58 protein-coding genes and 1 riboswitch (2 of these 59 running past the window's edge) are annotated in these 56,960 nt (G+C 33.7%); of the genes, 23 read left to right on the top strand and 35 right to left on the bottom strand.

Annotation, left to right across the window (positions count from 1 at the left end):
- From J7574_RS18600 to J7574_RS18610, 3 genes are all read right to left on the bottom strand, one after another.
- Positions 1-497: the 5' portion of a hypothetical protein gene (locus J7574_RS18600; RefSeq protein WP_290972129.1), read on the bottom strand. The gene continues 205 nt to the left of window position 1, outside the view; 497 of the gene's 702 nt are visible here — the first part of the coding sequence; it begins with the start codon at positions 495-497; its stop codon lies beyond the left edge, outside the window.
- A 128-nt stretch (positions 498-625) separates the two neighbouring features.
- The gene (locus tag J7574_RS18605; protein WP_290972131.1) at positions 626-2,455 is read right to left on the bottom strand and encodes an ABC transporter ATP-binding protein; all 1,830 of its coding nucleotides are present in this window, start codon (positions 2,453-2,455) and stop codon (positions 626-628) included.
- Positions 2,456-2,744: 289 nt separating this feature from the next.
- Complete coding sequence (locus J7574_RS18610; RefSeq protein WP_290972133.1) at positions 2,745-3,350, bottom strand: nitroreductase family protein; 606 nt, start codon at positions 3,348-3,350, stop codon at positions 2,745-2,747.
- Positions 3,351-3,444: 94 nt separating this feature from the next.
- Between J7574_RS18610 and J7574_RS18615 the strand changes: the two genes are divergently transcribed.
- Complete coding sequence (locus J7574_RS18615) at positions 3,445-3,792, top strand: helix-turn-helix domain-containing protein (RefSeq protein ID WP_290972135.1); 348 nt, start codon at positions 3,445-3,447, stop codon at positions 3,790-3,792.
- Positions 3,793-3,915: 123 nt separating this feature from the next.
- On the opposite strand, the gene J7574_RS18620 is transcribed toward J7574_RS18615, so the two are convergent.
- The 3 genes from J7574_RS18620 to J7574_RS18630 form a co-directional block, all read right to left on the bottom strand.
- Positions 3,916-5,643: a phospho-sugar mutase gene (locus J7574_RS18620; RefSeq protein WP_290972139.1), complete on the bottom strand. Its 1,728-nt coding sequence runs from the start codon at positions 5,641-5,643 to the stop codon at positions 3,916-3,918.
- Between the two features lie 111 nt (positions 5,644-5,754).
- Positions 5,755-6,711 carry a glycosyltransferase family 2 protein gene (locus tag J7574_RS18625; RefSeq protein WP_290972142.1) on the bottom strand — a complete coding sequence of 319 codons (957 nt, stop codon included), beginning with the start codon at positions 6,709-6,711 and terminating at the stop codon, positions 5,755-5,757.
- A gap of 8 nt (positions 6,712-6,719) precedes the next feature.
- Complete coding sequence (locus tag J7574_RS18630; RefSeq protein ID WP_290972146.1) at positions 6,720-7,250, bottom strand: DUF4199 domain-containing protein; 531 nt, start codon at positions 7,248-7,250, stop codon at positions 6,720-6,722.
- A 250-nt stretch (positions 7,251-7,500) separates the two neighbouring features.
- Between J7574_RS18630 and J7574_RS18635 the strand changes: the two genes are divergently transcribed.
- Both J7574_RS18635 and J7574_RS18640 read left to right on the top strand, forming a co-directional pair.
- The gene (locus J7574_RS18635) at positions 7,501-7,755 is read left to right on the top strand and encodes a type B 50S ribosomal protein L31 (protein ID WP_011921626.1); all 255 of its coding nucleotides are present in this window, start codon (positions 7,501-7,503) and stop codon (positions 7,753-7,755) included.
- A 257-nt stretch (positions 7,756-8,012) separates the two neighbouring features.
- Positions 8,013-9,188, top strand: a complete 1,176-nt coding sequence (locus J7574_RS18640; RefSeq protein ID WP_290972153.1) for a GlmU family protein — start codon at positions 8,013-8,015, stop codon at positions 9,186-9,188.
- Between the two features lie 154 nt (positions 9,189-9,342).
- Here the strand turns inward: J7574_RS18640 and J7574_RS18645 are convergent, their stop codons facing one another.
- Positions 9,343-9,786: a PepSY-like domain-containing protein gene (locus J7574_RS18645; RefSeq protein ID WP_290972156.1), complete on the bottom strand. Its 444-nt coding sequence runs from the start codon at positions 9,784-9,786 to the stop codon at positions 9,343-9,345.
- 246 nt (positions 9,787-10,032) lie between these two features.
- Here J7574_RS18645 and J7574_RS18650 point away from each other — a divergent pair, with 246 nt between their 5' ends.
- From J7574_RS18650 to J7574_RS18660, 3 genes are all read left to right on the top strand, one after another.
- Positions 10,033-11,667, top strand: a complete 1,635-nt coding sequence (locus J7574_RS18650) for an ABC-F family ATP-binding cassette domain-containing protein (protein WP_290972158.1) — start codon at positions 10,033-10,035, stop codon at positions 11,665-11,667.
- Positions 11,668-11,909: 242 nt separating this feature from the next.
- Positions 11,910-13,061, top strand: a complete 1,152-nt coding sequence (locus J7574_RS18655) for a porin (RefSeq protein ID WP_290972161.1) — start codon at positions 11,910-11,912, stop codon at positions 13,059-13,061.
- Between the two features lie 20 nt (positions 13,062-13,081).
- Entirely contained in the window at positions 13,082-14,512 is a 1,431-nt protein-coding gene (locus tag J7574_RS18660) for an anion permease (protein WP_290972164.1), read from the top strand.
- Here J7574_RS18660 and J7574_RS18665 read toward each other — a convergent pair.
- Positions 14,509-14,811: an N-acetyltransferase gene (locus tag J7574_RS18665; RefSeq protein WP_290972167.1), complete on the bottom strand. Its 303-nt coding sequence runs from the start codon at positions 14,809-14,811 to the stop codon at positions 14,509-14,511. The genes J7574_RS18660 and J7574_RS18665 overlap by 4 nt on opposite strands.
- A 290-nt stretch (positions 14,812-15,101) precedes the next feature.
- On the opposite strand from J7574_RS18665, the gene J7574_RS18670 reads away from it, so the two are divergent.
- A complete protein-coding gene (locus J7574_RS18670) occupies positions 15,102-15,758 on the top strand; it encodes an alpha/beta hydrolase (protein WP_290972170.1) in 657 nt (218 codons plus the stop codon).
- A gap of 343 nt (positions 15,759-16,101) precedes the next feature.
- Entirely contained in the window at positions 16,102-16,464 is a 363-nt protein-coding gene (locus J7574_RS18675; RefSeq protein ID WP_290972173.1) for a hypothetical protein, read from the top strand.
- A 130-nt stretch (positions 16,465-16,594) separates the two neighbouring features.
- On the opposite strand, the gene J7574_RS18680 is transcribed toward J7574_RS18675, so the two are convergent.
- On the bottom strand, positions 16,595-17,110 hold the full coding sequence (locus tag J7574_RS18680; protein ID WP_008464839.1) for a hypothetical protein: 516 nt from the start codon (positions 17,108-17,110) through the stop codon (positions 16,595-16,597).
- A gap of 169 nt (positions 17,111-17,279) precedes the next feature.
- On the opposite strand from J7574_RS18680, the gene rpmH reads away from it, so the two are divergent.
- Positions 17,280-17,441 carry a 50S ribosomal protein L34 gene (gene rpmH / locus J7574_RS18685; RefSeq protein WP_008464848.1) on the top strand — a complete coding sequence of 54 codons (162 nt, stop codon included), beginning with the start codon at positions 17,280-17,282 and terminating at the stop codon, positions 17,439-17,441.
- 144 nt (positions 17,442-17,585) lie between these two features.
- Positions 17,586-20,441 carry a carbamoyl-phosphate synthase large subunit gene (carB, locus tag J7574_RS18690; protein ID WP_290972178.1) on the top strand — a complete coding sequence of 952 codons (2,856 nt, stop codon included), beginning with the start codon at positions 17,586-17,588 and terminating at the stop codon, positions 20,439-20,441.
- 72 nt (positions 20,442-20,513) lie between these two features.
- Here the strand turns inward: carB and yiaA are convergent, their stop codons facing one another.
- The 5 genes from yiaA to J7574_RS18715 form a co-directional block, all read right to left on the bottom strand.
- Positions 20,514-20,912, bottom strand: a complete 399-nt coding sequence (gene yiaA / locus J7574_RS18695) for an inner membrane protein YiaA (protein ID WP_290972182.1) — start codon at positions 20,910-20,912, stop codon at positions 20,514-20,516.
- A 188-nt stretch (positions 20,913-21,100) separates the two neighbouring features.
- Positions 21,101-21,640, bottom strand: a complete 540-nt coding sequence (locus J7574_RS18700; protein ID WP_290972185.1) for a DUF4252 domain-containing protein — start codon at positions 21,638-21,640, stop codon at positions 21,101-21,103.
- A gap of 2 nt (positions 21,641-21,642) precedes the next feature.
- Positions 21,643-22,170 carry a DUF4252 domain-containing protein gene (locus J7574_RS18705; RefSeq protein ID WP_290972188.1) on the bottom strand — a complete coding sequence of 176 codons (528 nt, stop codon included), beginning with the start codon at positions 22,168-22,170 and terminating at the stop codon, positions 21,643-21,645.
- 19 nt (positions 22,171-22,189) lie between these two features.
- On the bottom strand, positions 22,190-22,651 hold the full coding sequence (locus J7574_RS18710) for a hypothetical protein (protein WP_290972191.1): 462 nt from the start codon (positions 22,649-22,651) through the stop codon (positions 22,190-22,192).
- Positions 22,638-23,147, bottom strand: a complete 510-nt coding sequence (locus J7574_RS18715) for a sigma-70 family RNA polymerase sigma factor (protein WP_290972194.1) — start codon at positions 23,145-23,147, stop codon at positions 22,638-22,640. The genes J7574_RS18710 and J7574_RS18715 overlap by 14 nt, the downstream gene beginning before the upstream one ends.
- Positions 23,148-23,317: 170 nt before the next feature.
- Between J7574_RS18715 and J7574_RS18720 the strand changes: the two genes are divergently transcribed.
- A complete protein-coding gene (locus J7574_RS18720; protein ID WP_290972197.1) occupies positions 23,318-24,778 on the top strand; it encodes a S41 family peptidase in 1,461 nt (486 codons plus the stop codon).
- Positions 24,779-24,861: 83 nt separating this feature from the next.
- On the opposite strand, the gene J7574_RS18725 is transcribed toward J7574_RS18720, so the two are convergent.
- The 7 genes from J7574_RS18725 to J7574_RS18755 all read right to left on the bottom strand — a co-directional run bounded on the left by J7574_RS18725 (position 24,862) and on the right by J7574_RS18755 (position 32,292).
- Positions 24,862-25,896 carry an amine dehydrogenase large subunit gene (locus J7574_RS18725; RefSeq protein ID WP_290972199.1) on the bottom strand — a complete coding sequence of 345 codons (1,035 nt, stop codon included), beginning with the start codon at positions 25,894-25,896 and terminating at the stop codon, positions 24,862-24,864.
- Between the two features lie 3 nt (positions 25,897-25,899).
- Positions 25,900-27,753, bottom strand: coding sequence for a TonB-dependent siderophore receptor (locus tag J7574_RS18730; RefSeq protein ID WP_290972202.1), 1,854 nt, complete (start codon positions 27,751-27,753; stop codon positions 25,900-25,902).
- A gap of 26 nt (positions 27,754-27,779) precedes the next feature.
- Positions 27,780-27,988: riboswitch (cobalamin riboswitch) on the bottom strand.
- Positions 27,989-28,053: 65 nt separating this feature from the next.
- Complete coding sequence (gene cobC, locus J7574_RS18735; protein ID WP_290972205.1) at positions 28,054-28,587, bottom strand: alpha-ribazole phosphatase; 534 nt, start codon at positions 28,585-28,587, stop codon at positions 28,054-28,056.
- On the bottom strand, positions 28,572-29,357 hold the full coding sequence (locus J7574_RS18740; protein ID WP_290972208.1) for an adenosylcobinamide-GDP ribazoletransferase: 786 nt from the start codon (positions 29,355-29,357) through the stop codon (positions 28,572-28,574). The genes cobC and J7574_RS18740 overlap by 16 nt, the downstream gene beginning before the upstream one ends.
- Before the next feature lie 134 nt (positions 29,358-29,491).
- The gene (gene cobT / locus J7574_RS18745; RefSeq protein ID WP_290972211.1) at positions 29,492-31,171 is read right to left on the bottom strand and encodes a nicotinate-nucleotide--dimethylbenzimidazole phosphoribosyltransferase; all 1,680 of its coding nucleotides are present in this window, start codon (positions 31,169-31,171) and stop codon (positions 29,492-29,494) included.
- 147 nt (positions 31,172-31,318) lie between these two features.
- Positions 31,319-31,828: a bifunctional adenosylcobinamide kinase/adenosylcobinamide-phosphate guanylyltransferase gene (gene cobU, locus J7574_RS18750; protein WP_290972214.1), complete on the bottom strand. Its 510-nt coding sequence runs from the start codon at positions 31,826-31,828 to the stop codon at positions 31,319-31,321.
- A 101-nt stretch (positions 31,829-31,929) separates the two neighbouring features.
- Positions 31,930-32,292: a DUF5522 domain-containing protein gene (locus tag J7574_RS18755; protein ID WP_290972217.1), complete on the bottom strand. Its 363-nt coding sequence runs from the start codon at positions 32,290-32,292 to the stop codon at positions 31,930-31,932.
- 94 nt (positions 32,293-32,386) lie between these two features.
- Between J7574_RS18755 and J7574_RS18760 the strand changes: the two genes are divergently transcribed.
- The 3 genes from J7574_RS18760 to J7574_RS18770 all read left to right on the top strand — a co-directional run bounded on the left by J7574_RS18760 (position 32,387) and on the right by J7574_RS18770 (position 35,458).
- Positions 32,387-33,529 (top strand): ABC transporter substrate-binding protein, encoded by a 1,143-nt coding sequence (locus tag J7574_RS18760; RefSeq protein WP_290972220.1) that lies wholly within the window; start codon positions 32,387-32,389, stop codon positions 33,527-33,529.
- Positions 33,530-33,591: 62 nt separating this feature from the next.
- The gene (locus J7574_RS18765; RefSeq protein WP_290972314.1) at positions 33,592-34,560 is read left to right on the top strand and encodes an iron ABC transporter permease; all 969 of its coding nucleotides are present in this window, start codon (positions 33,592-33,594) and stop codon (positions 34,558-34,560) included.
- A gap of 121 nt (positions 34,561-34,681) precedes the next feature.
- On the top strand, positions 34,682-35,458 hold the full coding sequence (locus J7574_RS18770) for an ABC transporter ATP-binding protein (protein WP_290972223.1): 777 nt from the start codon (positions 34,682-34,684) through the stop codon (positions 35,456-35,458).
- A 139-nt stretch (positions 35,459-35,597) separates the two neighbouring features.
- Here J7574_RS18770 and J7574_RS18775 read toward each other — a convergent pair whose 3' ends face one another.
- The 3 genes from J7574_RS18775 to J7574_RS18785 are packed head-to-tail and all read right to left on the bottom strand — an operon-like array spanning position 35,598 to position 36,957.
- Complete coding sequence (locus J7574_RS18775) at positions 35,598-36,056, bottom strand: tRNA (cytidine(34)-2'-O)-methyltransferase (protein WP_008464876.1); 459 nt, start codon at positions 36,054-36,056, stop codon at positions 35,598-35,600.
- Between the two features lie 54 nt (positions 36,057-36,110).
- Positions 36,111-36,692 carry a pseudouridine synthase gene (locus tag J7574_RS18780; protein WP_290972226.1) on the bottom strand — a complete coding sequence of 194 codons (582 nt, stop codon included), beginning with the start codon at positions 36,690-36,692 and terminating at the stop codon, positions 36,111-36,113.
- A gap of 49 nt (positions 36,693-36,741) precedes the next feature.
- Positions 36,742-36,957, bottom strand: a complete 216-nt coding sequence (locus tag J7574_RS18785) for a hypothetical protein (RefSeq protein ID WP_290972229.1) — start codon at positions 36,955-36,957, stop codon at positions 36,742-36,744.
- 148 nt (positions 36,958-37,105) lie between these two features.
- Here J7574_RS18785 and J7574_RS18790 point away from each other — a divergent pair, with 148 nt between their 5' ends.
- The 3 genes from J7574_RS18790 (at position 37,106) to J7574_RS18800 (ending at position 42,139) form a co-directional block, all read left to right on the top strand.
- Positions 37,106-37,480 carry a hypothetical protein gene (locus tag J7574_RS18790; RefSeq protein ID WP_290972232.1) on the top strand — a complete coding sequence of 125 codons (375 nt, stop codon included), beginning with the start codon at positions 37,106-37,108 and terminating at the stop codon, positions 37,478-37,480.
- A gap of 159 nt (positions 37,481-37,639) precedes the next feature.
- Entirely contained in the window at positions 37,640-38,392 is a 753-nt protein-coding gene (locus tag J7574_RS18795) for an SDR family NAD(P)-dependent oxidoreductase (protein WP_290972235.1), read from the top strand.
- A 309-nt stretch (positions 38,393-38,701) separates the two neighbouring features.
- Complete coding sequence (locus J7574_RS18800) at positions 38,702-42,139, top strand: choice-of-anchor J domain-containing protein (protein WP_290972238.1); 3,438 nt, start codon at positions 38,702-38,704, stop codon at positions 42,137-42,139.
- A 46-nt stretch (positions 42,140-42,185) separates the two neighbouring features.
- Here J7574_RS18800 and J7574_RS18805 read toward each other — a convergent pair whose 3' ends face one another.
- The 5 genes from J7574_RS18805 to J7574_RS18825 are packed head-to-tail and all read right to left on the bottom strand — an operon-like array spanning position 42,186 to position 46,505.
- Entirely contained in the window at positions 42,186-42,695 is a 510-nt protein-coding gene (locus tag J7574_RS18805; RefSeq protein ID WP_290972240.1) for a MepB family protein, read from the bottom strand.
- Between the two features lie 45 nt (positions 42,696-42,740).
- Positions 42,741-44,621 (bottom strand): hypothetical protein, encoded by a 1,881-nt coding sequence (locus J7574_RS18810; RefSeq protein ID WP_290972243.1) that lies wholly within the window; start codon positions 44,619-44,621, stop codon positions 42,741-42,743.
- On the bottom strand, positions 44,618-45,169 hold the full coding sequence (locus J7574_RS18815; RefSeq protein ID WP_290972245.1) for a sigma-70 family RNA polymerase sigma factor: 552 nt from the start codon (positions 45,167-45,169) through the stop codon (positions 44,618-44,620). Before J7574_RS18815 ends, J7574_RS18810 begins: the two co-directional genes overlap by 4 nt.
- A gap of 51 nt (positions 45,170-45,220) precedes the next feature.
- Positions 45,221-45,622 carry a hypothetical protein gene (locus J7574_RS18820; protein WP_290972248.1) on the bottom strand — a complete coding sequence of 134 codons (402 nt, stop codon included), beginning with the start codon at positions 45,620-45,622 and terminating at the stop codon, positions 45,221-45,223.
- A gap of 7 nt (positions 45,623-45,629) precedes the next feature.
- A complete protein-coding gene (locus tag J7574_RS18825; protein WP_290972251.1) occupies positions 45,630-46,505 on the bottom strand; it encodes a protease complex subunit PrcB family protein in 876 nt (291 codons plus the stop codon).
- 185 nt (positions 46,506-46,690) lie between these two features.
- Between J7574_RS18825 and rmuC the strand changes: the two genes are divergently transcribed.
- From rmuC to J7574_RS18845, 4 genes are all read left to right on the top strand, one after another.
- Positions 46,691-48,064 (top strand): DNA recombination protein RmuC, encoded by a 1,374-nt coding sequence (rmuC, locus tag J7574_RS18830; protein WP_290972254.1) that lies wholly within the window; start codon positions 46,691-46,693, stop codon positions 48,062-48,064.
- An 87-nt stretch (positions 48,065-48,151) separates the two neighbouring features.
- Positions 48,152-48,700, top strand: a complete 549-nt coding sequence (locus tag J7574_RS18835; protein ID WP_290972257.1) for an acyl-CoA thioesterase — start codon at positions 48,152-48,154, stop codon at positions 48,698-48,700.
- 41 nt (positions 48,701-48,741) lie between these two features.
- Positions 48,742-49,137: a VOC family protein gene (locus tag J7574_RS18840; RefSeq protein ID WP_290972259.1), complete on the top strand. Its 396-nt coding sequence runs from the start codon at positions 48,742-48,744 to the stop codon at positions 49,135-49,137.
- A gap of 239 nt (positions 49,138-49,376) precedes the next feature.
- Positions 49,377-49,943: a YceI family protein gene (locus J7574_RS18845; RefSeq protein WP_290972262.1), complete on the top strand. Its 567-nt coding sequence runs from the start codon at positions 49,377-49,379 to the stop codon at positions 49,941-49,943.
- 2 nt (positions 49,944-49,945) lie between these two features.
- Here J7574_RS18845 and J7574_RS18850 read toward each other — a convergent pair whose 3' ends face one another.
- Positions 49,946-50,857 carry a TIGR01777 family oxidoreductase gene (locus J7574_RS18850; protein WP_290972265.1) on the bottom strand — a complete coding sequence of 304 codons (912 nt, stop codon included), beginning with the start codon at positions 50,855-50,857 and terminating at the stop codon, positions 49,946-49,948.
- Between the two features lie 98 nt (positions 50,858-50,955).
- Between J7574_RS18850 and J7574_RS18855 the strand changes: the two genes are divergently transcribed.
- Both J7574_RS18855 and J7574_RS18860 read left to right on the top strand, forming a co-directional pair.
- Complete coding sequence (locus tag J7574_RS18855) at positions 50,956-51,615, top strand: TetR family transcriptional regulator C-terminal domain-containing protein (protein ID WP_290972268.1); 660 nt, start codon at positions 50,956-50,958, stop codon at positions 51,613-51,615.
- Positions 51,615-52,919 carry an AarF/UbiB family protein gene (locus J7574_RS18860; RefSeq protein ID WP_290972271.1) on the top strand — a complete coding sequence of 435 codons (1,305 nt, stop codon included), beginning with the start codon at positions 51,615-51,617 and terminating at the stop codon, positions 52,917-52,919. The genes J7574_RS18855 and J7574_RS18860 overlap by 1 nt, the downstream gene beginning before the upstream one ends.
- A 206-nt stretch (positions 52,920-53,125) precedes the next feature.
- Here the strand turns inward: J7574_RS18860 and J7574_RS18865 are convergent, their stop codons facing one another.
- The 5 genes from J7574_RS18865 to J7574_RS18885 form a co-directional block, all read right to left on the bottom strand.
- On the bottom strand, positions 53,126-54,421 hold the full coding sequence (locus J7574_RS18865) for a deoxyribodipyrimidine photo-lyase (RefSeq protein ID WP_290972274.1): 1,296 nt from the start codon (positions 54,419-54,421) through the stop codon (positions 53,126-53,128).
- Positions 54,422-54,569: 148 nt separating this feature from the next.
- Positions 54,570-55,040, bottom strand: a complete 471-nt coding sequence (locus J7574_RS18870; protein ID WP_290972277.1) for an SRPBCC family protein — start codon at positions 55,038-55,040, stop codon at positions 54,570-54,572.
- A 64-nt stretch (positions 55,041-55,104) separates the two neighbouring features.
- On the bottom strand, positions 55,105-55,545 hold the full coding sequence (locus J7574_RS18875) for a sterol desaturase family protein (protein WP_290972280.1): 441 nt from the start codon (positions 55,543-55,545) through the stop codon (positions 55,105-55,107).
- A 215-nt stretch (positions 55,546-55,760) separates the two neighbouring features.
- On the bottom strand, positions 55,761-56,600 hold the full coding sequence (locus J7574_RS18880) for a phytoene/squalene synthase family protein (protein WP_290972283.1): 840 nt from the start codon (positions 56,598-56,600) through the stop codon (positions 55,761-55,763).
- Between the two features lie 3 nt (positions 56,601-56,603).
- Positions 56,604-56,960, bottom strand: the final stretch of a protein-coding gene (locus J7574_RS18885) for an NAD(P)/FAD-dependent oxidoreductase (protein WP_290972286.1). 1,110 nt of this gene lie beyond the right edge of the window; only the last 357 of its 1,467 coding nucleotides appear in the window; its start codon lies beyond the right edge, outside the window; its stop codon occupies positions 56,604-56,606.

The following is a 56,960-nucleotide window of genomic DNA, read 5'->3' on the forward strand; positions in this document are numbered from 1 at the left end:
CGGACTTCTCTTTCGTATTGAAAACTTTTTCTTTTAAACAAAAAAGGGAAGAATAAATCTTCAAACGGAATGTATTCTTTTTTGTAGTCAATGTAGTTTACTTCGCCAATATACTGATCAAAATTGTTTTCAGGTTTTACCGCTTTTTGCAACCTTCCAATGGTAGACTGAATAGCCAAACCTTCATTGTTTTTGGTAAAAATCTGCCACATGGCAAAAGATTCATATTCATTAATATGCCAGCTGCTAATCGCTACTTTCTCGCGATGTGTTTTGTAGTAATTTAAAAATTCGGGATTGTCTACCGCTAGTTTTTTAATTTCCTCGTAAGTGGGTTCGCTAAAAGTGCCTTCGTATTGGTCTTCAAATTTATCCGACCGTGACATGAATAGTTTTTTCGAAAGCAGTAAATCAAGAAATTTAGATAAGTCCAGATATTTCCAAACAATAGTATCGGGATCGTCAGGAAGTTTTATGTTGGGGTTTTTAAGATACATTTTTGTGAGATTAAATGATTTATTCTTTAACCAACCTAAAGTTATAAAAATAAACACAGATTAAAGAAATTAAACAAAGTTTTAATATTTCCTTAATCTGTGTTAGATTATTTGATGATGTGAAAGTCTTAGGATTCGAAAGACTGCATGGTTACCAATTTATTGTAAGTTCCGTTTTTTGCAATTAATTCATCATGCGTTCCTTGCTCCACAATTTTTCCTTTTTGCATAACTACAATCACATCTGCTTTTTGAATTGTTGAAAGACGGTGTGCAATTACAATTGAAGTTCGGTTTTGCATCATGTTTTCAAGCGCTACCTGAACAAATTTTTCGCTTTCAGTATCCAATGCCGATGTTGCTTCGTCTAAAATCATAATCGGCGGGTTTTTCAATACCGCACGAGCAATAGATAAACGTTGTTTCTGTCCGCCAGAAAGCTTGTTTCCGCTATCTCCGATATTAGTATAAATGCCTTTTGGAAGGTCTTTTACAAATTCGTAAGCATTGGCGATTTTTAAAGCTTCGATAATTTCATCATCTGTCGCGTCAAATTTGCCTAATGCAATATTCGCTTTAATAGTGTCGTTAAACAAAATGCTGTCTTGTGTTACCAATCCCATTAAACTGCGAAGTGACTGAAGATTCATGTCTTTAATATTAACTCCGTCAATAGAAATAGAACCATCATTGACATCGTAAAAACGAGTTAGTAAATTCGCAATGGTACTTTTTCCGCTTCCAGACTGTCCTACCAAAGCAACAGTTTGTCCTTTTTTAATTTCTAGAGAAAAGTCTTTTAAGACTGTTTCTTCTTCATATTTAAAGTTTATGTTTTGAACGCTAATAGCGTCATCAAAAGTTGTTTTTTCGACAGCATCGACCTTACTTGTAATCGGATTTTCTTGATCTAAAATTTCAAGAACACGTTCAGCGGCTGCATTTCCTCTTTTTACTCCGTATGAAGCTTTAGAAATTGCTTTTGCAGGAGTCAGGATATTATAAGCCAATCCCATATAAGCAATAAATGAAGCGCCTTCTAAAGTTTTGTCAATTAAAACCATTTGTCCACCGTACCAAAGCAAAACTGCAATTACAGTAATTCCCATAAATTCGCTGGCAGGAGAAGCTAAGTTCTGACGGTTGCCTATCGTGTTCGATAAACCAAAGAAACGATCTGTAGAATTTTGGAAAAGTTTATTAAAGTAATTTTCAGCATTATATCCTTTTACGACTTTCAATCCTCCAATTGTTTCTTCAATAGTAGATAGAAAAGTACCTTGCTCTTCCTGTGCTTTGCTTGATTGTTTTTTTAGTTGTTTTCCAATTAGTGAAATGATGTATCCTGAAATAGGAATGAAAATAAATACAAATAAAGTCAGTTTAGCGCTGATTACCAGCATAGCAATTATGGTGAAAAGAATGGTTAAAGGTTCTTTTACAATAAGCTCTAAAATTGCTAAAAAAGAAGTTTGCACCTCATTAACGTCGGCTGAAATTCTCGAAATTACATCTCCTTTTCTTTTTTCAGAATAAAATGCTAAAGGCAGTTCTAGTGTTTTTTTATACATTGCATTTCGCATGTCTCTTAAAACGCCATTTCGTAAAAAAGTGATAAAAAACATTGCCAAATAATCGGCTAAGTTTTTTAATAAAAAGATCGAAATAATGATTGCAACCATTATAGAAAGCACATAACCTGGATTATGGCTATCGGTATTTGTGGTTATATAATAGCTTAGATAGTTTTCTAAGTATTCTTTTATATGGCCAATTCCTTCGTAAGTAGGTTCAATGTTATTTTTTTTCGTCTTGTCAAAAAGAACCTGAATCATAGGGATTAATGCCATGAACGAAAGTGTGCTGAAAAGAGCATACAAAATATTGAAAAAGATATTTAAGAATGCGTATTTTTTATACGGGTATATAAAAGGAACTATTTTTTTAAAATTACTCATTTATTTGTTTTGATATTGTTTTCTTTTAGTGTGATAGCTCTTTTTGGGAATTCTTGAGCATAATTTTACTGCACAAAATTAATCCAATTGGGGTGTTTTCAATTTCTTTTTGCTTTTTTTTATAAAAAAAGTTTTCTTTAAAAAGTAAAAATAAGAAAAAGACATTATTAAGCTAATATTAGCTTTGTAAACAGGCTTAAAGATCAGGCAACATTTTGAAACAAAAAAAATCGGATAACTTTCGTATATCCGATTTTTGAAATTATTGTTTTATGGAAAAATTGAAGTTTTAAATAGATTCTACAACTTCTTTCAATTCAAATCTAGATTTTGGTAAAATCGTAGGATGTGCCCAATCATTTGCAACATCGGCATAACCCACTGTTACAGCAAATAAAGGCGAATATCCGTCTTGGTTCAAAATTTGTTTATAAGCCAAGCGTTCGATTCCTTCCATTGGTGTAGCGTCTAATCCCATATTCATACAAGCGCTTAAAAAGAAACCCAGCGAAAGATAAACCTGATTTTCTAACCATGATTTTACGGCTTCATTTCCGTTCGATTTTATTAATGGTTCGTAAAAACCTTTTACCCACGCTTCTGGAAGCACAGGAAGATTTCGATTTTCAAAATGTTCTATATTATCCATTACACTAAATACAACTAAAAGCTTGACATCATTAATTGATTGTTCGTTTACATAAGATTTTGAAGCTAATTCTTTTTTTAAAGTCTGATCTGTAATAAATGTAAATTTCCACGGCTGGCTGTTAATAGAAGATGGACTTAAACGAAGAATTTCTTTTAATTCTTGAATTTGTTCATTTGAAACTTGTTTAGTATTGTCGTACTTTTTTGTTGAATATCTAACTTTTGCAAGATCTAAAAAACTCATATTTATAAATTTAAATTAAACTATACTTTTTATTGTTGCAAAACTAAGTATAGTGAATTACCTTTGCAATAACGGTTAAAAATGATAGTAACAGATGTATAGTATAGACGATAAAGAATATCCTTGCAGTACCAGCCTGACTATGAAATATATTGGCGGAAAATGGAAGGCAGTTATTTTAATTCATTTAATTGAAAAAAAGCGATATAGCGAATTAAGAAAAGAATGCAAGGTTATTACAGAGCGCACATTGAGCCTGCAATTGAAGGAAATGGAAGAAGATGGTTTGGTTACTCGAACAGTTTATACCAGCAAACCACCATTAAGAGTGGAATATGAATTAACGGAATTTGGTAAAACGCTTATACCTTTACTGAAATCTATTGCTGAATGGGGAATGGAAACGGCAAAAAATAATAAACGAATACAAGTTGTTGAATAATGAAAAATAGTTTTAGGCTGTTTTTAGAATTTTTTCCAATTAAAAAACCGGATTTATATCTTTTATAGATTAAATCCGGTTTTTATATTTTCAATTGTTAAGAACAATTATGTTGAAGACAATTTAGTTCAACTTCATGTCTGCAATGATATTTTTTATCTTATTGTCTAAGAATTTCTCTGCTTCATCAAAATCAGAAACCGATTCGATTTCAGCATTTACACTGATGTAGAATTTAATTTTAGGTTCGGTTCCGCTTGGTCTAGCGCAAATTTTAGATCCGTCTTCTGTGTAATAAATCAATACATTCGATTTTGGAATATCCATTGTTGATTCTGAGCCATCAAGTAAATTTAAAGCAATAGACGATTGGTAATCCTCAACCATAATAACTCTTTGTCCGTTGATTTCTTTTAAAGGATTTTTACGTAAATCAATCATCATTTGGTTGATTTCCTGTAAGCCTTCCATTCCTTTTTTAGTTAATGAAACCAAGAATTCTTTATAAAAACCATTTTCAACATAAAGCTGTAAAAGTTCTTTGTAAACAGAGCTTCCCGCAGCTTTAGCTTGAGCGGCAACTTCGCAAATTAATAAAGTCGCAGCAACGGCATCTTTGTCTCTCACGGCATCTCCAACCATAAAACCAAAACTTTCTTCACCACCACCGATAAATTCCAGTTCAGGAAAGTCTTTGATCATTTTGGCAATCCATTTAAAACCGGTTAATCCAACTTTACACTCAACACCATAGCTCGTAGCCAATTCCATCATCATTGGAGTAGAAACGATTGTGGAACCAACGAATTGCTTTCCGTTTAGTTTGCCTGCTTTTTTCCATTGTTTCAACAAGAAAGAAGTCATTAAAACCATCGTTTGGTTTCCGTTCAATAAAATCATTTTGCCATCGTTGTTACGAACAGCAACTCCTAAACGGTCGCAATCAGGATCTGTACCTACTACAATGTCAGAGTTTGTTTTGTCTGCTAAAGCCAAAGCCATTGTTAATGCTTCTGGCTCTTCTGGGTTTGGAGATTTTACTGTTGGGAAATCTCCGTCTGGAATTGCTTGTTCAGGAACGATATGAACATTTTTATATCCAGCTTGCGATAAAACGTCTGGAATAGATTTTATAGAAGTTCCGTGCAATGAAGTAAAAACAATATGAAGATTGTCTTTTGCTTCAGCTGGAGTATTAAAACTTGCGTTTTCGATTGATGAATTTATAAAAGCTTTGTCAATTTCTGTATCAATATATTGAATTAGGCTTTCGTTAGCATTAAACTTAATTTTATCATACGTTAAGTTTTCAATTACATTAACAATTTCCTTGTCTTGCGGAGGAACAATTTGTCCGCCATCTTGCCAGTATACTTTGTATCCGTTATATTCTGGTGGGTTGTGAGAAGCTGTTAAAACAATTCCGCATTGGCATTTCAAATATTTAAGTGCAAAAGACAATTCTGGAGTTGGTCTTAAATCAGAAAACAAATAAACCTGAATTCCGTTTGCAGAGAAAACATCTGCTACCACTTTTGCCAATGTGTTGCTGTTATGACGGCAGTCGTAAGCAATTGCTACTTTTAAAGGTTCGTTTGGAAAAACTTGGTGCAGGTAATCAGATAATCCCTGAGTGTTTTTTCCAAGCGTATATTTGTTGATTCTGTTGTTTCCAATACCCATAACGCCACGCATTCCTCCAGTTCCGAATTCCAAGTTTTTGTAAAAACTCTCTTCAAGCTCTTTCGGAGAAGTTGTCATTAATTCCTTAACGGCAGCTTGCGTTTCCTGATCAAATGTAGGTGTTAACCATTCGTTTACAGCGTCTAATATATTTGGTGCTATATTCATTAGATTTTATTTTATGTTTGTTTAAAAATAGTTTTTTATCAAGGGCTAAAGGTGCTGTATGCAATAATTTTGTGCCTTAATTAAAAAGATTTTAAAGACGATTAATGTGTTTTAGAAATTAACCTCGCGCGCTACTTTGTAACGTGCTTCATTGTTTTTGGTTCTTAGAATAATTTCGCCTAAGAAACCTGCTAAAAATAATTGAGTGCCTAGGATCATAGTCGTCAAAGCAATGTAAAACCACGGATTGTTGGTAACCAGACTGTATTTCATTCCAGTATACATATGGTATAGTTTAGAAACTCCAATATATCCTGCAGATAAAAATCCGATGATAAACATTAAAGAACCCATAGCGCCAAATAGGTGCATCGGTCTTTTTCCGAATCTTGATAAGAACCAAATCGTAATTAAATCCAGAAAACCATTTATAAAACGTTCCATTCCGAATTTAGTCTCGCCATATTTTCTAGCTTGGTGAATTACCACTTTTTCGCCAATTTTTCCGAATCCAGCATTTTTAGCCAAAACTGGAATGTAGCGGTGCATTTCGCCAGAAACTTCGATGTTTTTTACCACAACATTTTTATAAGCTTTCAGTCCGCAGTTAAAATCGTTTAACTCAACGCCAGAAGTTTTTCTAGCCGCCCAGTTAAATAATTTTGAAGGAAGATTTTTTGCCACAACAGAGTCGTAACGTTTCTTTTTCCATCCAGAAACCAAATCGTATTTCTGAGCTGTAATCATTTCGTACAATTCAGGAATTTCGTCTGGACTATCTTGCAAATCGGCATCCATAGTAATGATGACATCACCTTTTGCTTTTACAAAACCAGCATGTAAAGCTTGAGATTTTCCGAAGTTTTTCATGAAACGAATCCCTTTTACATTTGGGTTTTCGTTCGAAAAGCCTTCAATAATCTGCCAAGAATTATCTGTACTACCATCATCTACAAAAATGATTTCATAAGAGTAATTGTTAGACTGCATCACTTTAATGATCCATGTGTAGAGTTCTTGAAGTGATTCCTCCTCGTTTAGAAGCGGTATAAGTATAGATAAATTCATTTATATTTTTATTCTTGTGTAGATTTGCTTTTAAAAAATGCTGCGAAAATTAATCCAAAAATTGCGCTGATCACCATAGCAAAAATCGATCCTTTTAATAATTCGAAAGTCGAATAAGGATTGTTTTCTTTCATTTTTGCAACAGCTTCATTAATTGCCGATGCTGGTGTGCCAAATTTCTGCATCATGCCAACAGTGTATTTAATCATAATTTCGCTCAAAGTGTCTTTCGCTCCTGGATCAACTACATTAAACAATACAATGTTGAAAGTTGTAGATATTAAAATACCAATTACTGCAGCTATAAAATAAGTAGTAAAAGCATCCTTGAAAGAAAAAATGCCGTTTAACTCTTTCTTGGTTTTAGAAAGTAAAATAATACTGATGGTAAGGCTAATCACGATTCCTAGTATTCCCATCCACCAAGCTGTAAATAGGTTTAAATCAATAGCATAGATTGTTGCGGTAACCAAAGCTGATGCAACTCCAATCATTACACCATACGTAACACCATTCTTTTTTATAACTTCATTAATCATATTTGATATGTTTAAAAATTAATCCACAAATATAGTAATTCCCACTATAATCGAATATAAAAAAAGCTTTTCGAAATAAACTAAAAAAAAGTAGGCTAACTGTTTGTTTATTAAAAAAGAATTGTAAATTTGCACACTCAAAAATAATTAAATTTTTAAACAAAAAAAAGAGTAGTGTTGTTTATACCTTTTTCTAACCATGAAAAAGCTTCAAAATGAAAATGCTCTAAAACAATAAATAAAAGAAAAGATGAAAAAAGGAATTCACCCAGAAAATTACAGATTAGTTGCATTTAAAGACATGTCTAATGATGACGTTTTTATCACTAAATCTACTGCAGATACAAAAGAAACAATTGAAGTTGACGGAGTTGAGTATCCAGTTGTAAAAATGGAGATTTCTAGAACATCTCACCCTTTTTATACTGGTAAATCTAAACTTATCGATACTGCAGGACGTATTGATAAATTCAAAACTAAATACGCTAAACACGCTAAAAAATAATAGCTGTTTTAAATTATACAAAAGCCTTCCATATTCTGGAAGGCTTTTTTTATGGTTTTTATTAGCCATAAATTCACGAATTATTCTTTTGTAAAGCTTATGTTTAAAGTATTTGTGAAATCAGCAGTCTGATGTAATTTGTATCAATTCGTGAGTTCGTGGCGATTTACATATAAACTTGCTTAATGTAAAACATAAATATTTGTAACTTTGATGCCAGGTAACCAAATCAAATTTTAACAAACACTCAATTATTTATGAACTACATTCTTTTCGACGGTCCCGTTCGGAATGCTTTATTACCCTTTACTTTTACTAGACCTGTAGCTGATATCTTAGTCGGAATCATGACCATTCGCCAAAAATGGGAAAAATATCTTGGTTCGACTATCACTACCATTACTGAGGAATATTTATCGGAGAAATTCCCAATGGTCGAAATGGAAGAAAACGTAATGATCAATGCAGCGTATTTGCCAAATGATACTCTTGCAGAGATGGTTTCTAATCTAACAGAAAATCAAGCAATCTTTAAAGGTGAAGATGTAATTGCATTTTTTACAAGCGAAAATCAAGAAGAAGTCGATTTTGATTCTTACGAAATTATTCAATACAACGAAGATTGTATCACTATTGAACATACTTGGGATATTTTCTCGAAAAACGATGCGGCAATTCGTCAGGATTTTAAATTTCTTACCGAAGATCGCACATCGCAGCCAATTCCTAAAAGTGTAAATGTAATTGCTCCAGAGAATATTTTTATCGAAGAAGGAGCCAAATTAGAGTTTGTAACTCTAAATGCGTCAACAGGTCCTATATATATAGGTAAGAATACCGAAATTATGGAAGGAACTGCAATTCGCGGGCCGTTTGCTTTATGCGAAAATGCAATGGTAAAAATGTCGGCTAAAGTTTATGGCGCAACGACTGTTGGGCCTGGATCTAGAATAGGTGGAGAGGTGAAAAACTCTGTTCTTTTTGCCAATTCAAATAAAGGTCACGAAGGGTTCTTAGGAGATTCTGTTTTGGGAGAATGGTGCAATATCGGTGCAGATTCGAACAACTCAAACCTAAAAAACAATTACGAAGAAGTGAAATTATGGAGCTACGAAACAGAAGGTTTTGCTAAAACTGGACTTCAGTTTTGCGGTTTAATGATGGGGGATCACAGTAAATGCGGAATCAATACGATGTTTAACACAGGAACAGTCGTTGGTGTAAGCGCTAATATTTTCGGATCTGGCTTTCCTCGTAATTTTGTTCCAAGTTTTTCTTGGGGCGGCGCGGCAGGATTCACAACTTATGTAACTAAAAAGGCTTTTGAAACTGCAAAATTAGTTATGGGACGCAGAAATATCGAATTTGATGAAGTTGAAGCTTCAATCTTAGAACATATTTTTGAAGAAACTAAAAAATGGAGAAAGGATTAATTTTTAATGAGATAATTAGAAAATTAGTCAATTAGATAATTTTTGCAAACCCGACAGGTTTTAAAAACCTGTCGGGTTTTGTTTTAAAGCTTTTGAGAATTTTCTAATTGTCACATTTACTAATTGACTAATTATCAAATTGGCACATTTTTTTTCATTTGTCGATTTTAACGAAATCTTCTTTCAAGTTAAATTTCAATTTTAAGCCGTTAGTAAGTTTTGTTTCGTAACCAGAGCTTTCAATTTCTATTTTAGTTACTTTTTCTTTTGGGAAATTGGATTTAATGTACGAAGCTATTTTTTTAGGGACGATAGATTTTGGAATGTTTTTGCTTTTTCCATCAACTTCTTTCCAGTTCCCTTTCTTGTCAAATTCAATTTCAATCTCGTTGTCAAATTTCACTTTGTATTCTGTTGAAAGAATCTCTTTGTCTTCTAATATGTAGCTCGGTTTTTTCGATCCGAAATGCGTCTTTAAAAAAGTTTGTGCATTTGCAGGCAGAGCCTCTTTTTTTATTATCGTTTTTTGTGCATTTGCAGAAAATCCAAATATTAACCCTGCAATTAAGTAAATAGTCAGTTTTAATTTCGTTCTCATATTTTGCTGATTTTTAAAATTATACTACAAGGTAAGATTAAAATTTTGAAATATTAAAAAACCATTTGAGTTTCGTTCATTGCTACTAAGATGTCTATTTTTATTAGAAAAAATATCTAATCGACACATTTTCAAAATTATCTAATTTTCAAATTGCCTAATTATCTAATTAATCTATCTTTGCAGCACGAAAAAAATGGGTAGTCAGATAAACGATTAACCGATTAAACAAATTAACAAATACAAATGATTACAGTTAACGATATTTCGGTTCAGTTTGGCGGAACTACACTTTTTAGCGATGTTTCTTTTGCTATAAATGAAAATGATAAAATTGCCCTTATGGGTAAAAATGGTGCGGGAAAATCGACACTTTTAAAGATAATTGCAGGTGTAAATAAACCTTCTACAGGAAGTATTTCTGCTCCAAAAGAAGCTGTAATCGCTTACCTGCCTCAGCATTTGCTTACTGAAGATGGTGCAACGGTGATGGAAGAAGCATCAAAAGCGTTCAGCGAGATTTTTACAATGAAAGCTGAAATTGACGAAATCAATGAGCAGTTGACAGTTCGTACCGATTACGAAAGTGACGAATACATGAAATTGATCGAAAGAGTTTCTGACTTAAGCGAGAAATTTTATGCAATCGAAGAAGTAAATTACGAAGCAGAAGTTGAGAAAATTCTAGTTGGTTTAGGTTTTGAAAGAGAAGATTTCGCACGCCAGACTTCAGAATTTTCTGGAGGATGGAGAATGCGTATTGAGTTAGCGAAGATTTTATTGAGAAAACCAGATTTGATTTTGCTGGATGAGCCAACAAACCACATGGATATTGAAAGTATTCAATGGTTAGAAGATTTCTTATTGACTCAAGCAAAAGCAGTTGTGGTTATTTCTCACGATAGAGCGTTTGTAGATAATATTACAAACCGTACGATCGAGGTGACAATGGGAAGAATTTACGACTACAAAGCAAAATATTCTCATTACCTAGAATTGAGAAAAGACCGCCGTATCCATCAGCAGAAAGCGTATGATGAACAACAGAAAATGATTGCTGAAAATCGTGCTTTTATTGAGCGTTTTAGAGGAACATTTTCTAAAACAGACGCTGTTCAATCTCGTGTAAAAATGCTTGAGAAACTTGAAATAGTAGAGGTTGATGAAGTTGATACATCTGCTTTGCGTTTAAAATTCCCGCCAGCGGCACGTTCTGGACAATATCCAGTTATTGTAAAAGAAATGTCTAAAGCTTACGGAGATCATGTAGTATTTAAAGATGCAAACATTGTAATCGAGCGCGGACAAAAAGTGGCTTTTGTTGGAAAAAATGGTGAAGGAAAATCGACCATGATTAAAGCAATCATGAAAGAAATCGGTGTTGATTCTGGAAGTGTTGAAATCGGTCATAATGCACAAATCGGGTATTTTGCTCAAAATCAAGCGGCTTTATTAGATGAAAATGCCACGATTTTCGAAACAATTGATAGTATTGCAGTTGGGGACATTAGAACTCAAATTAAAAATATCTTAGGAGCTTTCATGTTTCAGGGAGATGATATTACTAAAAAAGTAAAAGTGCTTTCTGGAGGAGAAAAAACACGTTTGGCAATGATTAAATTATTGTTGGAACCAGTTAATTTGTTAATTCTGGATGAGCCTTCGAATCACTTAGATATGAAAACCAAAGATATTATTAAAGATGCTTTAAGAGATTTCGACGGAACTTTGATCTTGGTTTCTCACGATCGTGATTTCCTTGACGGATTGGCAACTAAAGTGTTCGAATTTGGAAACAAACGTGTAAAAGAACATTTTGAAGACGTTGCAGGTTTCTTAGCGCATAAAAAGATGGACTCAATGAGAGAAATCGAAAAATAATATTTTTAATATAAATTTTAAAAGGGCATAAGTTTTTATTCTTATGCCCTTTTTTGTATTAGTAACTATATTTTAATGCAATTTTTTTTACATAAAAGATCTTTTTTTGTTATTTTAGTATTCCCATTTCTTGTTAACTATAAGAAGTTAACTTTTTTGATCCTAAGATAAAGCCGATTTTTAAGTCGCCTATAAGCATTACTGTTCCATTTTATTTTAAGCCTATGAGTAAAAGTCTACTAATGCCAATTTTTTTTCTTTTTTTTATAACGCCAACTTTTTTGCATGCCCAAGGAGATTTGAATCAGGGAGATGATAAAAAAGAAACCGATAAAAAAGCAACTGAAGAAGTAAAATACCCTCAATTTCAATTAAAAGGGCTTCTTCAGGCAAGATATCTGGAAAGTTTTGGAGATAATGTAGATGTTTTAGGAGTTCATCATTCAGCGGGAGATGCCGTTCAAAGTTCTTTCGATATAAAAAGAATGCGTGTGGGGCTAAATACCAAATTAAGCGAAACTACAGAAATTGTTATTCTGGTGAATTTAGCAGATTTTAAATCAGATCCGAAAGGAAAAGTTCTTGAGAATGCTTACGGAAAATATACTTTTAATAAATATATAGCCTTAACAGGAGGACAATTTCGGCCAGCTTTTGGTATCGAGGAGCTTGTGCCAGTAGATATTATTAAATCTTTTGATTTTTCGAATCAGTATTATGAATTTGGAAAAAATGGATGGACAAGTTTCCAGATAGGAGCATCGGCAACGGGAGCTTTCGATATCGAGAAAATTCCAGTTAATTATGCAGTTTCGGTTATAAACGGAAATGGTAAAAATCAGGAAATGGATAAAGACAACGGAAAACAATTTTCTTCAAGATGGGTTTTCGGTTTGTCTAAAGAGCATAAAATTAATCTAGGTTTAAATGGTGGTTTCGGAAAAGTGTTTAAAGAAGATGTTTTTGCAATTGGAGCAGATATTACCAGCGATTTTCAACTAACCGATAAACTAAGTTTTGATTTGCAGATAGAATACAAGCAAGGAACAAATCATAATTTGTATTATTCTTTGCCAGTCACTAATCGAACAGATAATGTGGCCGATTATCAAATGCGAGGCATATATTTTCTGCCAAATTTTAGATATGAAATCAATTATAACAAACTCACAGCATTAGAAATTTCTTGTCGTTATGAGACTTTCGATCCAAGTTACAAGATTGATTCAAACGTTCGCACCACGTACACGCCAATGGTTGGTTTAGAATTCGGGAAATCATATACAGGACGAATTGAGATGGGATTTGAAATCGACCGATTTGATAAAAGTATTCCAGATACATCAACCTACAATGATAATCTGTTTTTAATTCAGTTACAGCTTAGAATTTAATTCACTTAATTTTTGTTTTTATGAAAGAAGTAAAAATTCCCCAGACTTTAATTACGCTGGCAGTTTTAGTTGCCATTTGGTTTATTCCGGCTCCAGAAGGTGTTGTAGTAGAAGCGTGGCATTTATTTGCGATTTTCGTAGCGACCATTTTAGGAATCATCTTAAAAGCGGCTCCAATGGGAACAATGTGTATGATTGCGATTGCCCTGACGGCGATGTCTCAAGTCTTGGCGCCTGGAGATCCTGGCAAATCGATCACATTGGCATTAAAAGGATTTGGAGATAAAGTAATCTGGCTCATCGGAATTTCTTTTTTCATAGCGAGAGGATTCATAAAAACAGGTCTGGGAAACAGAATAGCCTTTTTATTCATAAAAATTTTCGGCAAAAGTTCTCTAGGATTAGCTTACGGTTTAGGATTGGCCGATTTGGTTCTGGCGCCTGCAGTGCCCAGTAATACCGCTAGAGGAGGAGGAATTGTTTATCCGATCATGAAATCAATGTCGATGAGTTTTGGTTCAATGCCAGACAAACCAGAAACACATAGAAAATTAGGAGCCTATTTAACTTTGAATAGTTATAATATGAACCTGATTGCCTCTTCGATGTTTTTAACAGGAACGGCAAGTAACCCAATGTGTCAAAAGTTTGCTTTAAATTTAGGGATCAAAATTAGTTGGATGTCGTGGGCTGCTGCAGCGATTGTTCCGGGGTTGTGCGCCTTTTTTGTCATTCCGTTTGTACTTTATAAAATTTATCCTCCAGAGTTAAAGAAAACAGGTGATGCGCCACAGCTAGCCATGCAGAAATTGAAAGAAATGGGAGCCATTACAAGAGATGAATGGATGATGCTGCTAACGTTTTTTATTCTTCTTTTTCTTTGGATGACTGGAGATTTGTTCTCTATTGATGCTACCACAACCGCTTTTATCGGATTGGTAATTTTACTGCTGACTTCAGTTTTAACCTGGGAAGATGTAAAAGCCGAAAAAGGAGCTTGGGATACCATTGTTTGGTTTTCGGTTTTAGTAATGATGGCCAGCTCGTTGAACGAATTGGGCTTTATAGCGTGGTTTAGCGATTTGATAAAAGCTGAAATTGGCGGATTAAGCTGGCAGATGGCTTTTCCGATTATAATATTGGTGTATTTCTTTAGCCATTATCTTTTTGCAAGTGCCACTGCGCACGTTGCGGCAATGTACGCAGCCTTGCTTGGTGTTGGGGTTTCGCTCGGAATTCCGGGATTATTGCTAGCCTTTATGCTTGGTTTTGTCGGATCTCTTTACGGAACTTTAACCCATTATGGTCACGGTCCGGCACCCGTATTTTTCGGGAGCGGCTACGTTGACCTAAAGAGCTGGTGGATCAAAGGGCTTATAACCGGTTTGATTATGCTCTTAATTTATATGGTAATAGGAGGATTATGGCTCCGTGTTATTGGATACTTTTAGATTCTAATTCCAGGAGGAAGCAATTCTTTGTATCTAGGATTTTTTTTGAAAAATGAAACAATCTTTGGATGAATAGGAACTACTCTGTAATTTTTTTCAGAACTTAAGTCTAAAATATTCTTAAGCAAAGTGTTGATTGTTTCTTCGTTTTCGTAAGAATCTGGTTTGTTGATTTTGGTTAAGAAGATTTTTTTCTCTTGAAATTGATACTCAACTGCTAACATACCTTCAGGGATGACAGTTTCAAATTGGCGTGCAAAAGTGTTGTCTTTGATTTCCATAGTTACAGAAGTTTCCATAGTAATTTCTTGTTAGGTTATTGGTAAATAATGATTTGGGACTCAAAATATTCTTGAAAGAAAATTCTTTATAAGTTTTAAAATCAAAAAATATTTCGAAATGCAAAGGTAATCATTTGATTTTCAATATCGAATTATTTTTTTAAGATGTAAACTTTAAGTTTTTGATTCAAACCTCAATTTTTTTTGAATCGTTTTAAAATAGGTCTGAAATTTGATTGTCATGATATTAAAAAAAGTACCTTTATTTTTTAGAATAAATATCCTAATGGTAATTTCATTTTAATATTATGAGTAAAATTCCAGTTTATTTCATGCCCGGTTTGGCGGCCAGTTCATCTATTTTTGAAAGGATAAAATTGGATGAAAATAGTTTCGAAATGCATCTTTTAGAATGGGAAATCCCCAATCCAAAAGAATCTTTATCAGATTATGCGCTTCGAATAAGTAAAAATATTAAAGACGAAAATCCTGTTTTGGTCGGAGTTTCTTTTGGCGGAATTCTAGTGCAGGAAATTTCGAAGCATATCAAAACACGAAAAGTAATTATCATCTCAAGCGTTAGAAGCAATCTAGAATTCCCGAGAAGAATGAAAATAGGTAAGAGTACAAAAGCTTACAAACTAATCCCGATGCAGTTAATTCTGAATATTGAGAAATTGGCTAAATTTTCTTTTGGCGAAAAAGTCAATAAAAGAATTAAATTATACGAAAAGTTTCTTTCCGTTCGTGATTTAGGTTATCTGCAATGGGCCGTAGAAAGTGTAATTCTTTGGGATCGAGATAAAATCGATGAAAACGTAGTGCATATTCACGGAGATCAAGATGAGGTTTTTCCAATTAAGTACATTAATAAATGCATTTTGGTAAAAGGAGGAACTCATATTATGATTCTCAATAAGTATAAATGGCTAAATGAGAATCTGCCTTCTATTATATTGGAATAAAATTCAAAAAAAAATCAAATCCCAAGAATCAAATTCCAAATTCCAAACTTGGAGTTGATGTTTTAAGTTTTCAGCCTTTGTCAAAGTTTTAAACTTTGACAAAGGTTTGCGCAAAGTAACCATTAAGTTAACAGGCTAGTTTGTCATTGCGAGGAAAGAGAAATCTTCGCAAGTAGTTCCATAAAGAAATTCAATGAAAAGTATGAGAATCAGTATAATCGCTTTATTTCTAATTTTAGTAGGTTGTAAGTCTCCACAAAAAGAACATGATTTTACTTTTTTCAAATGGAATATCCATGAATCGTATTATTTAAAATTCAATTCATCTGATACACTTTATTATGTGAATGTTTACGGATATAATAAAGAAGAAACTTTTTTTACTATTTTGAACAGAGAGGAAAAGGAAAGAATTCAAAATATATTGGATACTATAACTTTTCCAAAGGAAGAAAGTTTTGAAAACAGTAAAGTTGAGGATGGAGAAACGAATGCCTTTGTATTAAAGAGCGAACAAAAGTTTAAAAAACTTAAAATTCACGAATCTGGTCCTAAACAATTTTGGCTTTTTGGGAAATCATTAAATCAATTGAAAATTAATCATCAATTTGTTAAAACGAATAAAAAGATAGATTTAAAAGAAATTAAAAAAATGGTTATTATGCCTATGCCTCCTGGTTTTGTTATCGATACTTTGGCCGATTGAATGCATTAGGCATCAAATCCTTCGACTTCGCTTAGGAGAGCAAAAAGAGAATCTAAACTCTAAAATTAAAAAAATCCCAAACTCTTTTGGAATTTGGGATTTTAAAAAATTGAAAATTAATTCGAAGAATTTAAATTTTCTTCATTTGTTCTTTCATCATTGAGATTTGCTCTTTCAGCATTCCTTGTTTGTCTAATTTTTTAGCTTCGTTTAATAAATTAGTAGCCTCAAGTTTTCTTCTGCGTGACATGGCAACTCCTGCAAGGTTTAATTTAGCTACAGCCAAATCCATATCCATTGATAGTCCAAGTTCGATTGCTTTTTTGAAATGTTTCTCTGCTTGGTTGATATTGGTTTGAGACAACATGATACCTTGTAAATAATTTAAGTATCCTTGTTGTTTTCTTACTAATGCCCCTTCAGGATTTTTGATATATGATAACCATTTATTAGCCCCTGCGAAGTCTTGTTTTCTTAATTTAAGGAAAGCTAAAAGGATGAATTCGTTTTTAAAATAAAGAAAAATCGGAATTGCAGTCAATAAAATCAAAAATATACCATTTCCGATATTACTTTCTGTAAATTGCCAAATGCCCGCCACTACTAGAAGTCCGGCCAAAATAAGTTTAATATTTTTGTGAAACATAATTAATGTAAATTTGTGATTGCAAAGATAGTAAAAGGAATTAAAAATATTTTTATAAAAGTACTTGCTAGAAAAAAAAGTCTTTGTATATTTGCACTCGGTTTTTGAACAACGATATCCAAAACCAAATAAACGAGTTAATAGATACCATTTTTAAAGATACAAAGCAATGAGCAAAAGAACATTTCAACCATCGAAAAGAAAAAGAAGAAATAAGCACGGATTTATGGACAGAATGGCTTCTGCGAATGGAAGAAAAGTTCTAGCGCGTAGAAGAGCAAAAGGAAGACATAAATTAACTGTTTCTAGCGAGCCTAGACACAAAAAATAATGTTTGTATAAACATACATAAGGCGATTACTTTTTTAGTATCGCCTTTTTTTATACCTTTTCGGTAATAATTTTGCAACATTCTAGTTTCGAATAAACTATGAATGTTTTTTAAAATCGTAAATAACTACACAATACATAAAAAATGCCTAAAGACACATCAATTAAATCCGTTTTAATAATAGGTTCAGGACCTATTGTTATTGGTCAAGCTTGCGAATTCGACTATGCAGGTTCTCAATCTGCTCGTTCTATTCGTGAAGAAGGAATTGAAGTTATCTTGATTAACTCAAATCCAGCGACGATTATGACCGACCCATCTATGGCCGATCATATTTATTTGAAACCATTAACTACAAAATCGATTATTGAAATTCTTAAGGAACATCCGCAAATTGACGCTGTTTTACCAACAATGGGAGGACAAACGGCTTTGAACTTGTGTTTGGAGGCTGAAGAAAAAGGAATCTGGCAAGATTTCGGAGTGAGATTGATTGGAGTTGATGTTAACGCAATCAATATTACAGAAGACAGAGAGCAGTTTAAGCAGCTTTTAGAAAAAATCAACGTACCAACAGCACCTGCAAAAACAGCTACTTCTTACTTAGAAGGAAAAGAAATTGCTCAAGAATTTGGCTTTCCACTTGTAATTCGTCCTTCGTTTACACTTGGAGGAACTGGAGCAGCTGTGGTTTACAAAAAAGAAGATTTTGATGAGCTTTTAACTCGTGGTTTAGAAGCTTCTCCAATCCATGAAGTTTTAATTGATAAAGCTTTAATGGGATGGAAAGAATACGAATTAGAGCTTTTAAGAGATAAAAATGACAACGTTGTAATTATCTGTTCGATCGAAAATATGGATCCAATGGGAATCCACACTGGAGATTCGATTACAGTGGCGCCAGCAATGACATTATCGGATACAACTTTCCAAAAATTACGTGACTACGCCATCTTAATGATGAGAAGCATCGGAAACTTTGCGGGAGGATGTAACGTACAATTTGCAGTTTCGCCAGACGAAAAAGAAGATATCGTAGCAATCGAGATTAACCCTCGTGTATCTCGTTCTTCCGCTTTAGCATCAAAAGCAACTGGTTACCCAATTGCAAAAATCGCTTCTAAACTAGCTTTAGGATACAACTTAGATGAGTTGCAAAACCAAATTACAAAATCTACTTCAGCTCTTTTTGAACCAACTTTAGATTATGTAATCGTAAAAATACCACGTTGGAACTTCGATAAATTTGAAGGTTCAGACAGAACTTTAGGTCTTCAGATGAAATCTGTAGGTGAGGTTATGGGAATCGGACGTTCTTTCCAAGAAGCACTTCATAAAGCAACTCAGTCTTTAGAGATTAAGAGAAATGGTTTAGGTGCTGACGGAAAAGGATACAAAGATTACGAATTAATTATCGACAAACTGACTCATGCAAGCTGGGATCGTGTTTTTGTAATCTACGATGCAATCGCAATGGGAATTCCGTTGAGTACCATTCACGAAATTACAAGAATCGACATGTGGTTCTTGAAACAATATGAAGAGCTTTATACTTTAGAAAAAGAAATCTCAAACTACAAAGTTTCTAATCTTCCTAAAGAATTGTTGCTTGAAGCGAAACAAAAAGGTTTTGCTGACAGACAATTAGCGCACATGATGAATTGCTTAGAAAGTGAAGTACACACTTTACGTATGGAGCAAAAAATCAACCGTGTATTTAAATTAGTAGATACTTGTGCGGCTGAGTTTAAAGCTTTAACGCCTTATTATTACTCAACTTTTGAAGCTGAAATTGAAAAAGCAAACGGAGAACGTTTTGTAGACAACGAAAGTATCGTAACAGATAAAAAGAAAGTGATCGTATTAGGTTCTGGACCAAACAGAATTGGACAAGGAATTGAGTTTGATTACTCTTGTGTACACGGAGTTTTAGCAGCTAAAGAATGCGGTTACGAAACGATCATGATTAACTGTAATCCTGAAACAGTTTCTACAGACTTTGATACAGCTGATAAATTATACTTCGAACCAGTTTTCTGGGAGCATATTTATGATATCATCCAACACGAAAAGCCAGAAGGTGTAATCGTACAGTTAGGAGGACAAACAGCTTTGAAATTGGCTGACAAACTTTCTAAATACGGAGTAAAAATCATCGGAACTAGTTTCGACGCACTTGACTTAGCAGAAGATAGAGGGCGTTTCTCTGACTTGTTGACTGAATTACATATTCCTTTCCCAAGATTCGGAATCGCTGAAACGGCAGATGAAGCTTCAAAATTAGCGGATACTTTAGATTTCCCACTTTTAATTCGTCCTTCTTATGTATTAGGAGGTCAGGGAATGAAAATTGTAATCAACAAAAAAGAGTTGGAAGAGCACGTTATCGACTTGTTGAAAGCAATTCCAGGAAACAAATTATTGTTAGATCACTACTTGGCTGGAGCAATCGAAGCAGAAGCTGATGCAATCTGTGATGCTGATGGAAATGTTTACATCATCGGAATTATGGAACACATCGAGCCTTGTGGAGTTCACTCTGGAGATAGTAACGCGACATTGCCTCCTTTCAACTTAGGAGAATTTGTGATGCAGCAAATTAAAGATCACACGCATAAAATTGCTAGAGCTTTAAAAACAGTTGGATTAATCAATATCCAGTTTGCGATTAAAGATGATACAGTTTACATTATCGAGGCAAACCCTAGAGCTTCTAGAACGGTTCCGTTTATTGCAAAAGCTTACGGAGAACCTTATGTAAACTACGCTACAAAAGTAATGTTAGGTCATAACAAAGTAACTGACTTTGATTTTAATCCGAAATTGAACGGTTATGCAATTAAGCAACCTGTTTTCTCTTTCAGCAAATTCCCGAATGTAAACAAAGCATTAGGGCCAGAAATGAAATCAACAGGAGAAAGCATCTTGTTTATCGATGACTTAAAAGACGATCAGTTCTACGAATTGTATTCTAGAAGAAAAATGTATTTGAGTAAATAATCTCAGATTCTATTATAAAAGAAAAAGCTCCAATGAAAATTGGAGCTTTTTTAGTTTAAAATCAATTTGGTGTTATTCACCTTGACCAAAATTCATATTGTCTCTAGTATTTTTTTGCACTGAAATTGCTCCAAACAATGCTAATAAAAAAGCAAATGCATAGAAACCTTTTTCGCTTGGCAGGATTGTAGCATTCCATAATCCAACAACTAAAAGAACAATTGAAAGCAAGGTTCCGAACCAGCAGATTCCGTAATAAATATCTGTTACAGGAAGTTTTTCAAGTCTGTCTCTTACACTTTTTTGCAATGAAACTACAGCAAAAAGGCCGAACATTAAAACGGTAAAGTAATATCCTTTTTCATTTAATAACATTTCAGCTCTTGCTAGTCCAACGATAAATCCGACTGTTCCTGCTCCAAGAGCTACCCAAGATGCCGCGATAAAGGCATTTGATGTTTTTTGTATCATATTAATTCTGGTTAAATTAGATTTTTGAGATTTGATTTTTTTGGTAATTTCAGTTCGTAAATGTAGCTAATTTTCATTAATGACAAAATGAAATTTTAAATGAATTAGTAAGTATAATCCTAATTTTTGTTAAATGAAAAAGCTCCAATAAAAATTGAAGCTTCCTTAATTGTAAAAGTAAGATTGTATTATTTTTTAAGTAATTGTTCTAAAGGCTTTAGCTGTTCCATATCTATTTTAGATTTCTGCAAAACAGACATTAATGTCATAATGTTGTTTGGATTCATGTTTTCGCCTAAAACGCGAACTACAGCAAACCCAGTTTCTTTTCTATTGGCAAAAATGACAAACTCTTTAATATTATCATCATTTCCAACATAGCTTACAGAAGCGCCGTCTCTACCAGAACCAAATTTCATCAATTCTTGATATTTCGGATCTTTCAATATGGCTTTTACTTTTGTTCTTTCTGTTTCAAATTGTGCTTGATTGCTCTTGTCTGCTTTAAAAGCTAGAATGTTCATTTTGTCAAACGAATTTAAAGCTTCATTTTGTTCTTTAGATAAATTGGCTTTGTCAACATTTAAAATGTTTGGCGAAATGTCTAAAGCGATAAAATCTTTTTTCTCCGAATTCTCAACAAAATATTTTTGCAGTGTTGGTTCAGAATTACAGCTTCCTAAAGTTAGGAGAGCTGTAAGTGCTACGATGATAATATTTGTTCTCATTTTTATTTTTTGCCTTTAGAAGCTTTCTTTAAGTCTGAACCGCCAGGAAGCTGCATTTTATCTGTTAATACAGAAATTTCGTTTATATCAAAATTACCAGTTAAAGATAATAAAACAGTTTCATCGTTTTTTGCACCTTCAACATACATTAAAAGTTCTCTTATTTGTGTGTCTGAAGCTCCAGATTTTACCATTATTCTAACATTTTTCCCTCCATCATTCACACGCATTAATTCTTCTAAACCGGCAGTTTTTACATATTTGTCGGCAGTAGCTTTCATATCGGCTTCGATTTTTGGATTTTTAGTCGTGAACACTTTTAAGTAGTCTAACTTTTTGATTAGAGCAATATACTGTTGTGTTTCTTTATCAGAAGCATCAACTTTTACTTTACTCATCAAGTCAAACATTTTTTTGTTTACGATTACAGAGGTTACATCGTCTTGACCATCAAATTTGTCAAAAGCACTTTGTGCATAAAAAGTGGTGGTAACAAAGGCGAATACTAAGGTTATAATGAAATTTCTCATGATTATTTTTGTGTTTAATTTACTGTTTAAAAATTTTGTTTTTTGATTGTTCATATTCTTTAATGTACTGTACACTTTCAATACCTACATTAACATGATTTGATAATAAAGCCAAAGCCTTTTGAGTTGCTTTTAAAGCTTCTTCTGGATCATCGTAAGTTCCTAATTCTGTTTGCGAAGCTACTGCAGCTGTATCATTTTGTTCGCTAACAAAAAAGTAAGTTCCGATACCCAATAAAAGAACAGCTGATGCCGCAATCGATAACCACGCTACGTTACGTTTTTTAGATTGTAGTGGAATTTCATACGTCGATTTTTGTTCTTTTGCTTGAGAGAAATAGCCAAACATAGGTTTGTATTGCTCCAAATGCTGCGCAACATTTGGTGAAGAAAAATATTCTTTTAATTGATTTTCCTCAGCAATAGAAGTTTCTCCCTGAAAGTATTTTTCTAATATCTCTTCTATTTTATTTAGTTCCATAAAGGTGTGTATTTGTCATTGATTCTCTAATTTTTTTTCTCGCTCTCGAAAGTGCCACTCGTATTGCCGTTTCGTTCATATTTACGATTTTGGCTATTTCTTCAAATTCATATTGTTCAACATCCCGAAGCTGAATTAACAGTTGCATTTGTTCAGGCATTTCATTTATAATTTTTTCGACCCATTCTAAACTATCCTGATCTTCTAGTTTTTTGTCCAATTGCGGCTGCCGATCGATAAAATTATTATGAACAATTTGCAGGTTGCTGGCTCTTTTAGATTTCAGCTGATCGAGACAATAATTTTTGGTCATAGTCATCGCCAATGCTTCAACACTATTGTAGCTTTCTAAATTGTCTTTTTTGTTCCATAATTTTACCATTACTTCCTGAGTTGCATCTTCTGCTTCTTCAGTACTTGTAAGCAATCTTTTTGCCAGACGAAAAACTTTGTCTTTAAAAGGATTTATTAATTCTATAAATACAACTTGGTTCATTAATCTGATGGTTAATCGTTAGCTTATATATTCAAGACGAGGCACAATTCTATTTGTTACAACAAAAAATAAAATATTTTTTTATGTAAAAAAAATACTGCTTTTGTGATGAAGGTAAAACTAAAGATACTACTTTTACGTTTATTCAGAATATAGATAACCAACACGATATGAAAACAACTTTAAAGAGCGTTCTTTTTCTCTTTTTATTCGCATTTTCTTTGCAGTCTTGCGAAGATCAGGATGATGTTGCCGCGCCAGCAGACTTGCAGATTAATAATTTTATCTGGAGAGGATTAAATGAAGTTTATTTATGGCAGCAAGATGTTCCAAATCTAGCCGATGGCCGTAATTTACAACCAGATTTTGATCAGTTTTTAAGAGGATACTCTCATCCCGAAGATTTATTTGAAGATTTATTAAACAAACCAGTAAGTAAATACCCAAATGGTGATGCCATTGACCGTTTTAGCTGGATTGTTGAAGACTACACTGTTCTAGAACAGGAATTAAGCGGTGTTACAAAAAATAATGGTGTCGATTTCAGATTGAGCCGTGTTGCTTCTGGCTCTAATGATGTTGTGGGGTATGTGCGATATATTATTCCAAATTCAGATGCTTCTACCAAAGCAATTAAACGAGGAGATTTGTTTACAAGTGTAAATGGTGTAAAGCTTACGGTTTCAAATTATCAGGATTTATTATTAAACAAAGATAGTTATACGCTAAACTTGGCAGATTATAACGGAAGCACTTTTGTTTTGAATGGAAAATCGGTTGACTTGACTAAAACTGTTTTAGAAGAAAACCCTATTTTAATTAATAAAGTAATTACTTCAGGAAGCCATAAAATTGGTTATTTAATGTATAATGGTTTTTATTCAGGATATGATGATAAATTAAACCTAGCTTTTGGAGAATTAAAATCGCAAGGAATTACAGATTTGGTTTTGGATCTTCGATATAATGGAGGAGGAGCTGTTACTTCGGCAATTAGGCTTTCTAGTATGATTACAGGACAATTTGATAACCAGATCTTTGCTAAAACACAGTTTAATACGAAGTGGATGAAAGACATGACTGCCGATGATTTAGAAAGTTTGAATTACAGATTTGTGAATAATATTGATGGAAAGGCATTAAACAGCTTAAATTTAAGTACCGTTTATATTATTACAACTGAAAGTACAGCTTCTGCAAGTGAATTGGTTGTTAATGGATTAAAACCTTATATTAATGTAGTTCAGATTGGAGAAACTACAACAGGTAAGAATGTTGGTTCATATACGATCTATGATTCTGAAACGCTCTTTACTAAAAAAGGTATCAACCCAAATCATAAATATGCTATGCAGCCGTTGGTTTTTAAAATTTCAAATTCTGCTGGTTTCGGAGATTATACACAAGGTTTGCAGCCTACTTATCAGCAATACGAGAAAGTTAGCACGTATGGTGTTTTAGGAGATTCTTCAGAGCCGTTACTAAATCTGGCTATTTCAAAAATTACGGGTTCTACTGCTAAGAGAATTTTTGATGATTCAGCGCCAAGTACGCCTTATTTGACAGATTCGAAAATCATAAACGGATTAAGACACGGAATGTACTTTCAAAATTCTCCGAAAGGACATTAATCTAATAAGATATAAAAATAGAAAAGGCTTTCAGAGATGAAAGCCTTTTCCATAAAAAAACAAAAACTAATTTCAAGTATATATTAATTGTTAAAGTAGAATCCGTTTGAACCTACGCCAACAGTTAATTCTTTTTCTAAAGTTCCTGATAAATTGTAGATGTAAGCTTTACTGTCTTTATCAAATTTTGCATCAGCAATGTAAATGCGGTTGTTTTCTACAGCAAAACCGTAAATGTAACTAGCTGGCGAATTTACAATTGCCGTTGTAGAAGGTGTCGTTGCATTGATGTCCATAGCATAAACAGAGCTTCCAGCGGTATAGTAAATTTTGTTGTCTTTAATGTCCATAAAACCTAAACCAGTTAAACTCTCTGGAAATGTAATTCTAGAAATAGATTTATCTGATAGCTTTAATTTCACAATTTCGCCTAATCCAGAATAAGGAGCTCTTAGAATAAATAAAGTTCCATTTTCTTCTTCGATAGAATCTCCGCTAGAGCCAATTTCTACTGTTTCTATTGCCTTTGTTGCAATGTTTACAATTAATAATTTAGTGCTGCTATTAGGTTCTGTAATGTATAATTTATCATTTTCTAAGATTAATCTGTTTGCAGTGGCATTTAACGCAATTTTTGATTCAACGGTATTGGTAGCCAGATTAATTACAGCAACATAATCGTCAGTGTCTCCAGTTGCTGGATTGATATAAGAATAGGTATTTGCATTTGTCACATAAGCTTTTCCGTCTTTGGTAACGCCGTATCTTGGATTTGCAAGACCAGAATCTATCTTTGCAATTAATTTAAAAGTGTAACGATTTACAACATTGATTACATTTGATCCTCCTGAGATGACATATGCTCGATCTCCATCAAAAAAGATATTTTGCAGATATCCGCCAATTAAATCAGAACCATTGACAGAAGCATAAACATCTTTGTTAAAAGAAGTAAAATCGTTGCTTGAGAAAGAAACGCTTCCTACAGATGAACTTCCTTCATTTAAAATAAAAAAACCATTGTCGTAAGCACCTTTCGGGCCATCGTTATCATCACTTGAACAAGAAGCGAATAACGAAATGCTTAACGCTATTAAAAGTAATTTACTAAACTTCATATATTAAAATTTTAAGGTTAAATACATATTGAAATTGCGACCTGGCATTGGTCTGTTTTCTAAACTTTCGTAATCTTTATTAAAGAGGTTTAAAACTTGAAAACCTATTTTGAATGAATCTAAAAATTTAAGATCGTAATCGATTCCGATATTCGAAATCGTATAATCATTAATGATTTCGTTAGGATCGTTATCAGCTCTTGTATAAACAAATCCGTTATAAAGAATTTGATAATAAGCGCTTATTTTATTTCTATAATATGAAATGGCTCCTGTAGCTTTGTTGAATGGAACAAAAAAGATCTGATTTTTAGTTTTTTCATCCTGCGAAACCGTATAAGCATAAGTAGCGTTTACAGCAAAAATGTTTTTGCCATAGCTTTTCTTCCAGCCCAACATGGTTTCAGTTCCGTAACTGTTTACTTTGTCTTGGTTTATCGGACTCCAAATACCGTTTACGCCTGGAACCCATTGCAGCATGTCGGTAATTTTCATATAATAAAAATTCTGCGTCCAAGTCAGATTTTTGAATGTAAAGACATTTCCAATCTCTCCTTGATAAGAGCTTTCAGGCTTTAGGTCTAGATTTCCGCCTGGATTCCAATACAAATCGTTGTAAGTTGGAATTCTAAAGTTTCTAGAAACATTCAGTTTTAAATTATACCAATCATTAAACTTATAAGAAGATCCTAAATTGAATAAAATGGGAGATTTGTAATTGTCAGTAAATTCTTTTCTAATGCCCAATTCGTTTTTCCAATTAGTACCAAAATCTTGTCTAATCAATAAAGCGGCAGAACTGATCTCGCGAATGTGATTGCCAAAACTTGTTCCGTAACCGTTTGTCCTGCTATAATCTATAATTCCGTTTACATGTGTTGATTTGAATAAATGATAATCGACATCAAGCTTCGTAATTAAGTTTTCGGTCTTTCCGTAGGTATAATTTTTTAAAGCATTATTGGCAAAATATTGGTAGTTTTCGAAAATATAAGCCGTTTTAAAATTGGTTTTTAGTTTTCCGAAAGTTCCGTCATATTCCAAAAGATTCCGATTGAAACCATTTATGTATTTGCTTTTGGTTTCAGATTCTGTAATTAGCGAAGTATTGCGATCAGTGTTTGAAGTCTGACTGTAAAGTTTTAAAATATGATTTTTGTTGAATTTATAGCCAACATTGGCACTCAGCGTAATAATATCGTATTGCCCATTCTGATTCCATCGCTGTTCGCCTCTCCATGTATAACGATTTAAGTATTTATAATCGTTTGTTGAGCTGTTTTTCGAAAATCCGATTTGAGCACTCCATTTTTTGTTAGAAATAGCAGTTTTATAATTAATCCCAATTGTATTAAAACTGCCGTAATCTAGTCGTAAATTATTCTCAAAACGATTATAAAACAACAAATCGTTATTTAAATGCACCGTTCCTCCAACAGCACCGCTTCCATAAATTACACTTCCACCGCCGGCTTTTACGCTTATCGAATTATAATCGGAACCCGAAATAGTATTGAAGTCGGTGCTGCCGTTCATTTGAGAATTAATATTTATTCCGTTCCAGATAACAGCTGTCTGAGAAGAAGTTGTTCCTCTGAAAGAAACTGTAGAAAGCATTCCGCGTCCGTATTCTTTAAAATACAAAGTCGAATTAAAGTTTAATAAATCGGTTAAGAGTGCCTCGTTTTTGTTGATTATAGAATCATTCAGTTTCAAAACAGACTGTGAAGCCGAGTAAGTCCTTAAATTTTTGTCTGAAACAAAAACTTCTTTAAGACTGGTAATAGAATCGCTTTGCGCCGAGATAACCTGGCACATCACAAATAAACAAAAAGTAAAAAATCGTTTTAAAGTCATAATTTCTTCACTCTTTTTCCCGAGAGCTTGATAATTGTTATAAAGGCAGGTCTCCTGGCTCGCGTCTTGCTGTTTACCTTCCCATTCGCCGCGGCGAACAGTGGTTGTAGTTAACAGCAAGCATTCATTTTCTGAACTAAGCTTACAGTTGCGGGTACAGCTCAAGAATTTACTTGATTCCCTTTTAATGTATTTTTAAATAGTAAAAAACACAACCTTAATTTGCAGCAAAGATAAAGTTAAAAATATTGATTATTCAAATTTGTTTTATGTTTCATAGAAAATTATAAACAATTTGCACTAAAAATCGATTTTTATAACTTCTCCGAAATCAACTTTATTATTGAAAGCATCTTTTAACGGCAGTGAACTCTGGTGGCATAAAATGCTCCTGATGATTCCCGCATGCGCAACAATTACGATTGGCTGATTTATTTTTGAAATAGTCTCAGATAAAAAATCTCCGACTCTGTCGTGCAGTTCGACAAAAGATTCTCCATTTGTAACTTTGATATTTACAAAATCTTCCATCCACGGATTGAGTTCTTCTGGCGGAATTTCATTCCAGGTTTTTAATTCCCAATCGCCAAAATTCATTTCTTTTAAACGTTCGTCTTCCTGATAAGAAATGGTTTTAATATTTTCTTGAATGTGTTTGGCTAAAATGACACAGCGTTTTAAAGGACTCGAAAAAATAAAGGCTTCTGAAGGTAATTCTGAAACGATTCTTCCGAAAATTTCATCAAATGGTTCTGCAATGTCAACATCAGATTGTCCGTAGCAGATTCCTTTTTCGCAGATGGTTTCGGTGTGACGGACTAGATAAATTTCCATAAAAATAATAGGCTTAAGTAAAATACCACTTCGCAAACTTGTTGCGTAGCGCCAAGACAATCTCCAGTATAGCCATCAATCCATTTTTGAAAATAACGGGCTAGGAAATAGCGGGTAAGAAAAACAGGAATTACCGCAAGAAGAAATTTTAAATCAAAATAGGAAAAGACGATTAACGGAATTAAGCCAAAGAAGAAAGAACCAAAAACTTCTTTCCAAGTATATTGTTTTGCAATTGGCTTGCTTTTACTCGAAGCATCTTCACGAGAATACTCATGTGTAAAAATAATGCTGATTGCCGCCAAACGACTCAAAGAATGAGCAGAAATAAACAAGAGAAAAACTTGAAAAATGTTATCAGTGAAAAGTAAAATGTTTTCTGAAAGCAATTTAAATTTTAATAGAAATAGTAAAACCAATCCGATTGCTCCGTATGCGCCAATGGCGCTATCTTTCATAATCAGTAAGATTTTTTCTTTGGTCCAGCCTCCGCCAAAGCCGTCGCAGACATCTGCAAATCCGTCTTCATGAAAAGCGCCTGTTGTTAAAATAGAGGCAATGATTGCCAAGATTACAGCAATTTCTGTTGAAAGAAATTGGGCAAATAGAAAATAAGCTAAAAATGAAATACTTCCCACAATCCATCCAATAAAAGGGAAATATCTTGTGGCTTTATTTAAATAATCGGGATGATGCGTAATGTTTTTTGGACATGGAATCCTAGTGTAAAACATTAGACAGGTAAAGAAAATGTGGAGTTCTTTTTTCATTTTATATAATTGGTTTTCCGTCGAAATGACAAAAGTGAGAATAAATAATACGGTAACATAATTATTTTAAAGTATCAGTATATAATTCCAGATTTATCGTAAAGTTTACTGTGACTGAAAACTGCGCCTGAGCACTATTTCCTACTCACTCCAGCGCTTTCAAAACTAGCCATTTCATTCAAAAAAGCTTCGGCCGATTTTAAAATCGGAAAAGCAACAGCACAGCCAGTACCTTCTCCCAAACGCAAATCTAAATTTAAAATAGGTTTTGCTCCCAGATATTTCAGCAATTCTGAATGTGCTTTTTCGGCAGAGCAATGACAAAAAACAGCATTTTGTTTGATGTTCGGATTTATTTTAAAAGCAATTAAATATGCAACTGTACAAATAAAACCGTCAACTAGAATCAGCATTTTATTTTCAAAAGCTTCAAGCATTGCTCCAGACATTTGAAGGATTTCAAAACCTCCAAAATAAGAAAGTTGTGATATTAATTCGGTTGTGCCAGAATAACTATCAATTGCTTTTTTAAGCAAGTTTTGTTTTAGAAGCAGTTTTTCGTTTTCGACTCCAGTTCCTTTTCCGACGCATTCTTCGATAGGAAAACCTGTTAGAATACTCATTAAAACAGAAGCCGTTGAAGTATTTCCGATTCCCATTTCGCCAAAACCAATGCAATTGGAACCTGATTTTGCAATATTTTCGACAATCGATTTTCCTTTATTCAAACACAATTGGACTTCAGATTTGCTCATGGCAGGAACGTGAAGAAAAGATTGCGTTCCTTTGGCAATTTTAGCATCGATTAAATTAGCATTTGTAGGGAAATCGTAATTGACGCCAGAATCGACAATAGACAATTCAATGTTATTTTGTTTGCAGAAAACATTTATAGCAGCACCTCCTTCGAGAAAATTATTGACCATTTGTCGCGTAACATCTTGCGGATAATCGCTTACGCCATGATTGGCAATTCCGTGATCGGCAGCAAACACTACAATATTAGGTTTTAGAATTTTTGGATTTAAAGTTTCAAAAACCGTTGCCATCTGAAAAGCTAAAGATTCTAAAGTTCCCAAAGAACCAACAGGTTTTGTTTTTGAATCTATTTTTTCTTGCAGAAGAGAATGGAAATCAGATTTGTTTTCTGTTTTATTTTCCGATTTCAAATCAAAATCTGGAAGATTTACTTGATGTATTTCTTTAATTTCAGTGCAGATAGGAGCTTCCGATTTTTGTTTCCAATGCAATTGCTGCAGCATGGGCTGATTGTTGTAATTGGTTGCCGGTTTTCCGATGCAGAAATATCCTAGCGGCTCAATGTTTTCTGGTAAATCAAGGATTTTTTTAAACTGATAATAATTTAAAATTGAAACCCAGCCCATTCCGTAGCCTTGTTCTGTGAGTGAAAGCCAAATGTTTTGCGCCGAACAAACCGAACTGAATTTTACCGCCTCATTACTGCCAATTGTTCCAATTGTAAACTGATTCAGAACCGAACGATCGTAAGCAATTATAAGCCCGATTGGAGCTTCTTCGATTGCTTCGAGTTTTAAAGATCTATAGAGTTCTTTCTGTTCAGGGTTGTCGGTAAGTTCTTCTGCTTTTTTATTATAATCTAAAAAAAGGTTTTTAATAGACTTTTTTACTTCATTCGATTTAATTAAGTAATAACGTGTTGCATCAGTTAGCCCAACAGACGGCGCCCAATGTCCGGCCTGTAATGCTTTTTCTAGCACTTCATCAGGAACTTCATCGCATGTAAAATGTCGGGTATCTCGGCGGGATTTTAATATATCGTCTAAATGGCTCATTTTTTTAAATTCCAAATTTTTTAAATTCCAAATTCCAAATCTGAAAATGGAAATTCTAGTAAAGATAAAGCTTAGCTTTGGAATTTGGAATTTAAAATTTGGGATTTCTTTTCAATTTATTGGAATTTGGAATTTCTGTATTGGAATTTAACCTTTGATTTTAACTGGAATTCCAGAAACCATTAACACAACTTGATCGGCATTTGCAGCAAGAAATTGATTCATCCAGCCTTGAAGCTCAACAAATTTTCGCCCGATATGAGTTTCTGCATGAACACCCATTCCGATTTCATTTGTTACGATAATGATGTTGGCATTTTTGTGTTCGGCAATAGCAAGAAATTCTTTTTTAGCTTCTTCCAAACTTATTTCCACATCGTTTTTATTGTCAACAAAGAAATTAGTCAGCCAAAGTGTTACACAGTCAATTAAGGCCGTTTTGCCAGAGAAATCAATTTCGCTTAAATACTTCTCTTTTTCGATATTGGTCCAATACTCGTCTCTTTCTTTCTGATGGCGGTCAATTCGGTTTTGAAAATCCGCATCCCATTTTCGTGCTGTTGCTACATATAAAGGAGAATTAGAAAGTTCTAAAGCTAATTTCTGAGCATAACCGCTTTTGCCAGAACGTTCGCCGCCCGTTACCAAGTAAATCATTTTATTAATTATAAGTTTTGAATTATGAATTATGAGTTCGAGCAAGTTATAAATTAATTATGAAGATCAACTCATAATTCATAATTTATAACTCACGACTACTAATAAGGGCAATGTCGGCAGTTGTTTCCGCAACAAGTTCCTCTTTTTAGATGGAACCAAGCTTTAAAAACATAATTGCCATTTTCGATATAATAATCGATTCCTTCAATTAAATTATCATTTTTAGGCAGATGCATAGCTTTATTATTAAGAGCCTTTTTAGGAGTTATGGTTTCGATATAAGCATCAATTTTATCTTCGCAGGCTTCCTTAAAGCACGCAGGACAAAGGCAATCGCCTCCTTCTGAAAGATTGAAAATAGGTGGGTAATCATTACACCAGCACTTATTTTCGGGTGAAGTGTCGCCGCAAGAAAAAGCGGTTTCGCAACTGGAGCAGATTTTTGTTTTTGGTACATTCATCAAATAAAATGCTATTTGTTTAAATTTGTACGAATAAAGGTAAACAAAAAAAATAGAAATTGATTTACCTTTGTGGCTACACAAAACATAAAATATGAAATATTTTTTCCATAAATTACCCGTCGTTTTTGTACTCCTTATTCTAATTGGATGTAAAAAAAATGAAACGCAAGACACTGTAAAATCTACCCCTGCCAAAGAAAACATCGAATTTGCATCTGGACTTTCAATCGTAAAATATGAAGGCTATTCTATTGTAAATGTGACCAATCCATGGCCAAATGCTAAAGGAAATTTTACTTACATTTTAAAAGAAAAAGACGCACAAATTCCGGATAGTTTAAAACAATATATGGCTATAAAAGTTCCTCTAGAAACTGTTGTGGTAACTTCAACAACCAATATTCCTTTTTTGGAAATGCTGGAAGTGGAGAATAAATTGGTAGGATTTCCGCATACCGATTACATTTCTTCGGAAAAAACAAGAGCATTAATCGACAAAGGTTCGGTAAAAAACGTTGGGCAAAATGAAAAATTGAACATCGAACAATTAATAGAATTGTCGCCAGATTTGATTGTCACGTTTGGTGTCGATAATAATAATCCGATGCTGGATAATCTGAAAAAAAGCGGTTTGAATGTTTTGATTCAAGGCGATTGGATGGAACAGTCTCCGCTAGGAAAAGCAGAATGGATTAAACTTTATGGCGCTTTGTTTGGAAAAGAAGACAAAGCAAAAGAATTGTTTGATAAAATTGTAGAAAGCTACAATCAGGCAAAGAAACTCGTTAACGATAAACCTGCAACCTCAAAAGTTTTATACGGTTCTATGTATGAAGATGTTTGGTATGTTGCTAAAGGAAACAGTTGGGTAGCGCAGTTTATGAAAGATGCCAAGTCCAATTATTTATGGGCTGATTTAAAAGGAACTGGAAGTGAAGGTTTGTCTTTTGAAAAAGTTTTAGACAAAGCAAAAGATGCTAATATATGGATCGCTTCGGGATCTTTTAAAAGTTTGGGCGAATTGCAAAAAGCAAATCCTCATTATGCCGAATTTGATGCTTTTAAAAATAAAACGATTTACAATTTTGAAGGTAAAGTAGGAGCGACAGGCGGAACGGTTTACTACGAATTAGCACCAAGCCGTCCAGATTTGGTTTTGAAAGATTATATCAAAATTTTTCATCCCGATTTATTGACGAGCTATGAATTTACTTTTGCTTCTAAACTGAACTAATTTTGGTAAACAAAACACGAAATACCATTTTATTTGCCGTTCTGGGTTTAGGTCTTTTATTAATGTTTTTTGCCAGCATTAGTCTAGGCTCGGTTACAATTCCGCTAAAAGATGTTGTAGCCAGCTTAACAGGAGGACAGGCAGCAAAATCGACTTGGGAATATATTATCATTAATTACCGTTTGCCAAAAGCGATTACAGCAGTTTTAGTTGGAACCGGACTTTCAATTAGTGGACTCTTGATGCAGACTTTGTTTCGAAATCCGCTTGCGGGCCCTGATGTTTTAGGATTAAGTTCTGGAGCAAGTCTTGGTGTTGCTTTTGTGATTTTGGGAGCAGGATTTTTACCGTCGTTTTTAAGCGCAATAGTTCTGTCATCTTACGGAATGGTTTTAGCATCAACGTTAGGGAGCACATTAGTTTTGTTCCTAATATTATGGGTTTCGCAGAAATTACGGGATACAATGGCCATTTTGATTATTGGTTTAATGTTTGGAAGTTTTACAACATCGATTGTTAGTGTTTTAAGTTATTTTAGTACAGCAGAACAACTTCAAAAATTTACTTTTTGGTCAATGGGAAACCTCGGAAATCTTTCGTGGACAGGCATTGCAATTTTGGCAACTTGCGTTGGAATCGGATTGCTTTTAAGTGTAAAAAGTATTAAATCGCTGAATGCCTTGCTTCTTGGCGAAAACTACGCTAAAAGTATGGGATTAAATTTTAAGCAAGCCAGATTAATAATCATATTTGCTACCAGTATATTATCTGGAGCGATTACAGCTTTCGCTGGACCAATTGCTTTTATTGGTATAGCAGTACCACACATCGCAAAACTGACTTTTCAGACTAGCAACCACACTATTTTATTTTGGAGCACTCTCTTTTTCGGATCCATAATAATGTTGTTTTGCGATATCGTTTCCCAAATGCCAGGCTTTGACGTAACGCTTCCTATAAATGCAGTTACCTCTATAATTGGCGCACCGGTTGTGATTTGGCTTTTAGTTAGAAAAAGAAATTTTCAATAAATTATTTTGCAACAGATTAATAGATTAAAAAGATTTTTCCTTAATCTAAAAAAAAACTTAGTATCTCAGCATCTTAGTAACTTAGTATCTCAGCATCTTAGTAACTTAGAATCTAAAAGAAATGAAAAACATCTTAACAACTTCAAAACTAAACATTGGATACAAATCCAAGAAAGGCGTTACGACTATTGCTGAGAATTTAAATTTAAACTTAGCCTCAGGAAAACTCATTACTTTAATAGGAGCAAATGGAATAGGAAAATCAACTTTACTGCGAACGATTACTGGAATTCAGAAACCATTGTCTGGAAATGTTTTTTTAAACGAAAGAAAGATTTCAGATTATCGGCCTTTAGAGTTGGCACAAAATCTGAGTTTGGTTTTAACCGAAAAACTGCCTCCAAGTAATCTTTCCGTTTTCGAATTGATCGCTTTAGGACGCCAGCCTTATACCAACTGGGTTGATAAATTGTCTGATGAAGATATTGCAAAAGTTCACGAGGCAATGCGCTTAACTCAAATTGAGCATTTGGCTTCAAAAAAACATTTTCAAATTAGCGACGGACAATTACAGAAAGTATTAATTGCAAGAGCTTTGGCTCAGGATACGCCATTAATTATTTTGGACGAACCAACAACACATTTGGATTTGTTACACAAAGTTTCGTTATTCAAACTATTAAAGAGGCTGACGCAAGAAACTCAAAAATGCATTCTATTTTCAACACACGACATCGATTTGGCAATTCAATTAAGCGATGAAATGATTATGATGACGCCAGAAAACATAACGCAAGACCAACCTTGTAATTTAATTTCGAATGGAAGTTTCAGCAATTTGTTCAAAGACGAACATATTGTTTTTGATGCCGAAAAAGGGAAGTTTATTGTGAGTTAGTTTTTTTAGGAGCTAAATCCTGCTGTCCGCTATATCTTTTGTGGTGAACCCCACCACAAAAGGATGCCGCTTCCATCAGGGCTAATAGTTCTTTTTTCAGAAGAAGTTTTCCCGATTAAACAGTTAAACAAATAAACGATTAAACCTTTTTCAATCCAATTTGTCTTTTCGCTTCACCAACCACAAAGGCAACAGAATTAGCAATATTAAAACTGCGAATAAGCGGAGACATTGGAATCGTTAAATGATTTTCGAATCTTGCCATAAACTCCTTGCTTAAACCAACACTTTCTTTCCCGAAAACCAGCCAATCACCATCTTGAAATTCGTTTTCTAAATAGGATTTCTCAGAATGCGAACTCATTAAAAATACGCGAGAGTGATCTGGAATTTGTGCAATCCATTCTTCTACATTTTGATATTCGGTTACATCAAGATGAACCCAATAATCCAATCCCGAACGTTTCAGGTTTTTGTCGTTAATTACAAATCCGAAAGGGTGAATTAAATGAAGACGGCTTTCTGTCCCAACGCACAATCTGCCAATATTTCCGGTATTATTTGGTATTTCTGGTTCTACAAGAACAACGTTTAACATCTTTTTGAGTTATGAATTATAAGTTATTAGGTTTTTTAGAAAATTATCTAATTATCAAATTGGCACATTGTCTAATTGAAAATCAGAAACTTCGAGAACTTCGCCTGCTTTTAGGTTTTGCAAATATACATTTCCTATTCGAACACGAACGAGACGAAGAGTCGGAAAACCAACTGCAGCAGTCATTTTTCGAACCTGACGAAACTTTCCTTCATTTACAGTAATAGACGCCCAAGAAGTTGGACCATGACGTTCGTCTCTTATTTTTTTGGCTCTTGCTCCAAAATCGGGAATTTCAGTTACGATAAAAGCTTTGCAGGGTTTTGTTTTGTATTTGCCGCCGTCGAGACCAATTTCTACACCTTTTTGCAATTGTTCTATCGCTTCGGGAGTAATTAATCCGTCAACTTGCACGTAATATTCTTTTTCAACCTTTTTACTTCGAATGAGTTCGCTCATATTTCCATCAGTAGTCAAAAAAAGCAATCCTTCAGAATCTTCGTCCAATCTTCCAATTGCCATTGTTCCTTCTGGGAAATCATACAGCTCGCCTAAAAGCTTTTTCTTTCTTTTTAATTCATAAATAAATTGGCTTAAGTAGCCGTAAGGTTTAAAAAGAATGAAGTGTCGGTGCATTTTTAATTTTTTGCAAAGATAGTTCTTTCATAAAATAAAAAACGAACAATTAGTAGGGTATGTCTGAGTGGGATTTCATTTTTTTCAGCCATTGATACACAAACCAAATTACGGTAACAATAAAAACGGCAATTAAAACAGGATAATAGTTTTCGAAAAATTTATGGAAATAACTGCCAATTAAAATATAAGCAGAAGCCATACATAATTTGATTGGGATAAATTCGGCATTGGACCAGCTGGTTTTGATTTTGAAGAAATTCATAATAATTGAAGTTGTTAAGTTGCTTTGAATAAAGGTAATAAATAAAAAATCAGATGGCAATTATAAAAGAAAAGCAATGCGAAGTCATAATTTTTTCGCAGTTAGAATTCGTAATATTATAAAGTTGAATGTAAAAAATAATAATGCAATGGAAACGAATGATTTAGGAACAAAAAAGATAAACGGAACGCAGAAAAATATTGACGAATCTAAAGGAAAAAACGTTTCGCACGACAAAGAACTGAAAGATGCCAAATTGAACAAAGAATTGGTAACTGATGCAGATGGGGATAAAAAAATAGTGGAGCGAGCGCGAAATGAGAATGAAGACATTAACCAAAAACTTCGTAAAACAAATACTGATAACCCAAATGCGAACCGCGGAGTTGAAACGGAAGAAGAGGCCAATAAAACGGTCGAGAATAAAGATCATAATTCTGATATTACTCCAAATCGATATCCAAATTCGCATCCAGATAATCATAAGGATCGAGGAAATATGAAATTGGATGAAGAGCAGTAAATTATACAAATACGAAATTTTCATTAAAATTAGCTCAATTTAATGTCAAATAACATAACATTAGCGGTATGCGTTAATGTTATTTTAAACTCTTTTGAAAGCTTCGTCATTGCTTAAGATCTTCGTAAATTAGAAGAATCAATTTAAAACATATATAAAATGGCACTTTTAGAAAATAAAGTAGCTTTTGTATCTGGCGGTGGTTCTGGAATCGGACGTGCAGTGGCAGAAGCTTACGCTCGAGAAGGAGCAAAAGTAGTAGTATCTGATATAAATGTAGAGCACGGCGAAGAGACCGTAAAAATGATAAAGGATAAAGGCGGAGAAGCTTTTTTTGTAAAAGGAGATTCGTCGAGTGCCAATGACAACAAACATATGGTTGAAGTTACGGTTTCAAAATACGGCCGATTGGATATTGCGTGTAACAATGCAGGAATGGGCGGGCCAGCCAAACCAACAGGAGAATATGATCCTGAAGCTTGGGATAAGGTAATTGGATTAAACTTAAATGGTGTTTTTTATGCTTGCCGTTACCAGCTAGAACAAATGGAGAAAAACGGAGGCGGAAGCATTGTAAATATTGCTTCGATTCACGGGCAAGTTGCAGCTCCGCTTAGTCCAGCTTATACGGCTTCTAAACATGCGGTTGTTGGATTAACAAAAAATATAGCGGTAGAATATGCTCAGAAAAACATTCGATGCAATGCTGTTGGACCTGGATATATTGAAACAGCACTTTTAAAAGATAATTTAAACAAAGAGATGATGCAGGCAGTTGCTGCAAAATCTGCTATGAACCGTTTAGGAACAGCAGAAGAAATTGCCGAATTGGTTACATTTTTAAGTTCTGAAAAATCTTCTTTCACAACAGGAAGTTATATTATAGCCGATGGTGGTTATACCGCAGTCTAATTATTTTTAGAGTAAATAACAAGACAATCTGAAAAGCAGTAAGCGAAAGTTTACTGCTTTTTTTGTTGATAAATATGTAGTATTTGTAGGAAGTACAAAGGTTTTTAAGGGATTTGTATGTGTTTGTTGTTTTGAATAATGTTTTGTGTTAGGTCTTTTTTGTTATTTTTATTTTATTATCTTTAAATTTATGTTAAGCTTTATTGAATTATATTGATAAATAAGTAAACATTAAGTTTATGGTTTTGTAATATTCGCTTAACTTTAAAGACAATAAATTTGAACTCTAAAAACTCTATTCTTTAACGTATGAAAAAACTCTACTTTTCGCGCTTTTTGGCTCTTTTATGTTTTTTTAGTTGCATTTCTGGAGATCTTTTTGCTCAGACAATGCCAGCGGCACAGACACTGCCTATCGATCAAAAATTTACTGGATTAGCCGCAAACTCTACTACTTATCCAGCTGGTTTTCAAGGTTGGTTGGTAAGTTCAAGTCAAAACACATCAACTTATAGTACAGCATTGTCTGGCGATAGAGCTTTAATAGCTAGTAGTACAGCAAATACTGCTAGTGGAAATATTCATAACTTCGATGGCAAGATTGGTTTTCTAAATACTACTAGTGCAGATTTTGCAATTGGCTTCGCGTTTTCGAGTACCGGTATTACTGGTGTTAGAGTTGAATACGATGCTATGGTTATACGAAATCCTTATGATGGAACAGCCAATTATCGTCTTCAGGAAATGGCTTTGCAATATCGAGTTGGAGTTAGTGGGCCATTTATCACTTTACCTTCAACAGCATATATTAATAATAGTACAACACCACAACTTACAGCAGTTACTACCCCGTTAGATAATACTGTTAAAAGAATTGGTGTTACGTTGCCAACTGATTGTGATAATCAAGCAGTGGTTCAAATAAGATGGATTGCAAGATTAGCATCAGGTTCTTCGGGTTCTCGCCAATCTTATGCAATAGATAATATTACGATTGATAAAGATATCCTTGCTCCAGTTAATAGTTCTGGTTATCCAAAAGCAGTTAATGTTTCAGGACTAAGTTTCAATTTTGTTAATAAAATAAACGAAATAGGAAAAACGTATTTTGTCTTACTTCCAGGTGGTAGCACAGAGCCAACAGTTGCACAAATAAAAGCAGGACAAGACGCAAATGGAACAGCAGCTTTACAATCAGGAGTTTTTGATGTAACAAATTCTGATCTGGAATATGTAAAAAGTTTTACAGGATTGCCTTTGAGTACAGCGTATTCTGTTTTTTCTATCTCAGAAGATGTTGTTGGAAACGTTCAAGCATCGGTTAATAAAGTAGATGTGGCAACACTAAGCGTTATGCCACCTGCCATAACTCCATCTGTTGCTGTATTGAATTTGGGCGGTACAGAACCAAATTTTAAATCTTTAATAAAAAGTTATCAGATTGGAGCTTCAGATCTTACAGCAAATGTAGTAGTTACGGCATCAGGAAGTTTTACTATTTCGAAAGATAATTCGACATTCTCATCATCTTTAACATTTGTTCCAACTGATTTTGATGCTAATGCAGCGCCAACAGTTTATGTAAAATTCACTCCAACTTCAGTTGGCAGTTTTACAGGCACAATAACTCATGAAACAACAGGAGGAACAACTAAAACAGTTAATTTGACAGCTCTTGGAGTAAATCCTCTGGTGCAAAATTTTGATGATGCAAATGTTTTTGTAAATAGCGATTGGATGCAATATAATGAAGCTGGACCAATAAACAAATGGGCTTATACTAATCAATCACGAAATGTTAACTCTGGAACTGGAGCTGTTTTAATGAATGGATATTCAGATGCTGGATCTAGTAAAGACTGGTTAATTTCTCCAAGATTGCGTTTAGATGGTTTTAGTCAAATTCCCGTATTATCTTTTTATTCTCGTCAATTTTATGATGGACCATCCTTGAAATTATTGGTTTCAACCAATTATGATGGAGTAAGCGACCCAAATACAGCAACTTGGACAGCATTAGACGGTAAATTTCCTGGAAATACAGGAACTTATACAAAATCTGATTATATCAATTTAACAGCTTACAAAACAGACCATACTTATTTGGCTTGGGTTTACGAAACAGCTTCTGGCGGAACTGGAAATGCAGCAGAATGGTCATTTGATGATTTTGCTATAGTTGACGGATCAAAATATGTGGATTCGAATCCAATTTTAGATTTTGCAGATGTGAGTCCAAATACGGTTTCTGCTAGTCAATCTTTTGTTTTTAGTGCCGCTGGTTATGGTGATATCACGATTTCAGCTCCAGCTTCGTATCAACTATCATTAGATAATATTTCATTTGCATCAAGCGTTATTGTTTCTTCTGCAGATGCTGAAGCAGGAAAAACTGTTTATGCGAGATTTGCTCCAACTGCAAAGCAACTAACTATTTCGGGTGCTTTAACGGTTACAGGGACATCTTTAAACAAAGAAATTGGATCATTTACAGGGACTTCTATATTAAAAGCTGATACTTATGATGTCGTGACGTATAATCTAGAGTTTTTTGGAACGGATGTTAAAGATGCTACTGGTAAAGAGTTTGGACCAACAAATGACGCCTTGCAAATAGAAAACGTGGCTAAAGTAATGAACAAATTAAATGCGGATGTTTATGTTGTTCAGGAAGTTTCAGATGAGCCAGCGCTAGATGCTTTAATTCAAAAAATTAGTGTTAACGGAAAAACATTTGATAAGACAATCTCAACTTCTTGGTCTTATTCATTTCAGCCTTTGGATCCATATTTTCCGCCTCAAAAATTGGTTGTTATTTACAATACGCAAACCACTACTGTAAAAAGTACAAAAGTGTTATTTAAAGATTTATACGATCAAATTCGTGCTAACACTGTAGTTTTACCTGGTTATCCAGGAACAGATACCCCACAAAAAAATGATGATAGCTTTTTCTCATCAGGACGTCTTCCTTATTTGGTTCAAGTTGAAGCTAATGTTGGCGGAATTAAAAAAGATATTAACCTGATTGATCTTCACGCTCGTGCAAACAGCGGAACTGATATTTCAAAATACAATCAGCGCAAATATGATATTGATTATTTAAAAGATGTACTAGATGCAGAATATCCAGACGCAAATTTAATTCTTCTGGGAGATTTTAATGATGATGTAAAAGCTTGGGTTGGTAATGCAAGTACAGTTTCATCTTATAAGAAATTTGTAGATGATACCGCTAATTATAATGCTTTAACATTCGAGATTAGTACGGCTGGAGCTTATAGTTTCTTGAGTTCACAAGGGTTTTTAGATCATATTTTAATTTCAAATGAATTAAATGATGATTATATTCCTAAATCAATCGCAGTTTATGACCCAAGAAATGATATCGCAAATTACATTACAACAACGTCAGATCACGGACCAGTAATTGCTCGTTTCGAATTGAAGCAGGATGTGCTTTCTACACCTGATTTTGGAGCTAAAAACAAATATTTTGTAAAAGCATATCCAAACCCTGCAACAGATGTTTTGAATTTTGATGTCAAAACAGCGCAGGGAAGAGATTTGAAAATTAGATTATATGATTTTAATGGCCGTGCAATTGGAAATCCAATTAGTGTGAAAAATGAATCTGAAGTAAGTACAGCAGTTGTTGCTGTTGGCAATCTAGTTTCGGGAGTTTATTTCTATACGGTTACAGAAAACAATAAAGTGATTTTTAAAGATAAAGTCATCAAGAAATAATAGAGTTTTATAAAACAGAAAGGCAGTCTTTTACGACTGCCTTTTTTTATGCAAATATTTTTCTGATTTCGTTTAAATCAATTTGATCTGGATTGGTAAAGGGAAAGAAATAATCCAACTGCCATTTCTGTGTTTTCTGCGCCTGTTTGCTTGTGGTTTCATCCCAAGGCGGATAAACTCTTGTAGCTCTTATTCCTTCTTTATTTTGGGTCGAAAAAATACCTTTTTCAAGTAGCGTTTTCTTCGGAAAAATAAACTGTCCCCAATTCTGATCTTTTCGAACTGTGACAATTACAAAATCAATATCGTCCGAATAATCGAAAGGCTCTATTACTCCAGTTTGATTTCGTTTCCATAAAGTAACAAACTGACCTGTTTTGGTTGGAGTAATTTTGGCTTCTCTGTAGCAAATGCTTTTATTGTTCAGCACGAAACGATAAGCACTGTATTCTTCGCTTTCAAGTTCTTTTTGTAAAGAAGTTGGCTGTAATGTGGCTTTGTCAAAAACAGTTTCTTTGCTTAATAATAAATTAGGTGAAGCGGTAGTAAAATCCATAAAATTCAATTCTCAAGTATTCTTGAAAATTACTATAAATTCACTTTAGAAAGAAACATTCAGACCAAAATTTAATCCCCATTGGAACTGGTTGAAAGACTGGCTGTTTAACGGATTGATGTAATAATTCATAGCAGGTTCAACAAAAACATTGGTCTTTTTGTACACGCGATATTGAACCGTACTGCTCAAAGTAGAACCATAAACATAATCATTGGCATTCATGTTTTCTCCAATAGAATGTCCGTCTAAATTCACATTGTTGGAAATTAATTTGCCAACAAAACCTCCTGTATTTAAATTAATGCTGGCTTTATTTTTATTAAAAATAGAATAAGAAACCTCAAGCGGCATCTCGATATATCTTAAATTTTGATCTAGTTTACCTGTTTGCACGTTCTCGCTTTTCATCGCTTCTTTTGTGCTATTTGAAATTAAAAGATATTCCTGACTTGATGAATTTGCTGCAGCAACTGGACTATCGGCATACGAATTCCCAGAATTAAAAAACGCATTGCTTTTAGCGCTTACATAAGATACATTGGCTACGCTTTGCCCTAATTCGTTAATTTTTAAACCAGAACCAACAGCCCATTTTTTATTAATGCTATATTTTGTTTTTACTCCATAAGAATTCGATTGTCTAGAATCGTTTGTATTGCCTAAAGTTTTTTCGTTTTTAGTGTTTTCAGAACTTGCAACACCCGCAAAAACAGCAACAGCCCATCTTTCTTTTTTGTCAATCAGGTTGTCTTTCTTCTCTTTTTCTTCTTTTTTCTTCTCCGGATTTGAAATTCCTTTTTCTAAATTCTGAAGTTCAGCCAATTGTATGGAGTCTGTTTTGCTCAAACTGCTATTAAGCTTTAAATCGTCTTTTATAATTACGGCCTTATCTGTGCGTCTGTTTTCATTATTGCCCGAAACTGCAACACTCGATTTATAGGTATTATTGTTTGCAGAAAAGCCATTATTTAAAGAAGGACTTTTGCTGTTGAAAGCAAGATTTTTATTGTTTTTAGCTGTCGGTTGTTCGTCAAAAATAGAATTTGAAAGCTGTTTATTGGGTGTTGAATTAAATTTGCTTTGCTTTCCAAATGCAACTCTTTCTTCAGCAATTCCTTTATTTGAAGCTTTCGAGTTGTTATTTCCTAAAATAGATTTGTTAGAAGATTTTACAATCGATTTCTCTCCTGATAAACGATAATTCTGAAATGCTACAGATTGGTTTGGAGTATTTACTAAACTTGGCGCGCTGTATTTAGAATCTTTTTTATTGGTTTTATTTTTTGAATTTGCTTGCGCTACAGAAGTCTCTTGATCTTGAATTCCAGATTTAGTATCGTATTGATTTTTTCTTACTGAATTTCCTAAAACAGATTTGCTAGAAGATCTTACAATTGATTTATCTTCTGATGAATTATAATTTTGAAACGCAACAGACTGGTTCGGAGTATTGGCCGGACTTGGTACACTGTATTTAGAATCTTTTTTGTTGTTATGGTTTTTAGAATTGGTTTGTGCTACAGAGGTTTCTGGAATTTGAATTCCTGAGCCTGTATTAAACTGATTTTTTGCTCTAGAATTTTCATTTAAAGAATCAGTTGTTTTGCCAATATTTTTATTTTGATCTAAATTTTTGCTGTTAGCATTATCATTTGTTTTTTGGTCAAGAACAACTTTGTTGCTGTTGTTTTCTAAACCACCATTGTTAAGTTTTATGTTTTCAGATGAATTGGTAAAATGTAAAATTGAAGGCAGAAGCAACCCTAATAATAAGCATGCAGCAGCCGACCACCAAAGAACAACTCTCTTCTTCTTTTTAGGTTTGTCTAATTTTTCTTCAATCTGACTCCATAATTCTGGAGGCGGAATACTTGAAAAGTCTTCCATTGATGAAAAAATATCTTCTATTTTGTGCTTCTTCATGCTGTTTTAAAATTTTTTATGCTCAAAATTCGCTTTTGTAATATATGTTTGGCGCGATTTAAATTTGATTTTGATGTCCCTTCGGAGATTTTTAAGAGTTCTGCGATTTCCCGATGCTTCATTTTTTCAAATACATACAAGTTAAAAACCGTCCGATATTGATCTGGTAAATCCCGAATGTATTCCAGCAGTTTTTCCTGTTCTATCGGAATTGCTTCTAATTCCTCTTCTTCTATAAAATCGGTGTCGGGATCAAAAACGTCTAAAAAGAAACTCTCTTTTTTCTTCTTGTTTAAAGTCTCGATGAGTTTGTTTATAAAAATCCGTTTCAGCCAGCCCTCAAAACTTCCTTCAAATTTATACTGGGTTATTTTTTGAAAGGCAATTACAAAAGCTTCCTGAAAAACATCTTTCGCGTCATCTTCGTTCTTCATATATTTCAAACAGATACCATACAAAACAGGAGAGAACAACTGATAAATTTTCAGTTGTCCCTCTCTGTCATTTTTCATGCACAGTTTGATATATTTTTCTAACTCGTCTTTCAAGAAATGGTTCAAATTTGATTTTGCAAAAATAGTTTTAAATAGCTTACAAAACTATCTCTTAAAAATAGTTCGAGTACCGTCTTGACTGTTGCTTACAATTGTTAGGTTTTGATTGTCAAGGTTTTCTATTACATAAGTTTTGCCCTCAAACGTAATTAGATCATGCTCGGACTCATCAAAAAATCCCTTTCCTTTTTCTATCTGATAGGCGCTGTTTCTTATCTCTACATTGTTTTTATAAGTAATAACTCGTCCGTCTTGGGTAAAGATAATTTTTTTGGTAAACCCGATAGATTTTGGAGTTGCCACATAAGGATTATCAGAACCTCCTATAGATTTTTCCCAAATCCAAGTATTTATGATTGATCCTGCTGCAGTTTCTCTAGAATCATTTACAGAAATCATCGATGTAAAAAGAAAACAAATAATAAAAGATAAAAAAAGTTGTTTCATGATTGTATTATTTTAAGCTTGTAATTTTTTCTTGAATCGTTTTTTTGAAAAGTTTTATTTCTGCACTTTGGTCAGCAGTATCGTTATTGTCGATATAAACCTTAGTTACGCTTGCTCCTTGACGCAATTCAAAATAAATTCCACCTTGATCTGCAGAATCTGGAGAACCATACGTTTTAGTCTGTCCTTTTAAAGCCAAAATCTCTGCTGGAACACTTTTTAATAATAAAGTATATTCACCTCTTTTAATGGTTGGAGTATATTTATATTGTCCAAAATCATATTGGTTTGCTCCAACATTTAAGAATTTTAAGGTGTTGTAATCGTTAATCTGATAGAACTTTTGGCAATCTGCACCAGTACATTGGTTACGGAAACTTCCAATAATCATATTGTCTGCATTCTCATTTGTTTTATTGAAAATCATTCCTTTTGTTGTTTTCGGAATTAAAACAAAATCAGATGGGTAAGTAGTACTTGGTGTTACGGTCTCGCCTGCTGTAGGAGCTTTTTCGTAGTAGTTCACTACGATTTCGCAATTATTTTCTACGATAGACGTAATTTTAATAGAATATCCGCTTGTAGGTTTGGCACCAGCAAAAAGCCCTACTAAATATTCTTTTGTAAAATCGATATTTGGATCACTTGCAACGGGACAGCTGTTGGCATGTTTTGTAAAATATTCATTCATTTTTTCTTCAGATCCAATAACAACTGCTGCTGGATTATTTGGCAAAGATTTTACGCTATAATTGCAATAGAACGGGAAACCAGTAAAATTTACAGCAGTATTAGCTCCACAATCTACATAGTTATTTCCGTCACTTAAAGAACAAGCACTGAATCCGAAGGCTATAAATAGGCCAAGCATTATTTTTTTCATAATTATTTTAATAGGTTTATATCTTAGTAGATAGCGGTTTCAAAAAAAGGTTGCGTTGAGGTTAATTTTTTTTTGAAAAATAAAATGTTGGTTTAGTTTGAATTGAAAATGAATTAGTGAAATTTCTATTTTAAAAATTAAGCACTACGTATTATTGCGTACTTTTACGTAAAATAAACTTAGATATGTCTGATTATATACTGTTTTTATTAGGTTTTGTTGTCGCACTTTTTGTGGGCATATACTTAGGAAGAATGCTTTATGCGTCAAAATTTCAGTCAGAAAAAGCTATTTCCGAGGAGCGATTAAATGCTTTAAACAGCCAATTGCAAATGCAGAAAGAACAGTTCGAAAATGAAAAAAATAATTTGCAGAAACAATTGCAACTCCATATTACGGAGAAGGAAAACATTCGAACAGAAAAAGACAGTCTGGCAATTCAGCTTTCTAAAAAAGAAGTAGATTTCGAAAATTTATGGGAACGCCATAAAGAACAAAAAAGTGAAATTAATGAGCTTCAGGAAAAATTCACCAAAGAGTTTGAAAATCTAGCCAATAAAATATTAGAAGAAAAGTCGGCTAAATTTACCGAACAAAATACCGTTAATATGAAAAATATCCTGACGCCTTTGCAGGATAAAATTTTGGTTTTTGAGCAGAAAGTAGAGCAGACTCATAAAGAAAGCATCGATTATCATGCGGCGCTTCGTCAGCAGATTATTGGTTTAAGCGAAATGAACGCGCAAATGAGCAAAGAAACCTTAAATCTAACCAAAGCATTAAAAGGCGACAGCAAAATGCAGGGAAATTGGGGTGAATTGGTTCTGGAACGCGTTTTAGAAAAATCAGGATTAGAAAAAGGAAGAGAATACGAAGTACAGCAGAGTTTTACCAATAGTGAAGGAAACCGTGTTTTGCCCGATGTTGTAATTAATCTTCCTGATGGAAAAAAAATGATTGTTGATTCTAAGGTTTCACTTTCAGCTTACGAAAAATGGGTGAATGAAGAATCTGAGCTTTTGAAAATAGAATTATTAAAAGAGCATGTTATTTCGATAAAAAGGCACGTCGATCAATTGGGCAGTAAAAACTATCATGATTTGTATCAAATGGAAAGTCCAGATTTTGTATTGCTTTTCATTCCGATGGAACCGGCTTTTGCCATTGCCTTAAACGAAGATCCTTCTTTGTACACAAAAGCATTCGATCGAAATATTGTAATCGTAACGCCAAGTACGCTTCTGGCCACTTTAAGAACAATAGACAGCATGTGGACGAATCAAAAACAGCAGGAAAATGCTTTGGAGATTGCCAGACAGGCTGGAGCTTTATATGATAAATTTGAAGGTTTTGTTTCTGATTTGGTTCGAATTGGAAATAAGATAAAAGATACCAAAACCGAATACGAAAGCGCCATGAACAAATTGGTTGACGGAAAAGGAAATCTAATTTCGAGTGTAGAAAGATTAAAAAAAATGGGAGCAAAGGCCAAGAAATCGCTTCCAGAAAATATTATTGCAAGAGCTGCAAGTTCAGATGAAAACGAGTTATTGAATTAGAAGAGAAGTAAAAAGAAAAAAGACGCAAGAAGAAAGACTTGCGTAATAGAGAATACAATACAACTAAAAAATACCAAAAACAAAAACATGAGCACAGATTTTAAGCCCGTTTCATCATCAAAAGTTAGTATATCAGAATTAATGTTGCCTTCGCATACCAACTTTAGCGGGAAAATTCACGGAGGATATATTTTACAATTATTAGATCAGATTGCTTTTGCATCGGCATCTAAATTCAGCGGTAATTATTGCGTAACCGCTTCTGTAGATACTGTAAACTTTCTTAAACCAATTGAAGTGGGTGAATTGGTAACAATGAAAGCTTCTGTTAATTATGTGGGAAGAAGTTCTATGGTGGTAGGAATTCGTGTAGAAGCAGAAAATATTCAAACAGGAGTTATCAAACATTGCAATTCGTCTTATTTTACAATGGTTGCCAAAGATAAAGAAGGGAAAAGTGTTCAAGTTCCGGGACTAATTTTGTCTAACTTAGAAGAGGTGCGCCGTTTTAGAAAAGCTATAAAACATATCCAAGTTCGAAAAGAGGTTGAAGAACACGAAAAATTGGCCAATATAAATTCGATTGAAGACTTAGCGAGCCTAGAAAAATACAATGTTCTTTTAGAAATCAGCTAAATTTTCTTATATTTAGTTTTATACATTAAATATTAGAAAATATGGTCAAGTTTGGATATACTATTTTATACGTTGAAAATGTCGAAGAATCTATTTCGTTTTACGAAAATGCATTTGGTTTTTCGAGAAAATTTGTCACGCCAGATAACGATTATGGCGAATTAATAACAGGAGAAACAACGCTTTCATTTGCTTCAAAAAAATTAGCTTCAAAAAATTTGCCTGATGGTTTTGTCGAAAGCAGTTTAGAAGACAAACCTTTTGCTATAGAAATTGGTTTTATTACAGAAAATGTGCCTGAAGTTTTGCAAAAAGCAACTTCTTTTGGAGCCGTTATCGTTTCAGAACCCGTAGAAAAACCTTGGGGACAAGTCGTCGCATACGCAAGAGATTTAAATGGATTTTTGATTGAGATTTGCACAGAAGTAAAAAGTTAAATTAGATACATTTCACATCTGCCATTTCTCATTTCACAATAAGAAAAATTCACAATTTTTTAGCATTAGCCTCAGAACTTTGCATTAAGAAATTTCGTAACTTTAAGTGTAATTATTAGGTTACGAAATTTTTCACTGAGTATTGCCGTTCAATTTCTCAGATTTAATGAGATTCTTATTTTTATTTTTCTTTTAGTCTGAATAAATAGGATGACATAATTGTTTAAATGCAGACGATTATGAAAACAACTACTTTATTATTTTTACTTTTTACCGCTTTTTCTGTCATTGCCCAAGACAAGTTTTTCACCAACACCGGAACAATAAAATTTGAGGCTTCTGTTCCTTTATACGAAGAAGTAAGAGCTGTAAATAGACAAGTTGCCATACTTTTAGAACCTAAAACGAGTACTTTTATCTGTACCGTTATTGTCAAAGATTTTCGTTTTAAATTAAATCTCATGCAAGAGCATTTCAATGATAACTACATGGAAAGCAATCGTTATCCTAAAGCTATATTTAAAGGAAAGATTGAAAAATTTGATTTGAAGGATATTAGTGAGGTTGAAAAACAATACCAGATAAAAGGAAAGCTTAACTTGCGAGGCAAATCGAAAGAGATTATCGTAAATGCTTTGATTAAAAGAGTTCCAGAAGGAATTCAGGTTATTTCAGACTTTCCGATCGAGGTATCCGATTTTAATATTCATATTCCATATACTATTGCGACTAAAATTGCTAAAACGGCTAATACCGAACTAACGGGCATAGTACGCAGCGAAGATGCCATGCTTACGCTGAAGTAAAATTACTTGATACAATTTATAAGCGTTTTTTCTAAATCAGTAAATTGAAATTCAAAACCGGTTTTTTGAATTTTCTCAGAAGAAACTCGTTGTCCAGTTAAGACTGCTACGCTCATTTGTCCAAGTAAAATCTTTAGTACAAAAGGCGGAACTTTTGGCAGCCAGATACTATAATCGTACAATTTGGCCAGCGTTTTAGAAAATCGGGCATTTGTTGTATTATCTGTTACACAAGCATTATAGGCGCCTTCTAGTTGGGCGTCTTCAATGCTTTTTAAATAGATTTGGCATAAGTCTTCCACATGAATCCAAGGGAGATATTGCTTTCCAGAACCTAGTACGGCACCAAATCCTGATTTAAAGGTAGGAATCATTTTTTTTAAAAAACCTTCATTTTTACCTAGGACAATCCCAGTCCTAATTTTAACGGTTCGAATGTTTAGAGAATTCATTTTATCTGCGGCATCTTCCCATTTTTGGCAAGTTATCCCTAGAAAATCATCAGCTGGAGTCGTGTTTTCAGTACAAATTTTATGACTCGTAATGGCACCGTAAATTCCGATTCCTGAAGCAGAAACAAACGCTTCGAGTTTTTTATTGTTCTTTTCTAAAATAGAATAAATCATTTCAATCGGACGCACGCGACTTTCAATGATCGCTCTTTTACGTCTTTTAGTCCATCTTTTTTCAACGATTCCTTCACCAGCGAGATGAATAATATAATCGGCATTTAAAACGGCATTCTTATCAATATAGTTTTTCTTGATATCCCATTTATAATAAGTCATTCTTGCAGTATCTTCTCTCTCAGAACGACTCAAAACCGACACAGAAAATCCTGCTTCAATCAGAATATCTGTCAAATATTTTCCGATGAAACCGGTTCCGCCTGTTAATAGAACATTTTGAGCCATAATAGTTTATAATATATTTAACAGTGTATCTTGTTTAAGGAATAGTAAAGGTACTTAAACAATGTTTACCTTTATGGCAAATTCTAAATTTTAATAAAATGGCGACTAAAAAAAAGGTAATTACCAAGGATGATATCGTTTCAAAATATATGGAAGAGGTTCTGGAAAAAGGACAAAAACCTAAATCGGTTTATCATTTTGCCAAAGAAAATGATTTTACAGAAGCTGAGTTTTATGCTTTCTTCGGAACATTAGAAGGTTTAGAAAAAGAAATATTCCGACTGTTTTTTGAAAACACAGTTAGTCTTCTTCATAAGAATGAAGAATATCAAGGATATGACATGAAAAATAAAATGCTGAGTTTTTACTTTACTTTCTTCGAAATCCTCACAGCCAATAGAAGTTATGTTTTGCAATCGCTTAAAATAGATCGAAATCCGATTAAAAATTTAGTGCAGCTGACAACACTTCGAAATAGTTTTAAAGAATATGTTGCTGAAATTTTAACAGATGATTATCGATTAGAACAAGAGAGATTTCAAAAATTTCAAGAAAAAGCCATTCAAGAATCTTCTTGGGTGCAATTAATGCTTACGATTAAATTCTGGATGGAAGACGAATCGCCAGCTTTTGAGAAAACCGATATTTTTATCGAAAAGTCAGTTAATGCGTCATTTGAATTGATGAATGTGGCGCCGATGAATCATCTGATTGATTTCGGGAAATTTTTGTTTAAAGAAAAAGTATACAGCAGATAATGAAAACAATAGATTATATCCCAACTTCAAAAATAGAAAGAGCGGGTAAATTGGTTCAAACTGGTGCTAAAATTGGCGTAAACTATGTAAAGCATTATGCCGAAAAGATAGTAAATCCTGATTTAACCCGTGATAAACTAAACGAGAACAATGCCGAAGATATTTATGACGGACTAAAAAGCTTAAAAGGAAGTGCCTTGAAAGTGGCTCAAATGTTGAGTATGGACAAGAATTTTCTGCCTCAAGCTTATGTTGAGAAGTTTTCTTTATCGCAGTTTTCTGTTCCGCCGCTTTCTGCACCATTGGTTTTAAAAACTTTCAAAAACAATTTTGGTAAAACGCCTTATGAGATTTTCGATGAGTTCAATCCGAATTCTGTAAATGCAGCCAGTATTGGTCAGGTGCATTTAGCTAAAAAAGGAGATAAAAAACTGGCGGTTAAAATTCAATATCCTGGAGTTGCCAATAGCATTTCGTCAGATTTGGCTTTGGTAAAACCAATTGCGATTCGAATGTTTAATCTGCAAGGAAAAGATTCTGATAAATATTTTAAAGAAGTTGAAGACAAACTGATTGAAGAAACCAACTATTTGTTGGAATTGAAACAAAGTCAGGAAGTGGTTGATGCCTGCAGTAAAATAGAAAACATCACATTCCCGAATTATTATCCTGAATTTTCGTCAGAGAAAATCATCACAATGGACTGGATGACAGGAATTCACCTTTCTGAATTCACTGTAAAAAATACCGATAAAGCTGTTGGAGATAAACTAGGTCAGGCACTTTGGGATTTCTACATGTATCAAATTCATGTTTTGAGAAAGGTACATGCAGATCCGCATCCTGGAAATTTCTTGGTAGATGATCAAAACCAATTGATTGCTTTAGATTTTGGCTGTATGAAACAGATTCCGGAAGATTTTTATACGCCCTATTTCGAATTGATTAATAAAAATGTAATTACAGACGAGAAGCTTTTTAACGAGAAATTATTCGAATTAGAAATTCTTCGTCAAGACGATACTCCAGCAGAAATTGAATATTTCACTGAAATGTTTCATGATTTATTATCGCTTTTCACCAAACCTTTCCAGAACGAAACTTTCGATTTTGCCGATGAAAAATTCTTCAATGCAATCGCCGAATTAGGGAAGCGTTTCTCAGAAGACACCAATCTTAAAAAAATGAACGGGAATCGCGGTTCGAAACACTTTATCTACATGAACCGTACTTTCTTTGGTCTGTACAATTTAATGTTTGATTTGAAGGCGAAAATTGTGGTGGATAATTATTTGAAATACTAGACTTCGAAAATTCCAATATTAAATGCATAAACCTCTGTCAAAGTTTCAAACTTTGACAGAGGTTTTTTTATTTAGTTTGTCATTGCGAGGAACGAAGCAAATCACAGGCAGTATATCTTTCGTGATTTTAATAGTGTGGTTGCTTCGTTCTTCGCAATCACAAGTTTGTATGTAATTGGAATTTGGGATTTAAAAATTTTGGAATTTCATTTAACGATTCCTTTTTTATAAGTCTCAATCGCCCGATCTCTAGCAAAGGCATGATCGATCATTGGTTCGTTATAACCCAAATCAAACTCAGGAATCCATTTGCGGATGTATTCGCCTTTTGGATCAAATTTCTGCTGTTGGATTTCTGGATTGAAAACTCTGAAATAAGGAGCAGCGTCGCAACCCGTTCCTGCAGCCCATTGCCAATTTCCAACGTTGGAAGCCAATTCGAAATCTAAAAGTTTTTCTGCAAAATAGGCTTCGCCCCATTGCCAATCTATAAGCAAATGTTTGCAGAGAAAACTTGCGACAACCATGCGTACGCGATTGTGCATATATCCTGTTTCGTTTAACTGTCGCATTCCTGCATCGACCATCGGATATCCAGTGGTTCCCGAACACCAGCGTTTAAAATCTTCTTCGTTGTTTCGCCATTGAATTCCGTCGTAATTAGATTTGAAATTATGATTGACACAATTTGGAAAACTATACAGAATCTGAATAAAAAATTCTCTCCAGATCAATTCACTTAAAAAAGTCTGATTTTTTCTATTTGCCCAATTTACCAATTTTCGAATGCTTACCGTTCCAAAACGCAAATGAGGTGAAAGATAAGAAGTGCTGTCTAAAGCAGGGAAATCTCTCGTTTCTTTATAATTTGCAATTTGTGTTAAGTTATGTGGCTGTACTTTTATGGAACTTCTTTCAAAACCGATTTCACCTAATTCTGGAAATTTGGATTTAGATTTTGAAAAATTGGATTGAAAAGAAATTGAATCATATTCTGGAGCAGAACCAGAAAGATGATATTTCTCCAGCCATTTGTTTTTATATGGTGTATAGACGGTGTAAGGAAGTCCATCTGCTTTTGTGATTTCTTTTTCTTCAAAAATCACATGGTCTTTATAAGAGAAGGATTCAATTTTATTTTCTTTTAATAAAGATGAAATTAAGCTGTCACGTTTGATGGCAAAAGGTTCATAATCTTTATTGAAGAAAACAGATTGAATGTCAAATTCCTCAATAAGCGATTTCCAAACTTCTTTTGTTTTGCCTTTTTTGATTAAGATGGAAGAATCGATTTTGTTTAATTCTGAATTTATTTTTTCAAGTAAATCGTAAATGAAAGTTACTCTAGCGTCATTTTTCGGAAGATGTTCTAAAATATCATCATCAAAAATAAATAGAGGTACAACAGGAAAATCAGATTGCAAAGCATGAAATAATCCTGTATTGTCTTCTAAACGCAAATCGCGTCTAAACCAGAATAAAGTAACTTTTTGTTTTGTCATTGGTTGGTTTTATTTTTTAAACACATAGAAACATAGATTTTATTTTTCTTTTGAAGAGTTTAGAAAGAAACTAGTTTCTAACACATAGCTATATGCGGTATGTTACTGGAACTTCTTTTTATTAATCGTTTCTATGTGTTTAAATTCTTTAAGCTTTTTTAGAATTAAATAACTCTTCTATTTTATTAAATCTATAATCGAAAATGCTTTTCAGTTTGTTTTTTACGACCAAGCGATTCATTATTCTTCCGAATATTCCGAAAGGTAAAGCGTAATGAACAATGTCAGTCATTTTGGTTCCTCCATCTGGTGTTGACTCAAAGAAATGCTTGTGATGCCACAATTTATAAGGTCCAAATTGCTGAATGTCTACAAAATACTCGTTTTCTTGGCAAGCCGTAATTTCGGTAACCCAAGACATTTTAATGCCGAAAAGTGGTTTTAAAGTGTAGGTAATGATTTGTCCGTGGTACATGCGTTTGCCATCATAATCCTGAATTTGGAAATTCATATTATCGAGCGTAATAGTCTGAAGGTTTTTCGGACTCGAGAAAAAATCCCAGCAATCTTCTACAGTTGCATTGATGTGTTGTACGGTAACTATCTTATATAATTTCATAATCACAAATCTTTCTTGAAATACATGACCTCGTTTCGCCGCGACAGGAAACGCTCAAATAATGCTACATTTTATAATATTTGAATGGTACAAACAACATTCCGAAACATTCTCCTTTTTCTTTGTTAAGGTGTTTGTGGTGTATTTTATGCGCTTTACGGAGTCCGATGAGGTATTTGTTTTTGGTGTTTTTAAACCATTTAAAGCGCTGATGAATCAGGACGTCGTGAATTAAAAAATAACAAGCTCCGTAAAGTGTGATACCGCACGCGATGAAGAACAAATAATTGAATCCGCCTTGAACGCCCAAGTAGAATAAAATAATACTCGGAGTGGCAAAAATGACGAAGAAAATATCGTTGCGCTCAAAGGTGTTTTCGTATTTCGGTTGGTGATGATCGGCGTGAAAATACCACATAAAACCATGCATCACGTATTTGTGCGTAAGCCACGTTACACATTCCATGAAAAGGAAAACGCCTAAAAAGATTAAAAAGGAAATCATTTTATAAATGTTGAGGTTTTAAAATTATCGTTTTATTCGTTTTGAGTTTAGCTTTAAATTATAAAAGGTTGACTCAAAAGGTTTTGGTTTAATAAAAATTCACCCAATCTTGTCATTTCGACGAAGGAGAAATCTTCACAAGTGGCTCCTCAATCTTTGTCGATTTAGCAACGAGGATTTCTCCTTCGTCGAAATGACAAAACGGTATGTTTAATCTATACCATCTTCAATTTATAAGTCACAAACGACTGCGTCAAAAGTCCCGCTTTGGTATAATTAGAAACTCGAATTCTAGAATTTCCAATCTCGTAATAAGGTGTGTTTTTTAGCTTTTTGAGCAGTTTTTTGTAATACACATAAGCGGTGTAAACTCCAAATTTGGCTTCAATTGGCAACTTTACAATTCCTTGATAGGCAATTCTAAAATCTTCTTCTATTTCTTTGATGATTTGGTTTTTTGAATCTTCGTTGAAATTGTTAAGATTTATGCCCGGAAAATAAGTTCGGTTTAAGATTGTATTGTCGTCTTTTAAATCTCGCAGGAAATTTACTTTCTGAAAAGCCGAGCCTAAACGCATGGCTTCGTTTTTCAATTGTTCATATTTATGTTCTTTTCCAGAGACAAAAACTTTTAAACACATTAATCCGACAACATCGGCCGAACCGTAGATATAATCAATGTACTCGGTTTGGGTTTGATAATTGGATTTTATAAGATCCATTTTCATACTCTTTAAAAAAGCTTGAACTAAATCGTCTGTGATATTGTATTCTTTTACAGTGTGCTGAAACGAATTTAGAATCGGATTTAGACTAATGCCCAATTGCATGGCTTTGTAATACTCTTTTTCAAAATCCTCTATAAGATATTCTTTTTCATAATCATGAAATGAATCTACAATTTCGTCAGCAAAACGGACAAATCCGTAAATACTGTAAATGGCATCGCGAATGCTTGGTGAAAGCATTTTTACGGCTAGCGAAAATGAGGTACTGTAATTTTTGGTTACCAGTTTGCTGCATTTGAAAGAAACGGCGTCAAATAGTGATTTCATTTTTTAAGATCTAAAAGATTTTTGAATTAATTCAGCTGCGAGTTTTCCTGAAATTAAAGCAGGCGGAACACCTGGACCAGGAACGGTTAATTGTCCTGTAAAATATAGATTCTTGACTTTTTTGCTTTTCAATTTTGGTCTTAAAAAAGCCGTTTGCAATAGGGTATTGGCCATTCCGTAAGCATTTCCTTTGTAAGCATTGTAATCGGCTACAAAGTCATTTTTACAGAATGATCTTTTAAAGATAATGTTATTTTTAATTTTTTGCTGGGTAAGTTCCTCAAAGCGAGTGATTATTTTTTCAAAATATTCTTCTCGTAAAGCATCGGTATCTTCAATTCCGGGTGCGAGAGGAATTAA

The sequence above is a fragment of the Flavobacterium sp. genome, from assembly GCF_017744675.1.
Classification (GTDB): Bacteria; Bacteroidota; Bacteroidia; order Flavobacteriales; family Flavobacteriaceae; genus Flavobacterium.

Excerpts from the sequence above, each read along its gene's own strand:
- J7574_RS18615 (WP_290972135.1), top strand. The coding sequence starts at position 3,445 with ATGTATAGTATAGACGATAAAGAATATCCTTGCAGTACCAGCCTGACT.
- J7574_RS18720 (WP_290972197.1), top strand. The coding sequence starts at position 23,318 with ATGAAAACAACTTTAAAGAGCGTTCTTTTTCTCTTTTTATTCGCATTT.
- J7574_RS18645 (WP_290972156.1), bottom strand. The coding sequence starts at position 9,786 with ATGAGAACGAAATTAAAACTGACTATTTACTTAATTGCAGGGTTAATA.
- J7574_RS18865 (WP_290972274.1), bottom strand. The coding sequence starts at position 54,421 with ATGACAAAACAAAAAGTTACTTTATTCTGGTTTAGACGCGATTTGCGT.
- J7574_RS18790 (WP_290972232.1), top strand. The coding sequence starts at position 37,106 with ATGGAAACGAATGATTTAGGAACAAAAAAGATAAACGGAACGCAGAAA.
- J7574_RS18850 (WP_290972265.1), bottom strand. The coding sequence starts at position 50,857 with ATGGCTCAAAATGTTCTATTAACAGGCGGAACCGGTTTCATCGGAAAA.
- J7574_RS18770 (WP_290972223.1), top strand. The coding sequence starts at position 34,682 with ATGAAAAACATCTTAACAACTTCAAAACTAAACATTGGATACAAATCC.
- J7574_RS18795 (WP_290972235.1), top strand. The coding sequence starts at position 37,640 with ATGGCACTTTTAGAAAATAAAGTAGCTTTTGTATCTGGCGGTGGTTCT.
- J7574_RS18630 (WP_290972146.1), bottom strand. The coding sequence starts at position 7,250 with ATGATTAATGAAGTTATAAAAAAGAATGGTGTTACGTATGGTGTAATG.
- J7574_RS18670 (WP_290972170.1), top strand. The coding sequence starts at position 15,102 with ATGAGTAAAATTCCAGTTTATTTCATGCCCGGTTTGGCGGCCAGTTCA.
- rmuC (WP_290972254.1), top strand. The coding sequence starts at position 46,691 with ATGTCTGATTATATACTGTTTTTATTAGGTTTTGTTGTCGCACTTTTT.
- J7574_RS18840 (WP_290972259.1), top strand. The coding sequence starts at position 48,742 with ATGGTCAAGTTTGGATATACTATTTTATACGTTGAAAATGTCGAAGAA.
- J7574_RS18710 (WP_290972191.1), bottom strand. The coding sequence starts at position 22,651 with ATGGAACTAAATAAAATAGAAGAGATATTAGAAAAATACTTTCAGGGA.
- J7574_RS18625 (WP_290972142.1), bottom strand. The coding sequence starts at position 6,711 with ATGAATTTATCTATACTTATACCGCTTCTAAACGAGGAGGAATCACTT.
- yiaA (WP_290972182.1), bottom strand. The coding sequence starts at position 20,912 with ATGATACAAAAAACATCAAATGCCTTTATCGCGGCATCTTGGGTAGCT.
- J7574_RS18650 (WP_290972158.1), top strand. The coding sequence starts at position 10,033 with ATGATTACAGTTAACGATATTTCGGTTCAGTTTGGCGGAACTACACTT.
- J7574_RS18805 (WP_290972240.1), bottom strand. The coding sequence starts at position 42,695 with ATGGATTTTACTACCGCTTCACCTAATTTATTATTAAGCAAAGAAACT.
- J7574_RS18785 (WP_290972229.1), bottom strand. The coding sequence starts at position 36,957 with ATGAATTTCTTCAAAATCAAAACCAGCTGGTCCAATGCCGAATTTATC.
- J7574_RS18760 (WP_290972220.1), top strand. The coding sequence starts at position 32,387 with ATGAAATATTTTTTCCATAAATTACCCGTCGTTTTTGTACTCCTTATT.
- J7574_RS18860 (WP_290972271.1), top strand. The coding sequence starts at position 51,615 with ATGAAAACAATAGATTATATCCCAACTTCAAAAATAGAAAGAGCGGGT.
- J7574_RS18810 (WP_290972243.1), bottom strand. The coding sequence starts at position 44,621 with ATGAAGAAGCACAAAATAGAAGATATTTTTTCATCAATGGAAGACTTT.
- J7574_RS18870 (WP_290972277.1), bottom strand. The coding sequence starts at position 55,040 with ATGAAATTATATAAGATAGTTACCGTACAACACATCAATGCAACTGTA.
- cobU (WP_290972214.1), bottom strand. The coding sequence starts at position 31,828 with ATGATTTACTTGGTAACGGGCGGCGAACGTTCTGGCAAAAGCGGTTAT.
- J7574_RS18620 (WP_290972139.1), bottom strand. The coding sequence starts at position 5,643 with ATGAATATAGCACCAAATATATTAGACGCTGTAAACGAATGGTTAACA.
- J7574_RS18845 (WP_290972262.1), top strand. The coding sequence starts at position 49,377 with ATGAAAACAACTACTTTATTATTTTTACTTTTTACCGCTTTTTCTGTC.
- J7574_RS18705 (WP_290972188.1), bottom strand. The coding sequence starts at position 22,170 with ATGAGAAATTTCATTATAACCTTAGTATTCGCCTTTGTTACCACCACT.
- cobC (WP_290972205.1), bottom strand. The coding sequence starts at position 28,587 with ATGGAAATTTATCTAGTCCGTCACACCGAAACCATCTGCGAAAAAGGA.
- J7574_RS18635 (WP_011921626.1), top strand. The coding sequence starts at position 7,501 with ATGAAAAAAGGAATTCACCCAGAAAATTACAGATTAGTTGCATTTAAA.
- J7574_RS18730 (WP_290972202.1), bottom strand. The coding sequence starts at position 27,753 with ATGACTTTAAAACGATTTTTTACTTTTTGTTTATTTGTGATGTGCCAG.
- cobT (WP_290972211.1), bottom strand. The coding sequence starts at position 31,171 with ATGAGCCATTTAGACGATATATTAAAATCCCGCCGAGATACCCGACAT.
- J7574_RS18755 (WP_290972217.1), bottom strand. The coding sequence starts at position 32,292 with ATGAATGTACCAAAAACAAAAATCTGCTCCAGTTGCGAAACCGCTTTT.
- J7574_RS18660 (WP_290972164.1), top strand. The coding sequence starts at position 13,082 with ATGAAAGAAGTAAAAATTCCCCAGACTTTAATTACGCTGGCAGTTTTA.
- J7574_RS18780 (WP_290972226.1), bottom strand. The coding sequence starts at position 36,692 with ATGCACCGACACTTCATTCTTTTTAAACCTTACGGCTACTTAAGCCAA.
- J7574_RS18680 (WP_008464839.1), bottom strand. The coding sequence starts at position 17,110 with ATGTTTCACAAAAATATTAAACTTATTTTGGCCGGACTTCTAGTAGTG.
- J7574_RS18800 (WP_290972238.1), top strand. The coding sequence starts at position 38,702 with ATGAAAAAACTCTACTTTTCGCGCTTTTTGGCTCTTTTATGTTTTTTT.
- J7574_RS18740 (WP_290972208.1), bottom strand. The coding sequence starts at position 29,357 with ATGAAAAAAGAACTCCACATTTTCTTTACCTGTCTAATGTTTTACACT.
- J7574_RS18715 (WP_290972194.1), bottom strand. The coding sequence starts at position 23,147 with ATGAACCAAGTTGTATTTATAGAATTAATAAATCCTTTTAAAGACAAA.
- rpmH (WP_008464848.1), top strand. The coding sequence starts at position 17,280 with ATGAGCAAAAGAACATTTCAACCATCGAAAAGAAAAAGAAGAAATAAG.
- J7574_RS18700 (WP_290972185.1), bottom strand. The coding sequence starts at position 21,640 with ATGAGAACAAATATTATCATCGTAGCACTTACAGCTCTCCTAACTTTA.
- J7574_RS18825 (WP_290972251.1), bottom strand. The coding sequence starts at position 46,505 with ATGAAAAAAATAATGCTTGGCCTATTTATAGCCTTCGGATTCAGTGCT.
- J7574_RS18855 (WP_290972268.1), top strand. The coding sequence starts at position 50,956 with ATGGCGACTAAAAAAAAGGTAATTACCAAGGATGATATCGTTTCAAAA.
- J7574_RS18880 (WP_290972283.1), bottom strand. The coding sequence starts at position 56,600 with ATGAAATCACTATTTGACGCCGTTTCTTTCAAATGCAGCAAACTGGTA.
- J7574_RS18820 (WP_290972248.1), bottom strand. The coding sequence starts at position 45,622 with ATGAAACAACTTTTTTTATCTTTTATTATTTGTTTTCTTTTTACATCG.
- J7574_RS18775 (WP_008464876.1), bottom strand. The coding sequence starts at position 36,056 with ATGTTAAACGTTGTTCTTGTAGAACCAGAAATACCAAATAATACCGGA.
- J7574_RS18605 (WP_290972131.1), bottom strand. The coding sequence starts at position 2,455 with ATGAGTAATTTTAAAAAAATAGTTCCTTTTATATACCCGTATAAAAAA.
- J7574_RS18875 (WP_290972280.1), bottom strand. The coding sequence starts at position 55,545 with ATGATTTCCTTTTTAATCTTTTTAGGCGTTTTCCTTTTCATGGAATGT.
- J7574_RS18665 (WP_290972167.1), bottom strand. The coding sequence starts at position 14,811 with ATGGAAACTTCTGTAACTATGGAAATCAAAGACAACACTTTTGCACGC.
- J7574_RS18640 (WP_290972153.1), top strand. The coding sequence starts at position 8,013 with ATGAACTACATTCTTTTCGACGGTCCCGTTCGGAATGCTTTATTACCC.
- J7574_RS18835 (WP_290972257.1), top strand. The coding sequence starts at position 48,152 with ATGAGCACAGATTTTAAGCCCGTTTCATCATCAAAAGTTAGTATATCA.
- carB (WP_290972178.1), top strand. The coding sequence starts at position 17,586 with ATGCCTAAAGACACATCAATTAAATCCGTTTTAATAATAGGTTCAGGA.
- J7574_RS18725 (WP_290972199.1), bottom strand. The coding sequence starts at position 25,896 with ATGAAGTTTAGTAAATTACTTTTAATAGCGTTAAGCATTTCGTTATTC.
- J7574_RS18655 (WP_290972161.1), top strand. The coding sequence starts at position 11,910 with ATGCCAATTTTTTTTCTTTTTTTTATAACGCCAACTTTTTTGCATGCC.
- J7574_RS18765 (WP_290972314.1), top strand. The coding sequence starts at position 33,592 with ATGTTTTTTGCCAGCATTAGTCTAGGCTCGGTTACAATTCCGCTAAAA.
- J7574_RS18610 (WP_290972133.1), bottom strand. The coding sequence starts at position 3,350 with ATGAGTTTTTTAGATCTTGCAAAAGTTAGATATTCAACAAAAAAGTAC.